At 60.1% G+C, this 57,671-nt stretch carries 47 protein-coding genes and 3 tRNA genes (1 of these 50 cut by a window edge); 34 read left to right on the top strand and 16 right to left on the bottom strand.

Features of this window, described 5'->3' with window-relative positions; translation table 11 throughout:
• Together CQ017_RS15220 and CQ017_RS15225 are read left to right on the top strand one after the other, a co-directional pair.
• Positions 1 to 506, top strand: partial view of an ATP-binding cassette domain-containing protein gene (locus CQ017_RS15220; protein WP_105554461.1) — the 3' portion only. It extends 421 nt beyond the left edge of the window; only the last 506 of its 927 coding nucleotides appear in the window; the start codon falls outside the window, past its left edge; the stop codon is at positions 504 to 506.
• The gene (locus CQ017_RS15225) at positions 503 to 1,297 is read left to right on the top strand and encodes an ABC transporter (protein WP_105554401.1); all 795 of its coding nucleotides are present in this window, start codon (positions 503 to 505) and stop codon (positions 1,295 to 1,297) included. Before CQ017_RS15220 ends, CQ017_RS15225 begins: the two co-directional genes overlap by 4 nt.
• Positions 1,298 to 1,402: 105 nt before the next feature.
• On the opposite strand, the gene CQ017_RS15230 is transcribed toward CQ017_RS15225, so the two are convergent.
• The 3 genes from CQ017_RS15230 to CQ017_RS15240 are packed head-to-tail and all read right to left on the bottom strand — an operon-like array spanning position 1,403 to position 2,743.
• Positions 1,403 to 1,840, bottom strand: coding sequence for a hypothetical protein (locus CQ017_RS15230; protein ID WP_105554402.1), 438 nt, complete (start codon positions 1,838 to 1,840; stop codon positions 1,403 to 1,405).
• Positions 1,833 to 2,255 (bottom strand): organic hydroperoxide resistance protein, encoded by a 423-nt coding sequence (locus CQ017_RS15235; RefSeq protein WP_105554403.1) that lies wholly within the window; start codon positions 2,253 to 2,255, stop codon positions 1,833 to 1,835. The genes CQ017_RS15230 and CQ017_RS15235 overlap by 8 nt, the downstream gene beginning before the upstream one ends.
• Positions 2,256 to 2,302: 47 nt before the next feature.
• Complete coding sequence (locus CQ017_RS15240) at positions 2,303 to 2,743, bottom strand: MarR family winged helix-turn-helix transcriptional regulator (protein WP_181150563.1); 441 nt, start codon at positions 2,741 to 2,743, stop codon at positions 2,303 to 2,305.
• Between the two features lie 219 nt (positions 2,744 to 2,962).
• Here CQ017_RS15240 and CQ017_RS15245 point away from each other — a divergent pair, with 219 nt between their 5' ends.
• From CQ017_RS15245 to CQ017_RS15255, 3 genes are all read left to right on the top strand, one after another.
• Positions 2,963 to 3,400 (top strand): DUF6153 family protein, encoded by a 438-nt coding sequence (locus CQ017_RS15245; protein WP_105554404.1) that lies wholly within the window; start codon positions 2,963 to 2,965, stop codon positions 3,398 to 3,400.
• A 94-nt stretch (positions 3,401 to 3,494) separates the two neighbouring features.
• Positions 3,495 to 4,100 (top strand): DUF305 domain-containing protein, encoded by a 606-nt coding sequence (locus CQ017_RS15250; protein WP_105554405.1) that lies wholly within the window; start codon positions 3,495 to 3,497, stop codon positions 4,098 to 4,100.
• Between the two features lie 34 nt (positions 4,101 to 4,134).
• Positions 4,135 to 4,773, top strand: a complete 639-nt coding sequence (locus CQ017_RS15255) for a CueP family metal-binding protein (RefSeq protein ID WP_258133736.1) — start codon at positions 4,135 to 4,137, stop codon at positions 4,771 to 4,773.
• An 86-nt stretch (positions 4,774 to 4,859) separates the two neighbouring features.
• On the opposite strand, the gene CQ017_RS15260 is transcribed toward CQ017_RS15255, so the two are convergent.
• From CQ017_RS15260 to CQ017_RS15270, 3 genes are all read right to left on the bottom strand, one after another.
• Positions 4,860 to 8,222 carry an efflux RND transporter permease subunit gene (locus tag CQ017_RS15260; protein WP_105554406.1) on the bottom strand — a complete coding sequence of 1,121 codons (3,363 nt, stop codon included), beginning with the start codon at positions 8,220 to 8,222 and terminating at the stop codon, positions 4,860 to 4,862.
• A gap of 864 nt (positions 8,223 to 9,086) precedes the next feature.
• Positions 9,087 to 9,323 (bottom strand): hypothetical protein, encoded by a 237-nt coding sequence (locus CQ017_RS15265; protein WP_105554407.1) that lies wholly within the window; start codon positions 9,321 to 9,323, stop codon positions 9,087 to 9,089.
• Positions 9,324 to 9,519: 196 nt separating this feature from the next.
• On the bottom strand, positions 9,520 to 10,107 hold the full coding sequence (locus CQ017_RS15270; RefSeq protein ID WP_105554408.1) for a helix-turn-helix domain-containing protein: 588 nt from the start codon (positions 10,105 to 10,107) through the stop codon (positions 9,520 to 9,522).
• 474 nt (positions 10,108 to 10,581) lie between these two features.
• On the opposite strand from CQ017_RS15270, the gene CQ017_RS15275 reads away from it, so the two are divergent.
• Positions 10,582 to 11,130, top strand: a complete 549-nt coding sequence (locus CQ017_RS15275; RefSeq protein ID WP_219843953.1) for an OsmC family protein — start codon at positions 10,582 to 10,584, stop codon at positions 11,128 to 11,130.
• Between the two features lie 66 nt (positions 11,131 to 11,196).
• Here CQ017_RS15275 and CQ017_RS15280 read toward each other — a convergent pair whose 3' ends face one another.
• The 3 genes from CQ017_RS15280 to CQ017_RS15290 all read right to left on the bottom strand — a co-directional run bounded on the left by CQ017_RS15280 (position 11,197) and on the right by CQ017_RS15290 (position 15,700).
• A complete protein-coding gene (locus CQ017_RS15280) occupies positions 11,197 to 12,687 on the bottom strand; it encodes a malate:quinone oxidoreductase (protein WP_181150564.1) in 1,491 nt (496 codons plus the stop codon).
• Positions 12,688 to 12,746: 59 nt separating this feature from the next.
• The gene (locus CQ017_RS15285; protein ID WP_181150565.1) at positions 12,747 to 14,564 is read right to left on the bottom strand and encodes an ABC transporter substrate-binding protein; all 1,818 of its coding nucleotides are present in this window, start codon (positions 14,562 to 14,564) and stop codon (positions 12,747 to 12,749) included.
• A gap of 197 nt (positions 14,565 to 14,761) precedes the next feature.
• Positions 14,762 to 15,700: a 2-hydroxyacid dehydrogenase gene (locus CQ017_RS15290; protein WP_105554411.1), complete on the bottom strand. Its 939-nt coding sequence runs from the start codon at positions 15,698 to 15,700 to the stop codon at positions 14,762 to 14,764.
• A gap of 173 nt (positions 15,701 to 15,873) precedes the next feature.
• Here CQ017_RS15290 and CQ017_RS15295 point away from each other — a divergent pair.
• From CQ017_RS15295 to CQ017_RS15330, 8 genes are all read left to right on the top strand, one after another.
• Positions 15,874 to 15,946 (top strand) — tRNA-Lys (locus tag CQ017_RS15295).
• A gap of 534 nt (positions 15,947 to 16,480) precedes the next feature.
• Complete coding sequence (locus CQ017_RS15300; protein ID WP_105554412.1) at positions 16,481 to 17,650, top strand: NAD-dependent formate dehydrogenase; 1,170 nt, start codon at positions 16,481 to 16,483, stop codon at positions 17,648 to 17,650.
• 98 nt (positions 17,651 to 17,748) lie between these two features.
• Positions 17,749 to 18,642: a LysR family transcriptional regulator gene (locus CQ017_RS15305; RefSeq protein ID WP_105554413.1), complete on the top strand. Its 894-nt coding sequence runs from the start codon at positions 17,749 to 17,751 to the stop codon at positions 18,640 to 18,642.
• A gap of 41 nt (positions 18,643 to 18,683) precedes the next feature.
• The gene (locus CQ017_RS15310) at positions 18,684 to 19,229 is read left to right on the top strand and encodes an HPP family protein (protein WP_105554414.1); all 546 of its coding nucleotides are present in this window, start codon (positions 18,684 to 18,686) and stop codon (positions 19,227 to 19,229) included.
• A gap of 283 nt (positions 19,230 to 19,512) precedes the next feature.
• Positions 19,513 to 19,585 (top strand) — tRNA-Lys (locus CQ017_RS15315).
• A 66-nt stretch (positions 19,586 to 19,651) separates the two neighbouring features.
• A complete protein-coding gene (gene bcp, locus CQ017_RS15320) occupies positions 19,652 to 20,146 on the top strand; it encodes a thioredoxin-dependent thiol peroxidase (protein WP_105554415.1) in 495 nt (164 codons plus the stop codon).
• 89 nt (positions 20,147 to 20,235) lie between these two features.
• Positions 20,236 to 20,320: transfer RNA gene (locus CQ017_RS15325), tRNA-Leu, on the top strand.
• Between the two features lie 184 nt (positions 20,321 to 20,504).
• On the top strand, positions 20,505 to 21,074 hold the full coding sequence (locus CQ017_RS15330; protein ID WP_105554416.1) for a MarR family winged helix-turn-helix transcriptional regulator: 570 nt from the start codon (positions 20,505 to 20,507) through the stop codon (positions 21,072 to 21,074).
• Between the two features lie 4 nt (positions 21,075 to 21,078).
• On the opposite strand, the gene CQ017_RS15335 is transcribed toward CQ017_RS15330, so the two are convergent.
• Positions 21,079 to 22,548, bottom strand: coding sequence for an SDR family oxidoreductase (locus CQ017_RS15335; RefSeq protein WP_105554417.1), 1,470 nt, complete (start codon positions 22,546 to 22,548; stop codon positions 21,079 to 21,081).
• Complete coding sequence (locus tag CQ017_RS15340) at positions 22,545 to 23,363, bottom strand: tryptophan-rich sensory protein (RefSeq protein WP_258133741.1); 819 nt, start codon at positions 23,361 to 23,363, stop codon at positions 22,545 to 22,547. Before CQ017_RS15340 ends, CQ017_RS15335 begins: the two co-directional genes overlap by 4 nt.
• Before the next feature lie 118 nt (positions 23,364 to 23,481).
• Here CQ017_RS15340 and CQ017_RS15345 point away from each other — a divergent pair, with 118 nt between their 5' ends.
• The 9 genes from CQ017_RS15345 to CQ017_RS15385 all read left to right on the top strand — a co-directional run bounded on the left by CQ017_RS15345 (position 23,482) and on the right by CQ017_RS15385 (position 30,888).
• Complete coding sequence (locus tag CQ017_RS15345) at positions 23,482 to 23,949, top strand: MarR family winged helix-turn-helix transcriptional regulator (protein WP_105554418.1); 468 nt, start codon at positions 23,482 to 23,484, stop codon at positions 23,947 to 23,949.
• On the top strand, positions 23,946 to 25,046 hold the full coding sequence (locus tag CQ017_RS15350; RefSeq protein WP_105554419.1) for a polyprenyl synthetase family protein: 1,101 nt from the start codon (positions 23,946 to 23,948) through the stop codon (positions 25,044 to 25,046). The genes CQ017_RS15345 and CQ017_RS15350 overlap by 4 nt, the downstream gene beginning before the upstream one ends.
• 3 nt (positions 25,047 to 25,049) lie before the next feature.
• Positions 25,050 to 25,928 (top strand): squalene/phytoene synthase family protein, encoded by an 879-nt coding sequence (locus CQ017_RS15355; RefSeq protein ID WP_105554420.1) that lies wholly within the window; start codon positions 25,050 to 25,052, stop codon positions 25,926 to 25,928.
• Positions 25,925 to 27,514, top strand: a complete 1,590-nt coding sequence (gene crtI / locus CQ017_RS15360; protein WP_105554421.1) for a phytoene desaturase family protein — start codon at positions 25,925 to 25,927, stop codon at positions 27,512 to 27,514. Before CQ017_RS15355 ends, crtI begins: the two co-directional genes overlap by 4 nt.
• Positions 27,511 to 27,861, top strand: a complete 351-nt coding sequence (locus CQ017_RS15365; RefSeq protein WP_105554422.1) for a lycopene cyclase domain-containing protein — start codon at positions 27,511 to 27,513, stop codon at positions 27,859 to 27,861. Before crtI ends, CQ017_RS15365 begins: the two co-directional genes overlap by 4 nt.
• Positions 27,851 to 28,186, top strand: coding sequence for a lycopene cyclase domain-containing protein (locus tag CQ017_RS15370; protein WP_105554423.1), 336 nt, complete (start codon positions 27,851 to 27,853; stop codon positions 28,184 to 28,186). The genes CQ017_RS15365 and CQ017_RS15370 overlap by 11 nt, the downstream gene beginning before the upstream one ends.
• Positions 28,183 to 29,043: a prenyltransferase gene (locus CQ017_RS15375; protein WP_105554424.1), complete on the top strand. Its 861-nt coding sequence runs from the start codon at positions 28,183 to 28,185 to the stop codon at positions 29,041 to 29,043. Before CQ017_RS15370 ends, CQ017_RS15375 begins: the two co-directional genes overlap by 4 nt.
• A gap of 32 nt (positions 29,044 to 29,075) precedes the next feature.
• A complete protein-coding gene (gene idi / locus CQ017_RS15380) occupies positions 29,076 to 29,594 on the top strand; it encodes an isopentenyl-diphosphate Delta-isomerase (protein WP_105554425.1) in 519 nt (172 codons plus the stop codon).
• 133 nt (positions 29,595 to 29,727) lie between these two features.
• Positions 29,728 to 30,888: a N(5)-(carboxyethyl)ornithine synthase gene (locus CQ017_RS15385; RefSeq protein ID WP_105554426.1), complete on the top strand. Its 1,161-nt coding sequence runs from the start codon at positions 29,728 to 29,730 to the stop codon at positions 30,886 to 30,888.
• 99 nt (positions 30,889 to 30,987) lie between these two features.
• On the opposite strand, the gene CQ017_RS15390 is transcribed toward CQ017_RS15385, so the two are convergent.
• Both CQ017_RS15390 and CQ017_RS15395 read right to left on the bottom strand, forming a co-directional pair.
• Complete coding sequence (locus CQ017_RS15390) at positions 30,988 to 33,636, bottom strand: LuxR C-terminal-related transcriptional regulator (protein ID WP_105554427.1); 2,649 nt, start codon at positions 33,634 to 33,636, stop codon at positions 30,988 to 30,990.
• A 335-nt stretch (positions 33,637 to 33,971) separates the two neighbouring features.
• On the bottom strand, positions 33,972 to 35,300 hold the full coding sequence (locus CQ017_RS15395) for a glycosyltransferase family 2 protein (RefSeq protein ID WP_105554428.1): 1,329 nt from the start codon (positions 35,298 to 35,300) through the stop codon (positions 33,972 to 33,974).
• A gap of 337 nt (positions 35,301 to 35,637) precedes the next feature.
• Between CQ017_RS15395 and CQ017_RS15400 the strand changes: the two genes are divergently transcribed.
• The 3 genes from CQ017_RS15400 (at position 35,638) to CQ017_RS15410 (ending at position 39,651) form a co-directional block, all read left to right on the top strand.
• Positions 35,638 to 36,999 carry a nucleotide sugar dehydrogenase gene (locus tag CQ017_RS15400; protein WP_105554429.1) on the top strand — a complete coding sequence of 454 codons (1,362 nt, stop codon included), beginning with the start codon at positions 35,638 to 35,640 and terminating at the stop codon, positions 36,997 to 36,999.
• Positions 37,000 to 37,090: 91 nt separating this feature from the next.
• Positions 37,091 to 38,110, top strand: a complete 1,020-nt coding sequence (locus tag CQ017_RS15405) for an NAD(P)-dependent oxidoreductase (RefSeq protein ID WP_105554430.1) — start codon at positions 37,091 to 37,093, stop codon at positions 38,108 to 38,110.
• A 137-nt stretch (positions 38,111 to 38,247) separates the two neighbouring features.
• Complete coding sequence (locus tag CQ017_RS15410; RefSeq protein ID WP_105554431.1) at positions 38,248 to 39,651, top strand: polysaccharide deacetylase family protein; 1,404 nt, start codon at positions 38,248 to 38,250, stop codon at positions 39,649 to 39,651.
• Between the two features lie 93 nt (positions 39,652 to 39,744).
• Here the strand turns inward: CQ017_RS15410 and CQ017_RS15415 are convergent, their stop codons facing one another.
• The gene (locus tag CQ017_RS15415; RefSeq protein WP_105554432.1) at positions 39,745 to 40,206 is read right to left on the bottom strand and encodes a hypothetical protein; all 462 of its coding nucleotides are present in this window, start codon (positions 40,204 to 40,206) and stop codon (positions 39,745 to 39,747) included.
• Between the two features lie 117 nt (positions 40,207 to 40,323).
• Here CQ017_RS15415 and ilvD point away from each other — a divergent pair, with 117 nt between their 5' ends.
• The 4 genes from ilvD to ilvC all read left to right on the top strand — a co-directional run bounded on the left by ilvD (position 40,324) and on the right by ilvC (position 45,825).
• Positions 40,324 to 42,027 carry a dihydroxy-acid dehydratase gene (gene ilvD / locus CQ017_RS15420; protein ID WP_105554433.1) on the top strand — a complete coding sequence of 568 codons (1,704 nt, stop codon included), beginning with the start codon at positions 40,324 to 40,326 and terminating at the stop codon, positions 42,025 to 42,027.
• Positions 42,028 to 42,314: 287 nt separating this feature from the next.
• Complete coding sequence (locus tag CQ017_RS15425) at positions 42,315 to 44,198, top strand: acetolactate synthase large subunit (protein WP_105554434.1); 1,884 nt, start codon at positions 42,315 to 42,317, stop codon at positions 44,196 to 44,198.
• 3 nt (positions 44,199 to 44,201) lie between these two features.
• Complete coding sequence (gene ilvN, locus CQ017_RS15430; protein WP_096288635.1) at positions 44,202 to 44,720, top strand: acetolactate synthase small subunit; 519 nt, start codon at positions 44,202 to 44,204, stop codon at positions 44,718 to 44,720.
• Positions 44,721 to 44,802: 82 nt separating this feature from the next.
• Positions 44,803 to 45,825 (top strand): ketol-acid reductoisomerase, encoded by a 1,023-nt coding sequence (gene ilvC, locus CQ017_RS15435; protein WP_105554435.1) that lies wholly within the window; start codon positions 44,803 to 44,805, stop codon positions 45,823 to 45,825.
• Between the two features lie 116 nt (positions 45,826 to 45,941).
• Here ilvC and CQ017_RS15440 read toward each other — a convergent pair whose 3' ends face one another.
• A complete protein-coding gene (locus CQ017_RS15440; RefSeq protein ID WP_105554436.1) occupies positions 45,942 to 46,547 on the bottom strand; it encodes a hypothetical protein in 606 nt (201 codons plus the stop codon).
• Positions 46,548 to 47,004: 457 nt separating this feature from the next.
• Positions 47,005 to 48,174 (bottom strand): polysaccharide pyruvyl transferase family protein, encoded by a 1,170-nt coding sequence (locus CQ017_RS15445; protein WP_181150567.1) that lies wholly within the window; start codon positions 48,172 to 48,174, stop codon positions 47,005 to 47,007.
• Positions 48,175 to 48,502: 328 nt separating this feature from the next.
• On the opposite strand from CQ017_RS15445, the gene CQ017_RS15450 reads away from it, so the two are divergent.
• The 4 genes from CQ017_RS15450 (at position 48,503) to CQ017_RS15465 (ending at position 57,205) form a co-directional block, all read left to right on the top strand.
• A complete protein-coding gene (locus CQ017_RS15450; protein WP_105554438.1) occupies positions 48,503 to 49,951 on the top strand; it encodes a Coenzyme F420 hydrogenase/dehydrogenase, beta subunit C-terminal domain in 1,449 nt (482 codons plus the stop codon).
• A 317-nt stretch (positions 49,952 to 50,268) separates the two neighbouring features.
• Positions 50,269 to 52,716: a helix-turn-helix transcriptional regulator gene (locus CQ017_RS15455; protein WP_105554439.1), complete on the top strand. Its 2,448-nt coding sequence runs from the start codon at positions 50,269 to 50,271 to the stop codon at positions 52,714 to 52,716.
• Positions 52,713 to 55,295, top strand: a complete 2,583-nt coding sequence (locus CQ017_RS15460) for a LuxR C-terminal-related transcriptional regulator (protein ID WP_105554440.1) — start codon at positions 52,713 to 52,715, stop codon at positions 55,293 to 55,295. The genes CQ017_RS15455 and CQ017_RS15460 overlap by 4 nt, the downstream gene beginning before the upstream one ends.
• Positions 55,296 to 55,744: 449 nt before the next feature.
• Positions 55,745 to 57,205, top strand: a complete 1,461-nt coding sequence (locus tag CQ017_RS15465; RefSeq protein ID WP_258133744.1) for a sugar transferase — start codon at positions 55,745 to 55,747, stop codon at positions 57,203 to 57,205.
• Positions 57,206 to 57,671: the final 466 nt, after the last annotated feature.

Here is a 57,671-nt window from a genome sequence, read left to right on the forward strand (position 1 = left end):
CCCTGCTGGGCGACCCGCAAATCCTGATCCTGGACGAGCCAATGAACGGACTGGATGCCGAAGGCATCTCCTGGATCCGGCAGCTGATGCGCACCCGGGCCGAGCGCGGCGGAACCATCTTCGTCTCCAGCCACCTGATGAGCGAGGTGCAGCAGGTCGCGGACCAGCTGATCCTGATCGGACGCGGGGCGCTGATCACCCAAGCACCTACCCAGGACCTGATCAAGCAATTCACCGAACCGGTCATCACGGTGCGCACGCCGCAGGCCGCCGCGCTCGCCGGGTTGCTGCTGCAACCCGGTGTCGAGGTGAATGCCACCGCCGGAGACCGTCTGGAAGTGATCGGATTGCCGCTGGAAGCTATCGGCGCCTCGGCCTTTGCCGGTGGCATCGAGCTGCATGAACTCAGCGTTGCCCACGGGTCTCTGGAAAACGCCTACAACCAACTGACTCACGACACGGTGGAATACTCCACCGAACTAGCAGGGAGAGTGGGAAGCAAATGAGCACGCTGCAGATCGGTGAATCCAGGACCGGTGACTTTGCCGGACCGCTGTTGCGGGCAACCGGCGCCGAGGCCACCAAATTCTTCGGGCTGCGTGCCCTGGTCGGGCTCTATGCCTCGGGAATACTGGTGACCATCGCGTTGGGCTGGCTGCTAGGGGCCAGCGCGAAAGCCAGCGGGGACAATGGCTTCGACACCGCGATGCCGGCGCCGCTGCTGGTGTTTGCGACCCTGCAATTCAGCCAGCTGTTCTTTGCCGCGGTGGCCGCCTTGCACATCACCAACGAGTACTCCAGCGGGAGCATCTACACCACCTTGCAGTCGGTGCCGCGCCGCTCGGTCATGCTCGGCGCCAAGGCGCTGCTGCTGGCCGGGCTCGGCTTGGTTGCCGGGGTCTGCATGATCGGCTTGGGAACCATTCCGGCAGCGCTGAGCGCAGGGCAGTACGGCGCCTTCACCTTCTCCGACCTGGTCTCGGCCTGCCTCGGCGCCGGTGCTTATCTGGCGCTGCTGAGCTTGATGGTGCTCGGCCTCGGGCTGCTCTGCCGGAACTCGGCGGGAGCGATTGTCTCGGCGATCATGCTGGTGATCGGGCTCCCGCAGATCCTGCAGCTGATTCCGTTCGAGTGGGTGCAGACGCTGGTCCAGTACCTGCCGACAAACGCCGCGACGTTCATGGCCACCGGTGCCACCGAGCCCTATGGGCCGCCGGCGGCCCTGCTGGTGCTGATCGGCTGGGCCGTGGTCCTGCTCGGAGCCGGATATATTGCGCTGAAACGGCGTGACGCCTAGCCGCGGTCGGCACTTGGGAACCTGCCAACGCAGCTGCGCAGGCAGCGCAAAGCGAGGTATCCGGCCTTTAGCCGGATACCTCGCTTTGCGTCATGGCAACTGTAGCTATGCCTTGGACCGGAGCTGCGACCGGTCGCGCCATGCGGCGGTGCTCCAGAGCGCAAGCGCTATCAGCACCGGTTGGAAGAAGAGCCGGGTGAGCCGTTTCCCGTCGGTATCCAGTCCGAACGCGTCGCGTCCCTCCTGCCATTGGGCGAAATTGCCGGGGAACACCGCGACGAAGAAGAACGCGGCAATCCAGCCGACGGCCACCCGCTTCCTGACCAGCGCCAGCAAGGATAGCCCCAGCCCGATTTCGGCCACGCCGGAGAGGATCACCGTCAGGTCCGGATCCAAGGGGACAAAGCCCGGGACCTGGGAGCGGAATTCCTCGCGGGCAAAGGTCAGGTGGCTCACCCCGGCGAAGCCAAGGAATGCTCCGAGCCCGATGCGCGCGCCGTGCCGGGCGAACCCCAGCGGCTTCGCCTCCGGCGACTTAGTCATCGCTGACGGTCACCGTTACGTCGATGTTGCCGCGGGTGGCGTTGGAGTAGGGGCAGACCTGATGGGCCGCGTCGGCCAGTTCCTGGGCCTGGGCATGCTCCATATCGGGAATGACCACTTCCAATTCGACCGAAAGCTTAAATCCGCTCTCTCCATCGCGGTGCAGGTGGACTCGCCCGCCGACGCTGGAGTTCTCGATCTTGACCTTGCGGCCGCGTGCCACCACGTTCAACGCCGAGTGGAAGCATGCGGCATATCCCGCGGCGAACAGCTGTTCCGGGTTAGTTCCGGTGCCCGAACCGCCCAGCGCTACTGGGGGAGTGAGGTTCACGTCGAGAGTGCCGTCGTGGGTCTGCACTCGGCCCTCGCGTCCTTGGCCGGTGGACAGCGATTCTGCGGTGTATAGGGTTTCCATGGAACTGCCTTTCGGAGGTGGTGAAAGTTTGTAGCGTGTTTCCCGGACTAGTTGTCCGGTGAGGTTATTTCCTGCATGGATGCGGTGATGCGGTGCAGGGCTGCCAGCAGTGCCTGCGCGCTCTGGAGATCCGGGAGTCCGGTGCCGCAGGCAATCTGCGCCGGAATATGTGCCAGTTCTTTGCGCAGGGATGTTCCGGTGGGGGTCAGGCTGACGTTGACGACGCGGCTATCTTCCTCGTCGCGCCGGCGTTTGATGAATTCCTTCTGTTCCAGCCGGCGCAACAGCGGGGACAGGGTCCCGGAGTCCAGCTGGAGCATCTCGCCGATTTCCCGCACCGGCTTATCGCCTTCGGACCACAGCGCAACGAGCACCAGGTACTGGGTGTAGGTCAGCTGCCATGGGGCGAGCAGTTCGGCGTACGCCCGGGTGGTTGCCCGGCTCGCCGAGTAGAGGGAGAAGCAAACCATTTCGTCAACTATTGCCATGAAATAATGATTGCACGCAATTCAATTGCGCGCAACTTAAAGTCTTGATCCCTAGGGATTGATGCCGCGCGGGCTACCGATCGGGCTCTTGGCGATGGCGCTGAATTGGTTATGGATTCGGGGTGCTTAGCTAGCTGGAAGCATCGGGAGAGCTCCAGCCCTGTAGCTTGATCCGGTCGCGTTTCGCGCGGTTAGGCTGGCATCGCTAAGCTGGGATTCATGAACATCGGCAAGCATCTGGCGAATGCCGGCGGGCGCAGCTACCCCCGCCTGGCGATCGTTCGCTCGCTGTTGCTGATTAGCGCGGTGCTTTTCGGTTTGTTCTCGATGCACGTGATGAATCATGGACTCTCGGCTGATTCCTCGGCCCCGCAGGCGCAGGCGCATTCGGCAGAAGCCCTGCCCATGCACCACGCTCCGCTAGCCGATCCGGGCCATCCCTCCGAGCAGGGCTGCGCCGACTGCCCGCTGGGCCATGAGATGGCCGCCGCGGGTTGCGTATTGGCGCTGCTGGTCATGCTGCTGTTCTTGCGGCCACCGCATACCGTAGCCGTGGCCCGGACGGTGTTCCTGCGGACCTTGTGCGCGGCTTCGAAGCTTCGTGGGGTCGCGCCGCGCAAACCCGATCTGACGGCCTTGGGGATTTGCAGAACGTGAGAGCTTGGCGGGTCAACTGACCTGCCGCCAGCTAGTTCCGGCGCCGCCGCAGGCAGGCGCCGCTCACATTCCGAACCCATCAGGAGAATCACCCATGAACAAGCAGACCTTCTTTTCCAGCGCCCTCGCACTGGGCGCAATGCTCGCCCTCGCCGGATGCGCAGGGGAACCATCGAGCACTCCGGCGCCGAGCGCCTCGGCTTCCGAATCGCATTCCGGGCATTCCATGGAGCAGTCCCCATCGGCCAACGACGCCGATATGGCGTTCGCCTCGGGCATGAAGATGCACCACGAACAGGCGATCGACATGTCCGACATCCTGTTGGGCAAGTCCGGGGTTCCCGCCGAGGTGGTGGCCTTGGCCGAACGGATCAAGGCGGCGCAAGGCCCGGAGATCGAACGCATGGACCGCTGGCTTGCCGAATGGAACATGCCCGAGGGGATGGACCACGGGGGAATGGACCACGGCGACGGAATGGTTCCGGAGGATGAGATCAAGGCCTTAGCGGACGCGACGGGGTCCGAAGCTGCCCGGCTCTTCCTTGAGCAGATGATCATGCATCACGAAGGTGCCGTGGTGATGTCCGAGACCGAGATCAACGAAGGAAGCTACCCGGCGGCCATCGACCTGTCCAAGCAGATCGTCGATTCCCAGACCGAGGAAATCAACGAGATGAAGCAGCTGCTTGAAACGCTGTAGCCAGGGATTGAAGACAGAAAGGTTGGGATTGACCGTGCCCAAAAAATTTGAAGGCAGCAAAGGTGCGCGCGCCGGGATTGTGGCCGCGGCGGCCGGCGCGGTGCTCGCGCTGGCCGCGTTGACCGGGTGCAGCACTGCACCGCCGCCCGTCGCGCAGCCCGAGCCTACGGTGGTTGCGGCCGAGCACACCGGGGAGTTCCTCGCGGAGCTTGGCCTGGCCGGGCTGGATGCCAGGGCGGCGATCGATCGGCTCGACCGGATGCCGGTGGCGCAGCGGCCCAGCGACTTCACCGCCTCGGTGCAGCCGGCCCAGCTGGTGCTCACCGATGCGTCGGGACGCACCGCGGGTCTGCCGATGCCGGAAGATGAGTACTACCTTTCGGCGGCACCCTATGTGAGCCAGACCCACAGCTGCCATTTCCATAGCCTGACCACGTGTCTGGGGGAGCTGGCGGGAAAGGAAGTCCAGGTGAAGGCAACTGACGCCGACACCGGCGAGGTGCTGGTGGAGAAGGGCGTAAAAACCTTCGACAATGGATTCCTTGGACTCTGGGTTCCGCGTGGAATTAATCTGGATCTGGAATTCAGCTACGAAGGCAAAACCGCGAAGACCACCGTGTCCACCGCCGGCAGCACAAACGCCACCTGCCTGACCGAGCTGCCGCTGGTCTAATACAGCGCATCTGCACAACCAAAAAAGCATTCGGGCCTGCAACCACTAGATGTGGTTGCAGGCCCGAATGCTTGGCGCCGGAGAACTTAGTCCTTGGGCTCTTGGGCCGCCTTGTTCATCAATTCCTCGAATGCCCGGCGCTCCTTGCGGGAGACGGGGATCTGGCCGGTCAGCGGGTTGACCACCTGGCCCGGAATCGCCTTGGGATTAACCGGATCCGCAGGCTTGGCGTCCGCCACCTTCGGCTCGGGCTTGGCCTGCTTGTTGTCCTTGGCCTGCACCGGCACCTGCTTGGCCCCCGGGGTGATCTTCGCGGTGGCCCCGTTCATGGCCAGCGCAAGATCCTGAGCCCCCGTGTGCTGCTCCGTGGAATGCTTGCGTCCCGCACGGCGCAGCTCGCGCTTCTCCTTGCGCGACTCCACCAGGCGGTAGAGCACCGGTACCAGGATCAGGGTCAGCAAGGTGGAGGAGACCAGGCCGCCGATGACCACCACGGCCAGCGGCTGCGAGATGAACCCGGACTGGCCGGTGAGTCCCAGACCCATCGGGATCAGCGCGAAGATGGTGGCCAGCGCGGTCATCAGAATCGGGCGCAGACGCTGGCGGGCACCTTGCATGATGGCCTCATCCAGCGCCATCGCCGGCCGCTCGGGGGTATCGGCCCGATACTGGTTGATCAGGTCGATCAGCACGATCGCGTTGGTGACTACGATGCCCACCAGCATCAGCATGCCGATCAAGGACGGCAGCCCCAGCGGGATGCCGGAGATCAGCAGCAGGCCGATGGCCCCGGTGGCGGCGAACGGAATGGAGACCAGCAGGATCAGCGGCTGGATCAGCGACTTGAAGGTAGCCACCATGATCACGTAGACGATCGCGATGGCCGCCAGCAAGGCGAGGTAGAGCTGGTTGAAGGATTCGGCCTGCTCGGTGGCCGCGCCGCCGATTTCGGCACTGGCGCCCTCGGGCAAATCCACCGAGTCGAGGCGCTCGGTGACGTCCGTGGAGACCTTGCCAAGCATGTTCTCCGCCGGGGCCAGCGTGAGGGTGGAGATGCGCTCGCCATTGGAGGTGGTGACCTGCTGGACAACCTTGGTGCGTTCCACCGTCGCCAAATCCTGCAGCTGCACCAGGCCGGCGGCGGTGGGGATCTGCAGTTCGCGCAGCTTGTTCAGCCCGTTCAGATCCATGGGCTCGCCGATCTGCACGGTCATGTCCGTGTAGTCCAGGCGCAGGGTGCCCGCCGGGACGGCGGAGACCTGGGAGGCGACCAGGCCGGAAAGCTGCGCCTCGGTCAGCCCCGCCTCGGCTGCCTTGTCCGCGTCGATATCGATGGAGACCTGCTCGCGTTCCGCCGAGAGGTTGTCCGCGATGCCGGTGACATGCTCGGTACCGGCCAGCGCTTCGCGCAGCTTCTCGGTGGCCTCGCGCAGAATATCCTCATTCGGGGCCTTGACCTCCACGGTGACGTCGCTGGACATCATCGCCGAGGAATTGGAGCCGAAGCTCAGGGTGACATCCTCGGACAACTCCAGGCCCTGGATCTGTTCGCGGACCGTATTGCTCAGCGCCTCCTGGTCGCGATCGGGGTCGGTGATCGCGGTGAAGCTTGCGGTGTCCGCGCCGGAGGCGAACATCGCCGCCATGCCGCTGGCGGTGCCCACGGTCATCTGCACATCTTCCAGGCCCTCGATGTCTTGCAGTTTTGCTTCCACCTTCTCGGCTTCGGCCAAGGTGGTCTCCAGCGCGGTGCCCGAAGGCATCTTAGCGGTGATGGAGATCGAGTTCTCCCCGGTGGAGCCGAGCAGGTTGGTGTTCAGCAGCGGAGTCATCATCACGGTGCCGGCCAGGATCAGCACGGAGGCCAGCAGCGTGATGACCGGGTGCTTCTGCGTGCCGTTGAGCACCGGCACGTAGGCGCGCTGCAGCCAGGACTTGTCCTCGGCCACGTGGACGGTGCGGGTTGCCCCGGTCCCCGGGCGGTGCGGCAGGAACCAGTAGGCGAGCACCGGAACGATGGTCAGCGAGACCAGCAGCGAGGCGAGCAGGGCGATGGTCATGGTCATCGCGAAGGGGCTGAACAGCTCCCCGGCCATGCCGCCGACCATGGCGATCGGCAGGAACACCGCCACGGTGGTCAGCGTCGCGGCGGTAATCGCCCCGGCCACCTCCCTGACCGCCAGCAGGATGGACTGGGCCTTGGATTCGCCGTGGGCCAGGTGGCGCTTGATGTTCTCGATCACCACGATCGAGTCATCCACCACGCGGCCAATGGAGATGGTCAGCGCGCCCAGGGTGAGCATATTCAGCGTGTACCCGAACACGTTCATGCCGATGAAGGTGGCCATCAAGGACAGCGGAATGGAGATCGCGGTGACCAGCGTGGAGCGCACGGAGAACAGGAAGATCAGGATGATGATCACGGCGAAGCCCAGGCCCAGGGCACCTTCCAGCGCCAGGTGGCTGATGGAGTCCTCGATGAAGGGTGCCTGGTCGAAGATGGTGGTCATCGTCGCCTTGTGGCCGAGCTCGGCTTCCAGATCCGCGATCATCGCGGTGACCGCGTGGGAGATCGCGACGGTATCCCCGTCCGGGGTCTTGGTGACCTGGATGGACAGGGTCTCATCCCCGTTGGTGCGCGTGACGCTGGTGGCCTCATCGGCCTGCACGGAGACCTCGGCGAGATCCTTGAGCAGCACCGGACCGGTCTCGGTCACCAGCGGAATGTCTTCGATCGCAGCCAGGGTATCTGGGGAGGATCCGGCGATCACCGGAAGCTGCAGCCCGTCGACGTCCATATTGCCCACCGGCATGGGGGAGCCGGCGTTCTCGATGCCGTCCTTCAGGTCGGCAATGCTCAGCCCGGCGGCGCTGAGCTTGTCGTCGTCCGGGATCACCGCGATGTGCTGGGAAGCGCCGCCGGAGACCGCGGCTTCACGCACCCCGTCGATCTTCTGCAGCTTAGGCAGCGCGATGCGTTCCACATCATCGTTCAGCGCTTCCAGGGACTCGTTCGAGGAGACCGCGAGCATCAGCACCGGAAGGTCGGCAATGGAGCCGGCCAGCGCCGTGGGTTCCACGTCTTCGGGCAGCTGGGTCTTCACGTTGGAGATCGCGCGTTCCACCTGCGCGCGGGCACGGTCCATATCGGTGCCGTACTCGAAGGTCAGCGCGATGCGGGTGAATCCGGTCTGCGAGGTGGCGGTGGAGGATTCCAGACCCTCGACCGCCTGCAGCGCGGTTTCCAACGGGGCTGCGACCTGTTCGTCGACCACCTCGGGGCTGGCGCCCATCTGGGTGGCCATCACGGAGATCTGCGGGAACTCCAGTGCGGGGATCAGTTCCTGCTTCAGCGATCCCATGGAGATCACGCCGAAAACGGCGGCGAAGATCGTGATGAGCGCGATGAGCGCCCGGTTCTTCAAAGACAAGATGGCCAAGCGCTGCATGCGTGTGTGGTCCTAGCTGTGTCGCAGTGGGAGGGGCTGAGCACAACTTTAGTTGGTTGTCATTGCTCAACAGTCACCGAGAGATGTTAAGCACGCAAAAATCATCCGAATGGATTACCCCGGAGTTGCCTGCAGCAGCGGTGCCGGATGCGGCAGCTAGTTTTTGGGGCGTCTACTGTTCTCCGCGCCATGCCTTGAGGAACCATGTGCCAGCGTCGTATGGAAGGAAAATGCGCTTGTAGAACTCTGGCTCTGCTTGGCGCGTTGTCCACGTTGTCCCGCCGCAGGACAAGGCCTGCAGCATGTGTTGCATCTTGCACTGCTTCCGCAGGGTCTCGCTGACGTGCGACGAGCGTGTGATGTTGTCTTCGGACTGAGAACTTTGGCTGCGGCGCCCACCACTCTTAGACGGACGTGAGTAGGGGAGAACCGGGAAATTGAGATTGAGGCTCTACGTAGATCATTGGCCATCGAGAACGGCTTTTTACTCAGGGGGCCGCATCATTACCGCGAGCGCCACCGATGGCTGTGGCATGGGGTAGCCGAAGTTCACCACGGAACTCCGTTTCGGCTGGGATCGCACCAAGCGCCCTTGGATGGTCAGCCCGACTTGGAGGAGCTTCGTTGGAGCCGTTTCCTTGGGGCATGAGGTAGGCCAGAACGTCGCGAATATGAATCCTCGTTGGAGGGGTCCTCAAAGTTTCGCAACCTTCGTAGATCCACGAAGGTCGCCGCCGCGGAGGGCCAACGCCTAGTTAGGTTCGTTTTTTCGCTTCTGGTTTATGGCTTCTTCGGCAACGATAGGAGCATCTTCGCGGCTCGTCCTAGAATATGCGACGTCATCGTCTCCATAGAGCTCTGCGGCTATTCCGTGGCCGCATCTACGTTTTGAATACCCAGCTTTTCCAGCAAGAAGCTGATGTCGAGCATATCCCGATCTCGTGCTGAACTCAGCTTCATGGCAAGCAGCGTATCAGGCGAAGCGATATATGCCTTGAGCCCGTCGCCAAGGTTGATACTGATCCATTTTGCTCCTGCGGGGATGAAAGCGGTCGCGCTGGAGTTCAGCCACCCGGATGGAAGATTGCGTTCCTGGGCCATTGCTTCAATGACGCGTTCAACGTCGGCTTGGGTGTATATGAGGCATCAATGTCTTGGGTCACCCGACGGTCGTTTCCCATGAATGCGACGGCTGCCCCGCCGACCAGTCGGATCGTCGGGGTAATTCCTTTGGCACACAGCCTTGCCCCAAGCTCGCCAAGAAGTTCGCGAATCTCATCGACCGTGAAGTCTTTACTCACGCCATCTCCAGCGAATTATCTTTGAGGAAAATATTAAAATCTGCCATTGTCTTCGGGGTGCGCTTTATTGTCAGTTCCCTGAATGCGTCGCTCATACTCCGCGTGTCATCACCTGGAAACCAAGGATCCTGTAGTTTTTTACCCCACCGAGGTTTTTGTGCAGAAACTCCTTCAAGTGCAATTCGCGCGCCTGCTGCAAGCAAAGCATCAAACCGTTCGCTTCCGGTGGGGCGGGGCTTCTTGAGGCGCTCCGGCTTCAACTTTTTCAATTGTTTTAATGAATCCATTGCAATTCGTAGAGCGAATTCACCGTCACCGGAGGACAACTCGCGGGCAATATCGCGGGCCGCCTCCTCGAGGATCGTCTGAGGCGTCAGAGGAGGGGCAGCCCAGCGGATGTTCAAGGCATCGGCAACTCTAAGCGAAGCGCCCAGTTCAGCCGTCTCTTTGCCGGATTCAAGATCAAAAATGAACTTTCGGGAAAGCCCTGTTTTGTTTGCAAGCCCCTGCTGGCTCAACCCGCTTTGGATTCGGGCGCCACGGATTGCTCGCCCCAGATCTCGCGCAGTACTAATCGTTGCCATGTCTACATTATGACACCGTTCGCTAACTAAATGTAAATATGCGAGTAGATAGATTGGAAGGGGGCGTAGGTTGTGATGAGAATTTTATGGAATTTCGCACTCACTCGTTTTTAAGCGTCGTTGCGTTGTGGTTTGGTGATTGTTCCCGCGCTCCCAGAACCGTCCATACGGCAGTGAATAAATCTTCAATGGCGCTCAGCCTTTGCCTCGGGGGTGCCAGATCATCGGCCCTGCGGAACTGGACTTTGTAATTCGCCCTGGCAACAATGTCGGGATAGGACTTTCGCCCTAATGATTTGTGGACGAACGCTAGTAGGAGATCATTACAAGGTGGGAAGTTCCTCCAAGGTCCATCAAGATTCGAAGGACACGGAACGGCGATCCTGACGTAACGAATAACGGTTGCCAACCAGCAGGTGCTGAATCTCCCAATTGTTCGGGTCCCACGGTGGGATTCGAGCGCATACTCGGTGTATGGGAAAGTCCCACGGAACTTCGCAGACGGGTAAGAAGACCATGGATCGGGACACTTTACGCAGCGTGCAGCGGCCGTTGAAGCAGCTGTACCGCGAGCAGCCTCAAGCCGGAAGCATCGTATTGGAAGCCACCGGAACACTCGGAGAAGAGGGGCTTTCCTGCTCGGTGCAAACCGGCCAGGCGCTGGTGAGCGCTGGTCTGCACCCGTCCACCGGCGGGGACGGGATGCTGGCCTGTTCGGGGGATCTGCTCTTGCGGGCGCTGGTGGCCTGCGCCGGGGTCACCCTGGCGGCGGTCGCGATCAACCGCTCGCTGAGCGTTACCGGCAGCGTCCACGCCAGCGGTGTGCTGGATGTGCGCGGCACCTTGGGGCTGGACCCCGAAGCCGCAGTGGGATTCAGCTCGATCAAGTTGTCCTTCGAGCTGCAAACCGAGGCCAGCGAGCAAGAAGTAGCGCAGCTGATCGAGGCGACGGAAAAATACTGCGTGGTGTTGCAGACCTTGCGATCCCCGCTGGCCATCGAGGTCACCGCGTTAGCAAAATGACAAAGGCCCGGCTTGCTTCCCGGGCCGCCAAGCGGCAGGAAACAAACCGGACCGTGCCGCAGCTGGCTAGATCAGTTCCAGGCTCTTATCGGTAGCCGCCTTGACCTCGGCGTAGAGCGCCGGGTTCTCGTTCAGCTTGGTGCCGTAGGAAGGGATCATTTCCTTCAGCTTCGCTTCCCAGCCGGCGAACTGCTTCGGGAAGCAGCGCGAAAGCAGGCCAACCATGATCGGCGTCGCGGTCGAGGCGCCAGGGGAGGCGCCGAGCAGACCGGAGATCGAACCGTCCGAGGAGGTGATGACCTCGGTGCCGAACTGCAGGACACCGCCCTTCTTGGCGTCCTTCTTGATGACCTGGACGCGCTGACCGGCGGTGATCAGCTCCCACTGGGAGCCGTCTGCCGCGGGGAAGTACTCGGCCAGGGCCTCGTCCTTCTTGGCGCGCGACTTGAGCACCTCCTTGATCAGGTAGGTGGTCAGCGACATGTTGTCCTTGCCCACGGCAAGCATCGGGATGATGTTGTGCGGGCGCAGCGACAACGGCAGATCCATTTGCCCGGTGGACTTCAGGAAGTTCATCGAGAATCCGGCGTACGGGCCGAACATCAGCGAACGCTTGCCATCAACGAAGCGGGTGTCCAGGTGCGGCACGGACATTGGTGGGGCGCCGACCGAAGCCTGGCCATAGACCTTTGCATGGTGCTGGTTGATGACCGTTTCATCGGTGCAGCGCAGGAACTGGCCGGAGACCGGGAAGCCGCCGAAGCCCTTGATCTCATCGATGCCTGACTTCTGAAGCAGCGACAGGGCACCGCCGCCTGCGCCGACGAAGACGAACTTGGCCTTCACGGTCTTCACTGCGCCGCTGGCCTTGTCCTTGACGGTGATTTCCCAGCCGGCGCCATCGCGCTTGAGGGTTTTGACCTTGTGGCCGTAGTTCACCGAGGCGCCCGCGGCGCTCAGCGAGTTGGTCAGGTCCTTGGTCAGGCGGCCGAAATCAACGTCGGTGCCCGAGGCCACGCGAGAGGCGGCAACCTTCTGCGCGGCGTCACGTCCCTTGGCGACCAGCGGAGTCCACTCGTTGATGGTGTCTAGATCTGTGGTGTGCTCCATTTCGCCGAACAGCGCGTTCGGCTTCAAGACGTCATAGCGTGCCTTGAGGTACTTGGAGTGGTCCTCGCCAATGACGAAGGACATGTGCGGCAGCGCGTTGATGAAATCCGCGTCTGCAACGCGCTTGTTCTCAACTGCCCACGAGTAGAACTGGCGGGACACCTGGAACTGCTCGTTGATGCCGATTGCCTTGGCTGGGTCAACGGTTCCGTCGGCCTTGGCCGGGGCGTAGTTCAGTTCGCACAGTGCCGAGTGACCGGTACCTGCGTTGTTCCATGGTGAGGATGATTCCTCTCCGGCCTTGTCGAGGTTTTCGAAAAGACCAATAGACCAGGTTGGTTCCAGCTGGTTGATCATGGTGCCAAGGGTGGCACTCATGATGCCGGCACCGATTAGTACTACGTCAAAAGATTCGGTTGACGTTTCAGAAGGCACGAGGATCTCCATCGACAGTGATACTTTGCTCTACTACAGACTAGACCTACTAGACCACCGGTTAAAAATCCTTAACTGGAAAGTGCGGGTGAGTTAGTCATCTGCACGTCCAGATAGCTCTCATTGAGCATGGGCGAAGAAGGATAGTAAGTGACATTCGGGTTGAAGGCCAACGCCGAAATCGGAAATACCAGTGGAACCAGCGGTAGATCGGTGTTCAGCGTGGCCAAAATGGCGGTCATGGCCGCGGTGCGTTCCTCTCCCGGGGGCAAGGAACGAGCTACCAGCACCTGTGAGTCAAGTAACTTGGAGGTGTATCCGAACTCATGCTCCTTGGTGTCGAGAATTCCGGAGATAAAGTCATCCTCCAGACGGTATCCACCGGAGAAGCCCAAGAGATGCATCCCGTTGAATTCCGTCGAACGCACCGTATCCACATATCCGTCGGTCCACGCAATGGGGCGTGGCTTGATCCGAATGCCTACCGCCGCTAGATCTTCGGCCAGTTGGGCGAAGGTGCGCTCGGGCAGCGGAAGGTAGTTTCGCGAGACCCGCAGCGGGTAGGCGAACTCGATGATTTCGCCCTTGTACTCGATGTCCGCCAGCAGCTGCTTGGCCTTATCGGAACTGTGGTTCAGCGTACCTTCCGGATCCGGGACACCGAAGGCCGGCGGCAGGATGCTCTGCGCGGACTTGGATCCCTGGAGGAAGAGATTGTCGGCTAGTCGCCCACGATTGACCGCGTGGGTGATGGCCATGCGGAATTCGGGCTTGGCCAGCCATTCGTTACGGTGGTCCAATCCGAGATACAACACCGAGAACGGGTCGCGCTGCACGACGACTTTCGCATTGCGAACCAAGGTGCGCATGATGTCGACCGAAACCATGTCGAAACCGTCGATTTCCTCCGCCATCAGCGCGCTTTCGCGGTTGTAGGGGGAGGGGATCGGGGAAACCACCACGGCTTCAGGATGGTTCGGGTTGTTGCTGAGCTTCGTTTTGTCCCAATAGTCGGCGAAGAGCTCCAGATTCACGGTGCCCTGGTCGTTGGACACGAACTTGTAGGGGCCGGTGCCGGAAGGCGCGGTGAGCAACGCTTCGCTCGGGTTGCTTTTCGGGCCTCCGGTAAGCGAATCCGGTGCGGCGATCGCCATCCCCGGCAGGGTGAGCGCTTCGATGAGCCCGGCACGGGGTCGGCGCAGCTTCAAGGTGAGAACGTATGGCTCGGTGGCCTCGACTCCGGCAAAATAGCTTGCGCTGCCGCCGAGGGATTTCCCGGTGAAAAGGTCCTGAGCGTAAATGGCCTTGAGTTTCTCCAGCTCGGCCAGGCGCTGGATCTCGGCCGCCTGCTGCTCCTCGGTGGCCGTGCTGTCCTTGTCCAGCTTGAGCTTCAGCTCCGCTTCGGTAGGCAGCTTGGGAATGTCTTTTTCGTGGTGGAAGACGTGCATGAAGCCTTGGCTGGAGCGCAGCTGCAGGTCCTTGGGCAGCTTGACCCAGCGGTTGAAGTTCGCCACGACGGCTGCGGCATTGAATTCGCTGCCGTCGTGGAAGCGCACCCCGCGCCGCAGGGTGAAGGTATAGCGCAGGCCGTCTTCGCTCTGGGTCCAGGCTTCGGCGAGACCGGCAATTGGGCTGCCGGTATTCGCGTCGATGGAGATCAGCGTCTCGTAGACCTGGCGGGTGATGCGGAAGGATTCGTTGTCATTGGCCAATGCGGGATCCAGCGACACCGGGGGAGCGGAAGCTGCCAGGCGCAGGGTACGCGGGATTGCAGGTTCACTTGTCGACGCACTGGCGGAGGCTACGCCTTCACCGGTCTTCGAAGTGCAGGAAGCCAGCGCCAGTGTTGTCGCAGCGAGCGATCCGGTGAGCAGCAAGCGTCGCGTCACGAGATGTTGTTGCTTCGAAGGCACAGTGGTGGCTCGACTTCCTCTTGATTGCTCTCGGTTCCCAGCCGCGGTGGACCGGCAGCTTTCGCGGCGGTAAACGGTCTGGGTATTTATCAAAGATAGCGCACGCCACTAGCGGCACCCCCAGTAATTCTCGGGGTGCCGCAAAGTGGGATCAAATTGTTAGCTAAAAAGCATTAACTAGTGATCTGGTGCACAGCGTTCTCGCCAAGTTCGCCTTTTGACCATGCCGGGAGCTGCTTTTTGAGCAGGCGCACCATCCGCGGGAAGAAGGCGGCGGTATTTCCGCCGTTATGCGGCAGGATCAACGCGTTCGGGCATTGCCACAGCGGGTGGTCCGCCGGCAGTGGTTCTGGTTCGAAAACATCCGAGGCTACCGACAGTCGCCCGGAGGCGACCTCGGCGACCAGCGCGTCGGTGTCAACCACCGGACCGCGGGCCACGTTGACTATCAATGCACCATCGGGAAGCTTGGCGAGCAACTCGGCGTCCACCAGATGGTGGGTGGAGTCGTTGAGCGGAACAATCAGAATCAGCACCTCGATTTCACCGGCATGGGCGGATAGCTGGTCAACGGAGAGAATCTCACCGTGCTCGTCGGTGCGGGCACGGGAACCGAAGCGCAACAAGTTCACTTCGAAGGGCTCCAAGCGTTTGCGGATTTCCTCGCCGATGCCGCCGACTCCGACAAGGCCCACCGTGCGGTCGGCCAAGCCGGGCCACTGCATGGGGTTCCATGCCCCTTCGCTCTGGTCGCGTACCGCCTGCGGGAAACCGCGCAGCGAAGCGATGGCTAGCCCCAGTGCCATCTCTGCGGTGGCTGAGGCGTGCACGCCGGCGGCCGTCGTGATATTTGCTCGGTCGCCAACGAGGTCAATCAGTCCGTCGTAGCCGGTGGTCTGCGTTTGTACGTGGCTGACGTTTGTTGCCCGATCGATATTGCGCAGGCTGTGCGGTGAGGCCATATAAGGGAAGATCGTTATGTCGATCTCCTCCAGGTTCGTGGAAGGCTCGTTGACCAAGTCCCAAATAACTGGCTTGAGATTGCTTGGCAACTCGCCGACAGCGTCGAGAAGTTCTTGGGTGGGAAAGGAAACCGTGCGTTGGGTGATCATGGGATCACTGTATAAAGCAGGCGATGCCCATGGAAATAACCCCAAGTCATCTGCTGTAACGAAGGTCACCGGCCGAAGGGTCCCTCTCGTTTTGCACTCTCGCCGAAAGCTGGTAAAGTTTTATCTCGTTGCGAAAGCGCGAAGCACAAAAAGCTTCTAGAACATCGCAGCGGGCGCCTCTAGCTCAATTGGCAGAGCAACTGACTCTTAATCAGTAGGTTTCGGGTTCAAGTCCCGAGGGGCGCACGGTGAAAAAGGTCGGACTTCGGTCCGGCCTTTTTGCGTACCCGGGATAAATTTTGCTCTTACCCAAATTATTCGCCCCACCGATGCACTGCACCGGATTCCCCTAACCACCGAATGCTTCTGTGCGTTGAACCTCGTGAGCAACGAACAGTTGGGCGTGCCCTATGCGCCGGAAAGCTTGCTGCGGGCTGGTGCGGCCAAGAGAAATTAAAGGTCATTGCTCAATTGAAATGGGTTGAACGCGTCCGCTGAGAGGCTGCCTGGACCCCGCTTGCAGAATATCGGTGCGGACCTTGGATCTTCAGCGGTCTAGCCATCTTCCACGGAGGCTTGGAAGCTCCAGGGCCGCTGGTGGTGCCTGTCCTCGGGTTGCCCTTCGCCCGGCGAGCCGGATCTGCAGCTGCTCGGCCGGAACATTGTTCGGCCGTGCCGAACGGCCATGCGGAGCCGTGCCATTTACGTTGCCAATTTGCTGAAATAACCTGAAATAGAAGCGAAAACATCGCTTCACAGGCAAAAACAGAAAGCAGCGTCATGGCTAAGGTCGTACTCGTTCTCTATCCCGATCCCGTGAAAGGTTTCCCAAACTTCCCTGACGATTATGCTCGCGATTCCCTTCCTGCGGTGCCGGACTATCCCAATGGGCAGACCCTGCCAAACCCAAAGGGCATCGACTTCACTCCCGGCGCCCTGTTGGGTTCGGTCACCGGCGAACTGGGGCTGCGCAAGTATCTGGAAGACAACGGGCACGAACTCGTAGTGACCAGCGACAAGGACGGAGAAGATTCGGTCTTCGAACGCGAGCTGGTCGATGCCGACATCATCATTTCGCAGCCATTCTGGCCGGCCTACCTCACCGCGGAGCGTCTGGCCAAGGCCAAGAACCTGAAGATCGCCGTGACTGCAGGCATCGGCAGTGACCATGTCGACCTGACCATGGCCAACGATCTGGGTATCACCGTTGCCGAGGTCACCTACAGCAACTCGCATTCGGTGGCCGAGCACACGGTCATGCAGGTTCTGGTGCTCGTGCGGGATTTCGTTCTCCAGCACAAGATTTCCGCGGACGGCGGATGGAATATCGCCGACGCGGTGGAGCGCTCCTATGATCTGGAGGGCATGGACGTAGGCATCTTCGCGGCCGGCCGCATCGGCCGCGCGGTGATCGAGCGGCTGGCGCCCTTTGGCGTGAAGCTGCACTACAACGACCGGTTCCGCCTTCCGGCCGAGTATGAGCAAAAGTACCACCTGCAGTTCCACGAGAGCATTAACGAGCTGGTCAAGCATGTTGACGTGCTCACCGTCCACGCCCCGCTGACCGATGAAACCACCGGTTTGCTCAACGACGATCTCTTGGGCACCATGCGGCGCGGTTCCTACATCGTCAATCCGGCGCGTGGGGCCATCGCCGAGGCCGATGCCATCGTTCGGGCCCTGGAGTCCGGCCGGCTCGCCGGATATGCGGGGGACGTCTGGGCCCCGCAGCCGGCTCCCGCGGATCATCCCTGGCGCACCATGGCGCATAACGCGATGACCACCCACACCTCGGGCACCTCGCTCTCCGCCCAGGCCAAATACGCCGCAGGGACCCGGGAAATCCTGGAATGCTTCTTCGAGGGCCGCGAGATCCGCCCCGAATACCTGATCGTCCAGGGCGGGGACTACGCCGGGACCGGCGCGCATTCCTCCGCCGAGCAGAGGTAGCTTCGGTTAGTGTATTCGGGCAAGGGCTTTGATACTTTGCGGGAGATTCGCTCAGGCCCCAATGCCTGCGCAGGCCGATGATGTGAAAGTGGGAGTCCATGCTTCTGACCCAGTTGGAGTACTTTGTCGCGCTGGCCCGGGAGAAGCATTTTGGACATGCTGCGGCGGCCTGCTTCGTCTCCCCGTCGGCGCTGTCCGAAGCGATCCGGAAGTTGGAAACCGAGCTGGGCGTTCCGCTCGTGACGCGCGGAAGGAACTTCGAGGGACTCACCACCGAAGGCCAGCAGGCGCTGATCTGGGCGCAGAAGATGGTGGCGAATCAGCATTCGATGCTGACCGAGCTCTCCGCGGCCCGCGGAAACCTCACCGCCCGCATTCGGGTTGGAGCCATCCCTGCTGGCGGTGCGCTGGCAGCTTCGGTTCTGTCCCAGCTGGGGCGGCAGCAGCATTCGGTCACGGCCACGCTTTCCACCGGATTGAGCAGTGAGCAGATCATGGCAAAATTGCGCCGCTTTGAACTCGAAGCCGGGGTGATTCTGCCCTCCGCTGCCGATGGGCCGGATATCTTGGCCGTGGCCATCAGCGAAATTTCCCATGTGGTGGTGGCGCCCCACGGAGTTTTTCCGGCCGAAACCAAGTACGTGACCGGCTCCATGCTCCGCGATGTCCCGTTGGCCTTGCTGTCTCCGGCGATGCGTGCCCGGCAGCAGCTGGATCTGCGATTTGCGGAGCATGGCATTGAATTGCGCCCGCGCTTTGACGTCGATTCCGTTGAGGCTCTGCTCAACCTCGTCGCCCAAGGCCCGTGGGTCACCGTGATTCCCGAATCAGCCATCACCAAGCATCCGCCGCAGGCAAATATTCGAGTTCTACCGCTCACCGAGCCGCATGTCGCAATTTCCTTGGCCGTAGTGCGACTGGCTCAAAAACCCGTTTCCGCGATTTCCCGAGCCCTCGACTCGGCGATTGGATCAGTGCTGCCCGCGATCTGACCCACTCGCTGCACGGGTCTCTCACCTTGAAAGGCCCGCTTATGAGGCACTCGACTCACCCGATACTCCGCCACCTGCAGCCGGCGATGGCCTGGAGGCATGTCCTCTGGGCATCGCTCGGCAGCTTCCTGGCCATCGCCGCCTTGTCCTGGGTGGGCAATAGCGTTGGATCACCGATTCTGATCGCAGCCTTCGGCTCTTCCTGCGTCCTGGTCTTTCTGCTGCCTTCCTCGCCCATGGCGCAACCGGTCAGCTTGGTCGGTGGCCACCTGGTCTCCGCATGCTGCGGATTGCTGGTCCGAACCTACTTGCCCTCCGCGTGGTGGAGCATCGCTTTGGCGGTGGGCTTGTCCATCGCAGCCATGGCGTTGCTGCGCGTGACCCATCCGCCGGCAGGGGGAAACCCCATTGGGATACTGCTCGCGAACGAAGGCTGGAGCTACCTAGTGGTTACGGTGCTGCTCGGCTCCTTGATCGTCGCGGTATGCGGCATGGTGTTCCGCGTGTTCCCGCTGGCGAAGAGTGAGTCCCGAGCCGAACCCGAGCAGCAAATCACCGAAGAAGAACTGGATCAACTCACGCGGTGAGCCATCGAGGGTGCCGTCAATGCCCCGTGACGGCAACCCTTGGCGCCGCCGAAAAGCCGCAACTGAATGGCAGGACGCCCCCTGTTGTGATCCATTGCACGGGCGAACTTTTAGTTAATTTTTGGAAATCCCGCTCGCCAGAATTCGCAAAAGCTCCACTGACTAGGCATTATTATTGATCCAGGGGTGCGGTTGGTCGATTTTCCTTTTTGGGTGCCTTCTGCCTATGATTATCTACGTCGCAACGACATGAACCGGAAACGGACTAGTCAGAGCGAAGTAAGCGCCTCTAGCTCAATTGGCAGAGCAACTGACTCTTAATCAGTAGGTTTCGGGTTCAAGTCCCGAGGGGCGCACAATGAGATCCGACCTGAACTATCAGGTCGGATTTTTTGTATATCCACGGAAAAGGGGTTCTACGAATGAGCAATGAAGCCACTACGCCAACTCGCTTGGCTGCGGGAGATCAGGCGCCAGACTTCACGTTGCGCGATGCCGAGGGCAATGAAGTGACCTTGTCCAGCTTCCGCGGCAAGAAAGCGATCGTGTACTTCTACCCGGCGGCGTCCACTCCTGGCTGCACGAAGCAGGCCTGCGATTTCCGCGACTCGATCCAGTCCCTGAAGGGTCTGGGCTACGAGGTTCTCGGAATCTCCCCGGACGGTGTTACCAAGCTGGCGAAGTTCGCCGCCAAGGAAGAGCTCAACTTCCCGCTGCTGGCCGACGAGGACCATGCGGTCGCCGAAGCCTATGGCGCCTGGGGCGAAAAGAAGAATTATGGCCGCACCTACGAGGGGCTGATTCGCTCGACCATTGTGGTCGACGAGCAGGGTCTGGTTTCCCTGGCGCAGTACAACGTTCGTGCCACCGGTCACGTAGCAAAGCTGCGTCGTGACTTGGGGATTGATCCCAAGTAGAAGCATGGTTCGCCGATTTTATATCTGCGAATTATTCCGCTAGACTAGTTGAGGTCGAGTTACCGGACTTCGAGCCAGGTGTAGCGCGAGCGAGTATGGCGGAATTGGTAGACGCGCTGGATTTAGGTTCCAGTGTCTTCGGACGTGAGAGTTCAAGTCTCTCTACTCGCACCAACCACACAAAACCTCCCGAACTAGCAAAGTTCGGGAGGTTTTGTGCATTCTGCAAGGTGGACGCTGGCGCGCGGAGCGGTGCCGTGGCTCGGATCCTGCTCGTTGCCGCGGGCCGGGGGAGTAGGCTTTGGAAGAGCAATCCTGCGATCGGGAATGCTGAAGGTGATTATTCAAGGGGTGGAATGTGGAGCGCGAAAAGCTGCCCACGATGTATAGCTTGGCGCAATCGGATCCGGAGCAAGCGCTCATACCCCGCGCTGGCATCCCGGCACAGGACCTCGCCCAGATCGAGCGCATCATGGCCGAACTGGGGCGGATGCGTGCGGTGGAGCGGCGCATCATGCATAGCGCGCAGAGCTTCATGAAGCTCAACGAAACGGATATGCGCGCCATTCGCCAGCTCATTTCCGCAAAGCATGCCGGGCAAGCGGTGACCCCAGGATTGCTCGCCCGCCATTTGGGGGTCACCACCGCCTCGGTGACCAAGATGATCGACCGGCTCGTGGCCGGCGGGCATGTGGTGCGCAAGGCGCACCCCACCGATCGGCGCTCCTGGCAGGTGGAAGTCAGCGAAGAAACGCATCTGGCCGCCCGCGAGCAGCTGGGGCGCCACCACGCCAAGCGATTCGACGTGGCCCTGGGGTTGAGCGCCGAAGATCGCGATGTGGTGATCCGCTTCCTCGCCGGCACCTCCGATGCCCTGCAGGACAGCCTCTACGGGGTCGAGCCCGAAGCATCCGAGTCCGGCCAGTAGCTCCCTAGGCCGGGGTGCTCTCGTTTTCGGCCTGCGTTATGATGCTGCGCAGCATCGAGGAGAAGATCAGGCCGTGGAACGGGTACACGGACCACCAATAGAGCCGTCCGGCGAGCCCGCGCGGGAAGAAGATGGCCCGTTGGGTCAGCCGCACCTTTCCTGCCTCCTGGTCGCTGAGCCGGAATTCCAGCCAGGCCCGTCCGGGCACGCGCATTTCGGCGCGCAGGCGCAGCAGCTGGCCCGGTTCCAGGGCTTCGACCCGCCACCAGTCCACCACGTCTCCCAGCGCCAGTTTTTCGCGTTGCCGCCGTCCGCGGCGCAGGCCCACCCCTCCGGCTAGCTTGTCCAGCAGCCCGCGGGCCTTCCAGAGCAGCGGGAAGGAGAAGTAGCCGGACTCTCCGCCAATGCGGCCAAGCACCGTGAACAGCCCGGCGGCGCTTGCCGCGCTGTCCTGGGTTCGCTCATCGACGTAGACCCGGTGCCCGGCCCACTCGGGGTCCGAAGGCAGCGGATCCGCGGGGGCCGAAACGGGGTGCGCCGTAGCCCAGTTGGTGTCCACCGAGTCGGTGCGGATTTTCTCCAGGGCCAGCGCGACCGCGCGTGGATAGTCCGTCAGCCCGCCTTCGGGGCGGTCTATCAGCTCATCGATGGCCCGGTTGCGCACCAGGCAATCGTGCTGCAGCGAATCAACCAGCGCGCCGGCGAGGGTATGCGGCAACGGAGTGACCAGATTAACCCAATGCGAGGCCAGCCGCGGCGTCAGCAGCGGAAGCGGTATCACCCACGGCTTGCGCAGTCCCGCCTGGACGGCGTAGCTGCGCATCAGCTCGGCGTAGCTGTAGGCAAGCGGGCCGCCAATGTCATAGGTCCCCCAGCTGCCGGCCGGCAGTTCCGCGCAGCGCGCCAGATAATGCAGGGCGTCGCGCACCGCGATGGGCTGGACCTTGTTCAGCACCCAGCGCGGCGCGGGCATCACCGGCAGCACGTCGCTCAAATGCCGGATCATTTCGAAGCTGGCGGAGCCCGAACCGATCACCAGGCCCGCCTGCAAGGTGAGCAAGGGGACCGGGCCGGATCCGAGGATCCGGCCCACCTTGGCCCGGGAGGCCAGATGGTCGCTGAGTTCGCCCTCGGGATGCAGCCCGGAGAGGTAGACCAGCTGTCCCACCGAAGCCTCGGTGGCCGCTTTCAGCATGCTGTGCGCGCACCGTTCCTCGGCGGCCATGAAATTCTTGGTGCTGGACATCGAATGCACCAGGTAATAGACCACGTCCGCTCCGGCGCAGAGCCGTGCGACCGCCGAGCCGTCCTCCAGGGTTCCGGAGACAACCTCTACCTGCTCGCGCCAGGGGACGTCGCGCAGCCGGTCGGCGCTGCGCGTGAGCACGCGCACCCGGTGCCCGCGTTCGAGCAGCAAGGGGACTAGCCGCCCGCCGATGTATCCGGTCGCGCCGGTGACCGCAATGGTGCTCATGGCTGGCTCAATTCTTCTCGGCCGCGCAAGCGCAGGGCGACTCCGGCCGCGCAGAGCAGCAGCAAGGCCGCGGCCGCCAGCGCCGAGTAGCCGACCAGTTCGGACTCATTGGACCCGGTGAGCCGGCTATGCCCAATCCAGGCAATGCCCCAAGCCATGGCCAGCGCCGTGTAGAGCTTTCCCCTGCAGTACCAGCAGACCGCCACCGCGATAATCACGGCAAGCGCCAGCATAACCAGTGCCGCAACCGGAGCCCATGCGGCGTTTTCTCCCACGCCCCAGGAGGAGAGCAGCGCCGAGACATTGGCAATGCTTGCCACGTTCACCCAGCCCAGATAGACGCCGAAGGTCAGCCACATGATCCAATGCTCGGCCCGCGAGCTGCTGGAGAAGCGCACCAGCCGGACCAGGATCCAGATCAGTACCAGCAGCAGCGCAAAAATCACCACGACGCTCAACGCCAGCAGGTCGAATTGCACCACCGCGATCCAGGCCGCGTTCAGCAGCGCGGAGGCCGCCACCGGCAGGCGCAGTGCCCTCAGGGTTTCCGAGCGCCGCCCCGCGGGCAAGGCCTGGTAGACGGCGAACACCGCAAGCCCCAGATAGATGAAGCTCCAGATGGAGAATGCCGGACCGGAAGGGGCCAGCAAGGTTGAATCGGCACCGAGGTAGCCGCCGGCAGCATCTTGGATGGAGGTGCCGCCCAGGGCGCCGCTGCCGATGAACGCCGCCGTGATCGCCGCGCCCAGAGCCGCGATTTCCAGAATCACCGTAGGCCAAGGGGCCATCGATGCGCTGTGTTGTGGTTCTTTCATGATCCGCTCCTCGCGGTTGGTGGGCCAAAGATCTTGAAACTGGAGTCGACAAATGAAGATACTTAAACCATGATGTATCTAGCGAAGCTAATAATCAACCTAGCGAGAGAAGTTCTTCATGGCTACCACCGCGGACCCCAGGTCCTCTAGCGTGCTGCGACTCATGCGCCAATTCCAGCATGCCTACGCGGCGGCCGAGGACGAATACCGCAGGGAACTGGGCCTGAACGACACGGATCTGCGGGCGTTGAACGCGCTGGGAGTCGATAAGCAACTCGGTCCCGGACAGCTTGGTGCCAAGCTTTCGGTCTCCACGGCGGGAATCACCTCCGTGCTGGACCGGCTCGAGGCCCATGGCTACATTCGCCGCCAGGACCATCCCCAGGACCGGCGCAAGAAGCTGATCTTGCAGGGAGCGAACTTTCCCGGCCTCCCGGAGCAAGCCGCGGGAAGCCTGCGCGGAATCTACCGGGCCTTCCGGGAACTGGACGAGCAGCAACAGCACACGGTGCTTGGCTTCCTGCATGAGGCCTGCCAAGCGTTGGAATCCGACACCGAAACCCACCTATGGAGCAAAGGGCCATGACCATCCACGCCACCTCACACACGGCACCTTCGAGCAAGGACCCCGGATTGCCCGGCTTTGCCGACACCCGGACACTGGCCGAAATCCGCCGGCATCTGGAAACCATCCTGGACCAGGCCAAGGCACGGGCCGGCGCCTATTCCCCGCACACCGCGCAGCTCTGGGAGGCGATCGCGCGCAGCGTGGAACACGGAAAACTCACCCGCCCGGCCCTGGTGTTCCTCGGATACCAGGCGTTCGCCGGGGCGGACCCGGGCCGCGCGAAGGATCTGGCCTGCGCCTTCGAGCTGCTGCATACCGCCCTGCTGATGCATGACGACGTGATCGACCGCGACTACATGCGCCGCGGCCGGCCGACCCTGTCGGCGCACTACCGCGACCAGGCGCTGGCCGCCGGACGGTGCGCGGCCGATGCCGAGCACCTCGGCAACAGCGCCGCGGTGATCGCCGGGGACCTGCTGCTGGCGGAGGCGATCAAGCTGGCCGCCCGCGCCGGGCACGGCCTGGACTGCGAGGCAGCCGTGGAGGAGGCCTTCCACCAGGCCATCGCGCAGGCCGGGGCCGGTGAGCTCGAAGACCTGCTCTACTCGCTGCTAGAAGAGCCGGCCACCACCGGGGAGGTCTTGCGCATGGAAGAGCTCAAAACCGCCGCCTATTCCTTCCAGCTTCCGCTGCAGGCCGGAGCCCTGCTCGCCGGAGCCAGCGCGCAGCAAGCCGCGCGGCTCGGCGCGGTGGGCTGCCAGCTGGGCATCGCCTACCAGGTGATCGACGACGTGCTGGGGACCTTCGGGGAGCCGGAGGCCACCGGAAAGCCCAACGACTCGGATCTGCGCGAAGCCAAGAGCACCATTCTGATCTCGCTGGCCAGCGAACAGGAGGGCTTCAGCTCGCTGCTGGCCTCCTACCGGACCGGGCACAGCGATATGGCCACCCTGCGCCACGCCCTGGAAGAATCCGGAGCCGAGCAGTTCGCCCGCAAACTCGCCAACGAGCTCTGCGCCTCCGCCACCCGTTCGGCCACCTTCCTGCGCCTGCCTGCTGCCGCGCAACGCATGCTGCACGAATGCACCGCCCTGATCCTCTCCCGGAGCAACTGAGCCATGGAACCCACAGATCTGGAGCGCTACGCGGACACCGCCCAGCGCAGCGCCCGCGTGGTGATCGGCTCCTACTCGACCTCCTTCTCGCTGGCCTGCAAAATGCTGGACCGGGACACGGCTAGGCATATCGCCAACATCTACGCCCTGGTCCGGCTGGCCGACGAGGTGGTCGACGGGGTAGCCCGCGAAGCCGGGCTGGATGCCCGGCAGGTCGCCGCCGCCCTGGAGGCGCTCGAAGCGGAAACCGAGCAGGGCCTGGACAGCGGGTACAGCACCAACCTGCTGGTGCACGCATTCTCCGCCACCGCCCGGGCCGCCGGCATCGGCACCGAGCTGACCCGCCCGTTCTTCGCCTCCATGCGCGCGGATTTGCTGCGCAGCGCGCACGACGCCGAATCCCTGGAGCAGTACATCTACGGATCGGCCGAGGTGGTGGGGCTGATGTGCCTGCAGGTGTTCCGTGCCATGCCCGGAAGCCAGCGAAGCCACACCCCGGAGGCCACCGCCGCCGCCCGGAGCCTGGGCGCGGCCTTCCAGAAGGTGAACTTCCTGCGCGATCTGGCCGCAGACAGCCAGCAGCTGGGACGCAGCTATTTCCCGGGCGACCCGGCGCAGGGTTTCTCCGAAGCGCAGAAATCCGCGCTGGTGGCCGAGATCTACGCCGACCTTGCCGTCGCCGAGCGCGGCATCGCGCTGCTTCCGCCCGGCGCGGCACGCGCGGTGCGCATGGCCCACGATCTGTTTGCCGAACTGAACCGGCAGCTCGAACGCACCGCGGCCAGCGAGCTGCTCACCCAGCGGATCTCCGTCTCGACCCCGCGCAAGGCCCTGATCGCGGCCAGGACCATGCTCGGCACTATTTCTTGGAGCAGCAAATGAGCACTTCTTCCTCCCGCGTCGTGGTGATCGGCGCCGGGTTCTCCGGGCTGGCCAGCGCCGGGCTGCTGGCCGCCAGCGGGCACCAGGTGACCGTGCTCGAGCAGCACCCCACCCTCGGCGGGCGTTCCGGACGCCTGCAACGCGGTGGGTTCCGCTTCGACACCGGTCCCTCGTGGTACCTGATGCCCGAGGTCTTCGAGCACTGGTTCAACTTGATGGGCTCGCGCGTGGAAGAGCACCTGGAGCTGCGCGAGCTGCCGGTGGGCTACCGGACCTTCTTCGAAGACGGCGCCGCGCCGGTGGACGTGGGCACCGGCGACGCGGTCCGGGAACTCTTCGAGGAGCTGGAGCCCGGATCCGGCGCGGCGCTGGATGAATACCTGGCCCAGGCCGGCACCAGCTACGCGCTGGCACTGAAGCATTTCCTCTATGACGACTTCCGCTCCTTGAAGGGACTGCTCAACCCTGGACTCGCGCGCCATGCGCGGAGCCTCGCGCCGCTGCTGGCCAGCAACCTGCAAAGCTACATAGCCAAGCGGTTCGGCAACCGGCAGCTGCGCCAGATCCTCGGCTACCCGGCCGTTTTCCTCGGCTCCAGCCCGCGGCGCACCCCGGCCCTGTACCAATTGATGAGCCACCTGGATCTGGTGGACGGAGTGAAATACCCGATGGGCGGATTCGCAGGCCTCGCGGACGCCATGGGCCAGCTGTCCATCTCCCGGGGCGCCACCGTGCACCTGGGCGCCACGGCGACGAAGATCGAAACCGGGAAGCGTCCCGGACCCGCGGTGGAAGCGGTGCGCTGGGTCGATGAGGAGGGCAACGTGCAGCGCACCGAAGCGGACTTCGTCATCGGCGCCGCGGATCTGCACCACCTGGAGGGCGAGCTGCTGGACCCGGAATTGCACAGCCACCCGGCGAAAAGCTGGAAGTCCAAGGACCCGGGCCCCAGTGCGGTGCTGCTCTGCCTGGGCATCTCCGGCCGGCTCCCGCAGCTGGAGCACCACAACCTGCTGTTCACCCGCGACTGGGATGATAATTTTGCCCGGATCCACGAAGGCCGCGAACTGGGCGAGCAGACGAGCATCTACGTCTGCAAGCCCAGCGCCACGGACCCGGGTGTGGCCCCGGAAGGCCATGAGAATCTGTTCATCCTCATTCCCGCGCCGGCGCTGCCCGAATGGGGCAGCGGGGGAGCCGATGGGCAAGGGGATCTCAGGGTGGAGCAGGTCGCGGACGCGGCCATCGACCAGCTGGCCGCCTGGGCACGGATCCCGGACCTGCGCGAGCGCGTGGTGGTGCGCCAGAGCATCGGACCGGCGGACTTCCTCACGCAATATGGCGCCTTCCGCGGTTCCGCCCTCGGCCTGGCCCACACCTTGGGGCAAAGCGCGATGCTGCGCCCTGGCAACCAGAGCAGCAAGGTGGCCGGGCTCTACTTCGCCGGCAGTTCGGTGCGCCCGGGGATCGGGGTGCCGATGTGCCTGATCAGCGGGGAGCTGGCCGCCAAGGCGGTAAACGGCATCGATACGCCCGGCGCCATCGACCAGGCGCAGTGGGCGCGATTGTGCGGAGCGGGCCAATGACCTATCTGCTGATCTTGCTCGGGCTCATCTTTTGCATGGGGCTGCTCGATGCGCGCTTCAGGCTCTTTGTCTTCGCCAAGCCCTTGGCCGCGCTGGCTAGCCTGGTGCTGGGGACTGCATTCTTCCTGCTCTGGGACGTGATCGCCATCGCCCAAGGCATCTTCCTGCACCTGGACTCGGCGCTGATGACCGGGATCATGGTGGCCGAGCAGCTTCCGCTCGAAGAGGTGTTTTTCCTGTTCTTCCTGTGCTATTCGACAATGATCGTGGTCAACGGGATTGCGCTGCTGCGCGAGCCGAAAGCCGCTGCGCGGCCACGCGGGGAAGGAGCGGGAAATGTTTCTTGAATTGGGCTTCTGGTTTGCGGCCCTCGCCGCGCTCGCCCTGATCGGTGCCCTGCTGTACCGGCGGATCAGGCCGGCCGCCGCGCTTCCGGAATTGGGGCTGGCACTGCTGATCATGGTGTTGCTCACCGCGATCTTCGACAACGTGATGATCGCGGCCGGCCTGTTCGACTACGGCGAGCAGACCTTGCTGGGAGTGCGCATTGGACGCGCCCCGCTTGAAGACTTCCTCTACCCGTTGTGCGCGGTACTGCTGATGCCCGCCCTGTGGTGGCTGCTTGGCGGGAAACCAACAGCACAGCACAAAAACCAGGGGAGCCGTAAATGATCCGCGCAATCCTCGCCACCTCCCGCCCCATCTCCTGGGTGAATACCGCCTACCCGTTTGCGGCCGCCTATCTGATCGCCGGGCAGCGCATCGATTGGCTGCTGGTGGTGGGAACGATCTTCTTCCTGTTCCCGTACAACTTGCTGATGTACGGGGTCAACGACGTCTTCGACTACGAGTCGGACCTGCGCAATCCGCGCAAGGGCGGCGTCGAGGGCGCGCTGCTGTCCAAGGATACGCACCGCAGGATCCTCTCCGCCTGCCTGGTCATTTCGCTTCCGTTCATCGCGGCATTGGCTATTGGCGGCACCGCACTGTCCAACGCGGTGCTGGCGGCCAGCGTGGCCGCGGTGCTGGCCTACAGCGCACCGCGCTTGCGCTTCAAGGAACGCCCGGGCCTGGACTCGCTGACCAGCGCGGTGCATTTTGTGTCCCCGGCGGTCTACGGCTGGGTACTGGCAGGCAGCGGATTGACCCTCACCCAGTGGTGCGTCTTCGGCGCGTTTTTGCTTTGGGGGATGGCAAGCCATGCCCTGGGCGCCATCCAGGACATCATCCCGGACCGGGCCGGTGCGCTGGGTTCGATTGCCACGGTGCTCGGCGCGCGGATCACGCTGTACCTGGTGCTGCTCGCCTATCTGCTGGCCGGGGCAGTGCTGCTGCTGGGCTTGTCCTGGCCTGCGGCCGGCGCGGCATTGCTGGCAGTTCCCTACGTGCTCAACGTGCTGCCGCATCTGGCAGTGAGCGATGCAAGTTCCGGGGCGGTGAACGCTGCGTGGAAGAGATTTCTCTGGATCAATTACCTCTGCGGCTTCCTGCTCACTATGCTGATTATTTACACCACCATGTTCGCGTAGCCCAGTAGGCAGAGAAGGAAGTACAACATTCTATGGACGTCATCTTGCTTTCCGAGGATGGCGAACCGATCGGTTCGTGCCCGAAGGAACTAGTGCACACGGAGAACACCCCGCTGCACCAAGCCTTTTCCTGCTACCTGTTCAACGCGCAAGGACAGCTGCTGGTGACCCGCCGCGCCCTGTCGAAGCTGACCTGGCCCGGGGTTTGGACCAACTCCTTCTGCGGCCACCCGATGCCCGGTGAGGAACTGGTAAACGCGGTGCGCCGGCACGCGGCCCATGAGCTCGGTGCGCAAATTGCCGACCTGCGGGTGGTGCTGGCGGAGTTCGCCTACCGCGCGGTGGATGCCAGCGGCATCGTGGAGAATGAACGCTGCCCGGTCTTCATCGCCACCCTGGAAAACGAGCTGGCGCCCAACCCGGAGGAGGTCATGGACTACCAGTGGGTCGAGGCGGACAAGCTGGAAGTCGCCGTGCAAGGCACCCCGTGGGCATTCAGCCCGTGGATGGGCTGGCAGCTGGCCGAATTCTCGCCGCGCCCCACTCCCTGAGTCCGCTCGTTTTCTCGATTCCCGGGCAGCGCGTTGATACCGAGGCAAGCCAGGCGTTTGGTAGGGCACTGTACCGTGGGTTGTATGGGGCGGTCCGTTGTGGCCTGTCCCACATAGAAAGAGAAAACGACGCATGGATTCGACAAAAGACCTTTCACTAGGTGTCATCGCAACTTCGCAGAAGACGGACGAACGGCGTCTGCCGATCCACCCGCTGCACTTTGAACGGATCGATGAGAACTTCCGAAAGCGGATGATCGTCGAGACCGGCTACGGTCTACCCTGTGGCATCGACGACGAACAACTCGCCCCGCTGGTCGGAAAAATCGCCACCCGAAGCGAGATCATGCAATCCGCAGACATTCTGCTCTTGCCCAAGCCGCAGCACGCGGATCTCGAAGAAATGCGTGTGGGGCAAACGCTGTGGGGCTGGCCGCACTGTGTCCAGGACGAAAAGCTCACGCAGCTGGCGGTGGACAAGAAACTGACGCTCATCGCCTTCGAAGCGATGAACCACTGGGGCAGCGACGGAAGCTTCGGGCTGCACGTCTTCCACAAGAACAACGAGATCGCCGGCTACGCCTCGGTGCTGCACGCCATGCAGCTGTGCGGGGTCACCGGAGACTACGGGCGCCGGCTCTCGGCGGTGGTCATCGGCTTCGGCGCTACCGCTCGCGGGGCGGTCACCGCACTGCGCGCCCATGGCATCAACGAGATCCAGGTGCTCACCTCCCGCGCCGTGGCGGCGGTAGCCTCGCCGATCCACGCGGTGACGATGGTGCAGTTCGAGCACGAAAGCGGGCCGCATCTGAGCGAAGTGATCACCGACGAAGGTAAGGTTCCCTTGGCTCCGTTCCTCGCCGAGAGCGACATCGTGGTCAATTGCACCCTGCAGGATCCGAATGCCCCGTTAATGTACCTGAGCACCGAGCAGCTGGATGCCTTTTATCCCGGAAGCATCATCGTTGATGTTTCCTGCGATGAAGGCATGGGTTTCGAGTGGGCGAAACCGACTTCCTTTGCCGAGCCGATGTTCAAGGTGGGGCCGAATATCAACTACTACGCGGTGGATCATTCACCCTCGTACCTGTGGAATTCGGCCAGCTGGGAAATCAGCCTGGGGCTGCTTCCGTTCCTCGAGGAGGTCATGGGCGGACCGGAGCAGTGGAAAGAAAACAAAACGATCATGCGCGCCATCGAGATCCAGGAGGGTGTGGTCAAGAATCCGGCCATCCTGGAGTTCCAGAAGCGCCACGCGCAGTATCCGCACGAGCTGGCGCGAAGCCAAGCATAGGCTTGGGGGATCGCTAGCCACTAACGGTAGCTAGCCATCGAATGTGCAATGCCCCTGCGCCAGCCGGATTCATCCGGCGCAGGGGCAAAACACATGCTCCTAGGCGATGCGCAGCGCGAAATGCGCAGAGAGTTGTTGCCGATTGCGCGTCCCGGTCTTTCGAAATAGCCGCGTAAGCCTCGCTTCGACCGCGCTGACTGATATGAACAACTCATCAGCGATGCCCTTGTTTGTTAGGCCTTGGCGAACCATCGAGACCAACTGGTTTTCTTCATGAGTCAGCAACTCCAGCTCGGGTTCGGACGTCGGTGCGTCGTCTACCTTTGACAGTAGTTTTACAACGCTATCGGCCCAACCTAGGGCACCAATATTGCGGTAAATTGTCTTGGCCGCGATGAACTGCTTCACCGCTTGGCTTTGGCGGCCCATGAAGTCCAAGCGCACACCATAGCAGTGGTGGATTCTTGCAAGTTCCAACAAACTGTCGCCAGGCTGCCAGGTTTCCAGCAACGATTGAAAGCGTGAGAGGGCCACTTCGCCGGGCAAGGCAATGGCTTGGGCACGACGCAGGAGCAACTTCGCCTGGCGGCTCTTCACCGACGCCATCAGAGATTGCGTTGCACGAAATTCATTGGCGGCCTGTTCGGGATGATTGGCCGAGGCTAGGGCCTCGATCAGGTTCACGCAGGTTTCCACATACTGGGTATTAACTATCTTCCGGTACGTGAGTTGCGTGTGCTGGAAATGCGTAGCGGCTTCGTCGAATCTGCCGCTCATCAGTGCATGGAGACCCGCCAATTCGGTGACTCTGCTGGCGTAAATCGAGGGGATCTCGTCATGGGCGTAAGGACGAAGCGAATCAAGGATAGGCATCGCCTTGTCCGCGCGGTTCTTCATGAGCCAGTACCAAGCATTAATAATTCGAGGCAACGGACGCATCAACCCTGCGTTAGCCGAAGAATTCCACCGTTCAACGGCTTTCAAACCACGGGGAACATCGTGGGCCTTGATTGCCAATTGTGCGTCGTAGAGCAAGCCCAGAGATTTATATAAAGGTACGCCATGCGCACCACTTAATAGTCGTGCCAAGGTGGCTCGCGCTTGCTCGTGCTGACCGAGCTCCGAGAGCGCCGATGCGACAGTCAAGTAGGTGATTTCATCCACTTCGCCTGGCTTCGCGCGGCTGATCACTTGCGATTCCGACAGGATTGGATCAAAGTTTTGGGTGTATGAGTCGTGCACCATCCGCGCCTGCAAAAATCGTGGTGTCCCGTCTGAATCCGCTTTGGTGAATAGCTCTTTGGCGCGGCGCAGATCCGCACCGGCATCTTCCAATTGGCCGTTCAAACAAAGCGCGAGAGCACTCATGCTCAGCAAGTTTCCGCACAATGCGTGATGTTCGCATTGATGTTCATCAACTGCGCTATAAATCCTTGATGTCGGAATGAAGGTTCCTTTAAGAGCCATCAGTTCCAACTCCAGGGTCATTAGTTTGAGCTTTTCACTGGAAGTCATTTCCAGCGTCAAGGTGTATTGGGTGTAGCGCTGTGCAATTCCAAGTTGACCGCTGCGCAGCAGCTGCAAGATGTAGGCGAGTAGTTCGGGAACAGGGTTCTCTTCCTCGAGCCGGACTAGCGCCCATTCAACGAATTCGATGGCAGCGTGGATTCTGCCTCGTTTGAGTAGCTCAATGGCGGCGATGATGAGTTCTCCGGACGGGGCCATCGAATCGTCAAGGTGGCTTTCGTGAAAGAGCTTCAGTGCCGGCGTCTCAGATATCTCGGCGACATGCTTATGCAGTTGGATCCGGTTCGGACAATCGGCGCTCCAGAACAAACGGCTGCGCATCAAAAGATCCGGAAGGCTTAGCATATCCTCGTGCAGTGAGACGATCCCGGCAGTGACTAGTTCGCGGAGGTCGAAGCTGGTTACCTCCGGCAGCTTCAAGGCGCTGGCATATGAGATCAGAGGACCAATAGCAATATAACGCAACGCGTTGATCTGCGCAGGAGTAAACTGCGCATGCAAGTCACTCATAGTCGCGCTGGATTCTTGCCTTGGACGATAGGGAATCGCCAGTGGCCAGTGGTTCTCCAATTGCGCATCTGTTAGCGACTTGACATGTTCGACAATGGTTCCAGGATTACCGTGAGCGAATTGTGCTAGCACTTCGGCCACGGAATCCTGAAGGTCGACGATGCAGTGGTCTTTGGCGACCTGCTTCAGGGTTGTAGGATCCATTCTGTCCAAGCTGTACCTCCGAAAGGCTTCGAAGGGCTCGGGAACGCGATCCGTGCTGATTGTCGTAATAAAGCTGACGCGATTTCCCTGCATGCGACTGGCGAGAAAACCGATAATTCGCTGACTGGCAGCATCCATTAAGTCTAAATCGTCAATGAGAAAAACCATTTCGGGTTCTACCTTCTCAACGAGCTCTTGGTGCAGGGCCATAGCAATTTGGTAGCAGTCCACCTGGGCATCTACTGCGTTGGGAAATAGCTCGGTGACTTTTGGCGATAGTTTGAGCGGGACGGCGCAAAGAAACGACAAAAGTCCAGACAACGGCCATGAGGTTTCATGCTTACTCGATCGAATTAACCGGTGCGGTTGACCGTTGAGTTGTTGCCCAATCTGCTCTAAAGTCCAGGACTTTCCCAATCCCGGCCCTCCGGAAATGATCGCCGCACGATCGCGATATCCGTGAGTAAACTTTCGAAGCTTGGCCAGAAGCTGTTGGCGATTACGCATGGCAACCCCTCGCAGATTGAGAAGTTGTCGAAAAAATGGTGCTCAGAGGCAGAAATAGCATGGATAGTACTCCCCAAAGTACAGTTGTTGCGCCATCAACTTTGCGAGTTGTAGCGGTAGTGAATGCACTACTCCCCAGTAGGCAATTCACAAACGACTTGATTTTATAGCTATTTCAAGAATATGACCTAAAAACAATTTGCGCAAAAACTATAGCTCACTTGTCCGTAATATTTTCCTTCCTTCTCGCTTTAATTTATTAGAAATTATCCTCGGGTTTGCATGCACATGGTTGAAACGTTAAGTCGATCCGATTGCTGCGAGCAGGCCCCGGGCTAGCGGGCATCATCATAAAATGTTTCCCCCTGATCGGATATGGCAGGGGGCAAGAAACGCCGGGTCGGGCTGTTCCAGATGCCAGTGGATCCCGAACGCAAGGATCGAATCAAGGTAGCAATGCACAGGTATGAATCCACCACGCGCAGAAACGGGAAGAGCGGCGCCATCCAAAGGTAAGACATGCGACGGGTCATTACCACAGCAAAGAGCGTCAGCAATAATTCAGGAATGAGAAGCCCCAGAAGGAGTGCATAAGGGGGCAATACTCCAGATAGCGTGGTGATCACACCGTTCGGGTCTGCCCAGAAGTTCAAAGCTACTTCAGCAGCGGCGCTGACCAGCAAAGCGGGAAGTAGTAGCAAGAAGAACAGCGAGCAGCTCACCAACTCAACAATGTACAGCGCCTGAACTGCCCAGAATTTGCCGATGTGTAGCCCATGGCGTCGAACAGTCTGCCAATAGCCCAGCGTCCAGCGTCGCACCTGATTGATGTAATCGCCGAGATTATCTGGATCTTGGGTGTAAGCCACGGCGGCACCAGGATGGAAAGCCACGCGTCCCAACTTCTTGGCGTGGACTTCGAAGGTCATGTTGAAATCTTCAATGGTTAGCCCTTCTGCCGCAATATCGATTTCAGGGAGTATTCGAGCCCGATACATGCTCGCAAATCCAGGAACAATGTTGACCACGTTGGCTTTCTTAGCCGCCTGGCCATACTTCACGAGCACCTGCACGAATTGGTAGAGACGTTCACGGTAAGCCACCAGCACCTTGCCCATGAGGGTTGCCGGTGCCGGGTCAAAGATCGTTCGGGCCCGCCCTGCGACTGCCACGACCTGCGGGTCTGCGAATTGCGGAAGACCGGTTGAAAAGTAATCGGGGGAAAGCTGGGTATCTGCGTCCAGCAGCATCACAACTTCGAATCCGGAGTCCAGCTGGAAATGCTCTACCGCAGCTGCCAACGCGCCAGCCTTGCCACGGTTTGGATTCAGGCTGATTACTTGTGCTCCAAAGGACCGGACTATGCCGGCGGTCTTATCCGTTGAGCCATCAGAAGCGACGAAGATTTGGGTGGCCGGCAGCAGGGCGAGTACCGATTGCAGAGTTTTGGCGATGACCAGTTCCTCATTGTGTGCGGCAATGAGCACCGCTACCTGTGAATAGTCAGGATAATCCCGCCCCGCTATCAGATTTTTACGTCCTCTGGCAGGTTCTTTCGGATACAGCGATACCTCGGTCACTAGACGAAGCAATCCGGCTGTTGACCACAATATGGTGGTCAGCCCCACGACCGTGACTGCCAAGGCGATGATGATTATTAACATGTTTCCCCCAAGGAACAAATGAACTTTCCATCACTCGACGCTAACCACTTACTTCTCGGTCAGCCAATGATTCTCAGTGGGGTTAACCCCACAGTTAAACAACCCCATGGGGTTAACCCCAAGTGTTCGCGCAGGACGTAGCCAGCAGCCTGGACCGTGGCCCAGTGTTGTTTTGGGCGGACCAGCGGTCACTGGGTCTTGGCTGCACAAGAACCTGTTCGTAAAGCTTTTTGGGGGCGAACAGACAGTCTTGCAACCCATGGAAATGGTCCGTCCAATCACAAAAGGCAAGCAATTCTTGCCTTGGGGCAATCGAAGAACTTCTTGGGGGAAGCATATGACCACACAATTGATTACCGACGGTCTTCAGGCTCAAAAACAACTCGACAGCGGCGAGCCGTGGGCAGTAAAAGTGAGAAACCGTCCACAGCCGGGCCGGGACTTCGACTATGACGTCGCGATCGTGGGAATGGGCTACGTTGGCTTGCCGACAGCCTTGGCGCACCATGTTTCGGGTGCCAAGGTACTAGGCTTCGACATCAGCGGTAAGCGTATTGGAGACATCAAGGCGCGCGAAGTTGATCTTCTGCCAACGGATCACCAGCGTTTGGCCAGTGCGTTGGCCTCAGATTCGTGGACGCTGAGCCAAGAATCGACGGATCTGTCTCGGGCGGCGGCGGTCATTGTCTGCGTGCCAACTCCTGTCGATGGGCATCATGTACCGGACCTTTCGATTTTGGCCAGTGCGAGCCGCATGGTCGTGCAACAAGCAGTCGCCGGACAATTGATCCTCATGACGTCGACGACTTATGCCGGGTGCACCCGCGAAATGATCGTTGAACCGCTGCGTAAGCGTTCTCTGGTACCAGGTGCCGATATCAGCGTGGCTTTTAGCCCTGAACGCATCAATCCGGGCGTTTCCGATTTCAGCATTGAAGATGTGCCTCGTGTCGTTGGCGGATACACCTCTAGGTGCCGTGAAGCGGCAGTGAAACTACTCGCTAGCTACACCGGTACCGTGCACCGCACCAGCGGAATGGAAGTCGCCGAGATGACCAAACTGCTGGAAAACACTTTCCGCGCAGTAAATATTGCCATGGCCAACGAATTTGCCCAGGCGTGCCAGGTGCTTGACTTGCCAGTTCAGGAAGTTATTGATTCGGCCGCCACCAAGCCATTTGGATTTATGCCGTTTACTCCGGGCCCCGGTGTGGGCGGGCATTGCATTCCCTGCGATCCGCACTATCTGTTGTGGCAGCTTCGGGCCCACAACATGAGCCTGCCGGTGATTGCCGCGGCCATGGAAGGAATTGAACAACGCCCGGCGCAGACCGTAGCTCGTTGCGCCCAGGTTCTGTCGAATACCGGAAAGGGGCTCTTGGGGTCTCGTGTACTCGTAGTCGGACTTGCCTACAAGCCTGATGTGGCAGATTTGCGCGAATCGCCGGCGCTGCAGATCATCGACAAGCTGATCGCAGCCGGAGCCGACGTGGCCTTCTATGACCACCATTTTCCAGAGTCGGTCACTGTGAACGGCAAACAGATTATCGGCTGCGCGAAGCCTGCCGAATTCAACGCAGACTTGGTCCTGCTCCACACTCGTCACGCCGCGGCGGACCTGTCCTGGATCAACAAGGAAACCACTGTCCTCGACGCCACCTATCGCGCCGAGGAACTTACCCATCGGGTCCTGCTCTAGGCACAGCAACACACCTTTTCATTTCCACGTATCGCATCCATGAGGCGGAACGGGTACGAGGGATCCATTGCCATGATTATCAGGAGAAAACATGCGCACAGTCATTACCGGCGGAGCCGGATTCATTGGAAGCCACTTGGCAGACTACCTGCTGGCCGCAGGTGACGAAGTAACAGTTTTTGACGATCTGTCCACGGGCACAGTGGATAACCTCACAGAGGCTTTCAAAAGCCCGAAGTTCAACTTTATCGAGGGGACAGTTCTAGACAAAGAAGCTGTAAGCAGCGCAATCGCAGGGGCTGACAGGGTCTTCCATCTGGCTGCTGCAGTAGGTGTGCAACTCATTGTTGAGCAACCATTGGTGAGCCTGCGCACAAATATCCATGGAACCGAGAACGTGCTGGACGCTGTCAAAGCCGCCGGCGCGAAGCTGCTGCTAGCTTCCACCTCGGAGGTCTACGGCAAGAACTCAACCGATGCGCTCAGCGAGGATTCCGACAGAATTCTCGGCGACGCGTTGAAATCACGGTGGACCTACGCGGCCGCCAAGGGCATTGATGAGGCCTTCGCCCATGGTTACTGGAACGAATACGGAGTTCCAGTTTCAATTGTGCGCCTATTCAACACCGTTGGTCCACGCCAGACCGGTCGCTACGGCATGGTGGTGCCAAACCTTATTGGCCAGGCGCTGACCGGACAGCCGCTCAGCGTGTTCGGAGACGGCAAGCAGACCCGGTGCTTCTCTTATGTCGGCGATGTGGTGCCAGCGCTGGTTGCCCTGATTGAAAACGAGCGCAGTTACGGCCAGGCTTACAACCTCGGCGGTTCCCAAGAAATTTCCATCGGCGCGTTGGCAGAACAGATTCTGCAGCGCGTAGGTGGCCAAAGCACAATTGAACTAATTCCTTACGACCAGGCATATGCCCCAGGGTACGAAGACATGCGCCGCCGCGTGCCAGATAATACCAAGGCAAATCGGCTCATCGGGTTCGTTCCGCACACCAACGTCGAGCAGATTATCGACCACGTCGCGAAGGACTTGGAATCCCGTGGTGCACTCAACGAGCGGCTCATGGGACGGCCCGGCGCAATGCTGAAAATCGCCGTCTAGATCATCTGAAAGCAATTGCCGAGGGTCCGTCCTGCCCTACGCGGACGGACCCTCGGCAATTCCGAACTCAGTTTGCAACTACACCAAGACTTAATTGAAATGAGTGGGAGTACGTGAAATCTGCGTCAAAGCGTGGGATGAAGATGTTGGTGGCATTTCTTAGTGCGGGGGCTTTGCTCACAGGATGCGTTTCGGCCGACGTGCTGTTTAGCTCACCAACCATGAAAGCCAAAGGTCCAGCACCGGCTCCTCCGGAGCCGCGGTTAGATACGGTGCATCAATCGCCACCACAGCTTGAACGACGTGACTATGACCGCGACAAAACGGTTGTGTCACTGACTTTTGATGATGGGAATGCGAGCCAGCATGAAGCCGTAAAAATACTCGACGAGATTGAGCTTGAAGGTACCTTTTACGTGAATTCCTCGGTTCTCGACAGTCCGGGATACTTTTCGCGAGCGCAACTTGATGCCATGGCGAACACCGGTCATGAGATCGCTGGACACGGTGTGCAGCACCGCAACTTGAGCGACTTGGAACCGGTGGAAACCGTTCGCCAAATATGTATGGATCGTAAAAACCTCAGCAATTGGGGATACCAGGTAACTAGCTTTGCGTTCCCCGAGGCCGGGTCCAACCCGGCCATCGAACAGGCCGTAGCGGACTGCGGGTACAACAGCGCACGGGGATTAGGCGGGATAGAGTCCGTGACCGGTTGCGAAGGCTGCGGATACGCCGAGTCCTTTGATCCGAAGAACATCTGGCATACCTTGGCTCCGGCCATGGTGGATGCTGACTGGACCGTTGAGGACATGCAGAATCTGGTGCTGAACGCGGAAGAAAACGGGGGCGGGTGGATCCAGATTACCTTCCATCATTTGTGCCCATCGAGCTGCAATGAAATTTCTGTGCAGACCGAAGACTTTGCGCAATTCGTTTCTTGGCTCAAGGACCGAGAGCAAAAAACCGGGACCGTCGTTCGGACGGTGGATGAGGTGGTTGGCGGTCCGATCCGTCCGATCGTAGATGAACCAGAACTACCTGCTAACACCGAGGGCAACTTGGTGGTCAACTCAGGCTTTAGCGAGCAGCCTAGGGGTGATGATTTCTCTCGATGCTGGCAAGCGGCCGGGTATGGGAAAAATAATGGCCATGCTCGAGTAGAGCCGAAGGCAACCAACGATTCAGACGGTGTGAGGCTAGAAATCACCAACTATCGGGACGGCGATTTCAAATTTCTGCAGCGTCTGGATCTGGGCGAATGCGCTACCCAAATCATCCCGGGGGAGCGCTACGAAATGAAGGCGACCTATTCCGCGACGACGACAGCCCAATTTGTGTTGTACCTCCGCGATCCGCAGGGGGACTGGCTATATTGGACTGCTTCAGACTGGTTGGCACCGACCGATGCGGCCAAGGAAGCGGTATGGGTTGCTCCTGCGATACCGGAAGGGTTCACCGGTCTGTCATTTGGACTGTCTTTATTTAGCGAGGGTATCTTGCACGCCGATGACGTGGAAATGTCGGTGTACTCGGACTAAGCGTGCGGGATGAAGCATAAGGCGGATACGACGAAGCGCAGCGGCCGGAGGGCCGCTGCGCTTCGCTGTGAACTGTCGTGAAAATGCCGGTGGTTAGACGAAGCTCTCGGTTCCCTCGATGGTGTTCATGAAGTGGTCCATGAAGTCCGCGAAGTCGCGCGCATCGACTTCCTGGTCGATCAGGGCGCCGAGCGTCACCGCGTCATCGATATGGATGTCGATGCTGGGGCGGCTGGGGATGCTGAAGCGGAACACCCGTCCGGTGGAGGTGGCTACCTCATAGCCGCCGTCGCTGAGCAGGGCCAGCTGGTTCACGTTGGTGTTGTTGATCGTGATTGCCGCTTCGGAAGCGCGCAGGTCCGCCGAGGAGACCGGGGCGAGGACCAGTTCGGCTGGCTGACGTCGATATCCAATGACCTTGAGCCCACCAGAGCCAGCAATGCCGGTCCCTGCTACCAGGTTGTAGCTGGCGAAGTTAGGGATCTGCGTATCAAAGGCCTCGTGCAGGAGGCGCTTGACGTGGTCGGTAGGATTTTCGTCTGGGCGTGGGTCCATAACTCACACTCTACCGATAATGCTGGACAATTTGATCAGTCTCCTCGTTTAGCGAAATATGTCATTGTCGCGTCATGGGTTGTCCAATTGGTCATATTGACTTCTAGAATTTGATTTATGAGCCAGGAGACTACCCCAGACATCAAACCACGTTCCCGTGTGGTCACCGATGGTATCCATGCGGCACCGGCGCGCGGCATGCTGCGTGCGGTCGGCATGGGAGACGACGACTTCGTCAAACCGCAAATCGGCATCGCAAGCTCGTGGAATGAAATCACCCCGTGCAACCTCTCGCTGAACCGCCTGGCGCAAGGCGCCAAGGAAGGCGTCCACTCCGGTGGCGGCTTCCCGATGCAGTTCGGCACCATCTCCGTTTCGGACGGCATTTCCATGGGCCACGAGGGCATGCACTTCTCGCTGGTCTCCCGTGAAGTCATCGCCGACTCGGTCGAGACCGTGATGATGGCCGAGCGCCTGGACGGTTCGGTGCTCCTTGCCGGCTGCGACAAGTCGCTGCCCGGCATGCTGATGGCCGCCGCCCGGCTGAACCTCTCCTCGGTGTTCCTCTACGCCGGCTCGATCATGCCCGGCTGGGTGAAGCTGGAGGACGGCACCGAAAAAGACGTCACCCTCATCGACGCCTTCGAAGCCGTGGGCGCCTGCGCCGCCGGCAAGATGAGCGAAGAGGACCTGGGTCGCATCGAACGGGCCATCTGCCCGGGCGAAGGCGCCTGCGGCGGCATGTACACCGCGAACACCATGGCCTCCATCGGCGAGGCGCTGGGCATGTCCCTGCCTGGCTCGGCGGCCCCGCCCTCGGCCGACCGCCGCCGCGACATGTTCGCGCACAAATCCGGCGAGGCGGTGGTGGAACTGCTGCGCAAGGGCATCCGCGCCCGCGACATCATGACCAAGAAGGCCTTCGAGAACGCCATCGCCGTCACCATGGCCTTCGGCGGCTCCACCAACGCGGTGCTCCACCTGCTGGCCATTGCCCGCGAAGCCGAGGTCGAACTGAGCCTGAGCGACTTCAACCGCATCGGCGACAAGGTGCCGCACCTGGCAGACCTGAAGCCGTTCGGCCGCTACGTGATGAACGACCTGGACCGCATCGGCGGGGTGCCGGTGGTCATGAAGGCGCTGCTGGATGCCGGCTTGCTGCACGGTGACTGCCTGACCGTCACCGGCAAGACCATGGCGGAGAACCTCGAGCACATTGCCCCACCGGATCCAGATGGCAAGATCCTGCGCGCCATGGACAACCCGATCCACAAGACCGGCGGGGTGACCGTGCTGCGCGGCTCGCTGGCCCCGGAAGGCGCGGTGGTGAAGTCAGCTGGCTTCGACGCGGACGTCTTCGAGGGCACCGCGCGCGTCTTCGAACGCGAGCAGAGCGCCATCGAGGCGCTCGATGCGGGCAAGATCCAGGCCGGCGACGTAGTGGTCATCCGCTACGAAGGCCCCAAAGGCGGACCGGGAATGCGCGAGATGCTCGCCATCACCGGCGCCATCAAGGGTGCAGGCCTGGGCAAGGACGTATTGCTGCTCACCGATGGCCGCTTCTCCGGGGGCACCACCGGGCTGTGCATCGGTCACGTGGCCCCCGAAGCCGTGGACGGCGGGCCCATCGCCTTCGTCCAGGACGGAGACAAGATCCGCGTGGACATCGAGGCGCGCAGCTTCGACCTGCTGGTTGAGCCAGCCGAGCTGGAAGCCCGCAAGGTCGGCTGGGAGCCGCTGCCTGCCAAGTTCACCACCGGTGTGCTGGCCAAGTACGCGAAGCTGGTCAACTCGGCGTCAACCGGCGCCTACTGTGGCTAGCCAAAAGCTAGCGTGATCCATTGGTTGGACGCCAAAGCGTCCAACCAATGGACATCCATCTCGTATAATGAGATACAAGGGGTTTCTAGTTGCTCTTTACCTCCCGGTGGAGAAAACTAGAGATATGCAAACAACCTCCGAGGTTCTACTAGTTATCAGGCGCGAAGCCTGAAACGTTGTCCGCCAGGACAGAACGTCGGTAACGCGCCAGCCCCCTTTCGTCAATAGTGACGGCCGCGGGGCGTTTTTTATGCGCAAACGAAGAGATAGATCAGGAAAGGATCCCGATGAGCAACGTAACACCAGCCAATCCGGCCTCGGTTGCGAAATCAATTAATCGATCAAAGGATGCCGCCACCGCTGTCTCTTCCGTCGTGGAAGCTTCGAACCCGGTACAGGGTCCGAATACTATCGTCGCTGCCACAAAGATGACGGGGTCACAAGCCATCGTCCGCTCACTGGAAGAACTGGGCGTCAAGGACGTCTTCGGATTACCAGGCGGGGCCATCCTTCCCACCTATGATCCACTGATGGATTCGACCAAGCTTAATCACATCTTGGTCCGCCACGAACAGGGTGCAGGCCATGCCGCACAGGGCTACGCCATGGTTTCCGGAGAAGTCGGCGTGTGCATCGCCACCTCCGGTCCGGGCGCAACCAACCTCGTCACCGCGCTAGCCGATGCCAATATGGACTCGGTGCCGATGGTGGCAATCACCGGCCAGGTGCACAGCGCCTTCATCGGCTCGGACGCATTCCAGGAAGCCGACATTGTCGGCATCACCATGCCGATTACCAAGCATGCGTTCCTGGTGACCGACCCGGAAGAAATCCCACGGGTTATGGCAAGCGCCTTCTACCTCGCGCAGACCGGCCGCCCCGGTCCGGTGCTGGTGGATATCACCAAGGATGCCCAGCAGGGAGACATGACGTTCTCCTGGCCGCCGAAGGTGGACCTGCCCGGCTACCGCGTGGTCACCAAGGGACACAACAAGCAGCTGCGCGAAGCGGCGAAACTGATCGCCGGCGCCAGCCGCCCGGTGCTCTATGTCGGCGGCGGCGTGATCAAGGCCAACGCGCATGAGGAACTGAAGGCCTTCGCCGAGTTCATCAACGCCCCGGTGGTCACCACGCTCACCGCGCGCGGCGCCTTCCCGGATTCGCATGCCCAGCACGTGGGCATGCCGGGCATGCACGGTGCGGTCTCCGCCGTGACCGCATTGCAGCAGGCCGATCTGCTGATCACCCTGGGCGCACGCTTCGATGACCGCGTCACCGGCGTGCTCTCCTCCTTCGCGCCCAACGCGAAGGTGATCCACGCGGATATCGACCCGGCCGAAATCTCGAAGAACCGCACCGCGGACGTGCCGATCGTCGGCTCGCTGGATGAAATCATCCCGCAGCTGCAGGAGGCGTGCACCACGCGCTTCGAAGCGGACCCGCCGCAGGATCTGACCAGCTGGTGGGGCCTGCTCAACCGGCTGCGCGAAACCTACCCGATTGGCTACACCGAAACCCATGACGGGCTTTCCGCGCCGCAGAACGTGATCGAGCGCATCGGCGCCCTGACCGGCCCCGAGGGCGTCTACGTGGCGGGCGTGGGACAGCACCAGATGTGGGCGGCGCAGTTCGTGAAGTACGAGCGCCCGCGCTCGTGGCTGAACTCCGCCGGCTTGGGCACCATGGGCTACTCGGTACCCGCGGCCATGGGCGCCAAGGTAGCCCAGCCGGACCGCGTGGTGTGGGCCATCGACGGGGACGGCTGCTTCCAGATGACCAACCAGGAGTTGGCCACCTGCGTGATCAACCAGATCCCCATCAAGGTCGCCATCATCAACAACTCCTCGCTGGGCATGGTCCGCCAGTGGCAGACGCTGTTCTACGAATCGCGCTACTCCAACACCGATTTGAACACCGGCCACGGCACCGCGCGGGTCCCGGACTTCGTGAAGCTTGCCGATGCCTATGGCTGCGTGGGCCTGCGTTGCGAACGCGACGAGGACATCGACGCCACGATCCAGCAGGCACTTGCAATCAATGACCGACCAGTGGTGATCGACTTCGTGGTCTCCGCGGACTCCATGGTGTGGCCAATGGTGCCTTCCGGAGTGAGCAATGACCAGATCCAGTTTGCCAAGGGCATGACCCCAGAGTGGGAAGAGGAGGACTAGAACATGGCAAAGCATACGTTGTCGGTACTCGTCGAAGACGTTCCCGGCGTACTCACCCGAGTCGCCAGCCTTTTCGCCCGCCGTGCGTTCAACATTCACTCGCTTGCGGTGGGTCCCACCGAAATCGAGGGAATCAGCCGCATGACCGTGGTGGTCGACGCCGAGGGGGACTCCCTGGAGCAGGTCACCAAACAGCTGAACAAGCTGATAAACGTCATCAAGATCGTCGAGCTGCTGCCGGAAACCTCGGTGCAGCGCGACCACATCATGGTCAAGGTACGCGCAGATGCGGCAACCCGCCTGCAGGTTACCCAGGCCGCCGAGCTCTTCCGCGCCTCCGTCATCGACGTGGCTCAGGACTCGCTGGTCATCGAGGCCACCGGCAATGCCGGCAAGATCGATGCGCTGCTGGCGGTGCTCGAACCCTTCGGCATCCGCGAGATTGTCCAGGCCGGTACCCTAGCGGTAGGACGCGGCGCCAAGTCGATGTCGGACAGGGCACTGAAAACCCTCTCCGCCTAAACGGCACCAAGCAAAATTACAGAACTTTCAATAACAAACTTCTTATTCGAAGAAAACCTAAGGAGCAATCACAGTGGCTGATATGTACTACGAAGACGACGCCGACCTCTCAATCATCCAGGGTCGCAAGGTAGCCGTCATTGGCTACGGCTCCCAGGGCCACGCACACGCACTGAGCCTGCGCGACTCCGGCGTGGACGTCACCGTCGGCCTGGCCGAGGGCTCCAAGTCCCGCGCCAAGGTCGAGGCCGAAGGCCTGAAGGTCGCCACCGTGGCCGAGGCTGCCAAGTGGGCAGATGTCATCATGATCCTGACCCCGGACCAGGTCCAGGCCCAGGTCTACGCAGAGTCGATCGCCGAGCACCTCGAAGAGGGCAACGCCTTGTTCTTCGGCCACGGCTTCAACATCCGTTTCGGCTTCATCCAGCCACCAGCCAACGTTGACGTTGCGCTGGTAGCTCCGAAGGCACCGGGCCACACCGTACGCCGCGAATTCGAAGCAGGCCGCGGCATTCCCGACCTGATCGCAGTGGAGCAGAACTTCACCGGCGGCGCCAAGGAACTGGCACTGTCCTACGCAGCGGGCATCGGCGGCACCCGTGCCGGCGTCATCGAGACCACCTTCACCGAAGAGACCGAAACCGACCTGTTCGGCGAGCAGGCCGTGCTTTGCGGTGGCACCTCGCAGCTGGTTCAGTACGGCTTCGAAGTTCTCACCGAAGCTGGCTACAAGCCAGAAATCGCCTACTTCGAGGTATTGCACGAGCTGAAGCTGATCGTCGACCTGATGTGGGAAGGCGGCATCGCCAAGCAGCGCTGGTCGATCTCCGACACCGCCGAGTACGGCGACTACGTCTCCGGCCCACGCGTGATCACCTCAGAGGTGAAGGAAAACATGAAGGCTGTGCTGGCCGATATCCAGTCCGGCGCCTTCGCCACCCGCTTCATGGAAGACCAGAAGGCCGGTGCCCCGGAATTCAAGGCACTGCGCAAGAAGGGCGAAGAGCACCCAATCGAGACCACCGGCCGCGAACTGCGCTCGCTGTTCTCCTGGATCTCCGATTCCTCTTCGGATGACTACGTGGATGGTTCCGTAGCTCGCTAAGCTTGCGGTTACTCGCGTAATCACCACTGAACAACAACGAACCGGGCTGCTTCCGCAAGGAAGGAGCCCGGTTCGTTGTTGTCATATATGCGATTACGTCGCGATGGACCGTGCTGCTAGATCTTCGAGGCCCGGTAGCCGGCCTTCCGAGCATCGGCTGCGGTCTGGAAGCACTCTTCTGGCTTCGTGATGTTGTAGAAGCGCTGGCCCTTGAGGTGGTACTTCCACTCTTTGTTGCTGCCGGTGCGGTTGCCCTTCACCGGGTAGCCAGAGGGGCAATCCTTGGTTTTCCCGTTCATCCTCACCGACTTCTTGGTGGAGGCCTTTTTGACCAGCAAGGTCTGAGTTTTCTTGACGGTCGAAGTCTTGCCCTTGAGCTGGTACTTCACCGAGGTGGTGACCTTGTAAGTGCCGGCAGCGAGCTTGACCGACTTCTTGTTCTTGGCCACCAGCTTCTTGCCTTTGCTCACGTTTACGAGGGCGGACTTGATCTTGACGTTCTTGGCTTTGGAATAGCTGGGCTTGATCGTTGCCTTTGCCGAGCCCTTGACGGTCTTCGTCCCGATTTTCTTGATCGTAACGGCGGGTGCCTTCTTGGCAGCGGTGATGCTGATGGTCGAGGCCGCGGCCGGCTGCGGAGCGGCAATAGCCGCCGTGGCACCTGAGAATGCTAGCGAGCTTGCCGCGATGACCGCAAGCGTGCGCTGAACGAGTTTATTCAATTTTTCCCCATGAAAAGTCGGACCGAGTTCGGGACTCCTCGGTCCCGAGACTTGATTCTAGTATGGGAAAGCGCCGGAAACTACGAAGCCCTTATTTATTCACGGTCATTGCTGATCTTTGATTGGGAAGGCTGGCACCCAGGCTAAACTGCTGACCGCAGCCCTGGGTGCAAGCGGCTTCCTCCGGGATTCCGTCCGTCAAGCCCTTGAGCCTAAGGGCACTTCGCCAAGACGGCGCACGGTAGCGATTTGAGACTGCCGGCCACTAATTGCGCTCGCTGTTCTCCTGGATATCTGATTCCTCTTCAGATGACTACGTGGATGGCTCCGTAGCTCGCTCAGAGCTACTGCGCTATGCACGACGTCATGATGCTCGTGGATCCCGTTGGCTGCTTGCCAACCCGATTCACGAGCGTTTTGCATTTCCTGTCCAGCCAGGCTGGGCGGAGCTATCGGCCTATTGCGGTCGTCGAATAGGTTTCGTTTCTTGTAGCGGAGCTACGGCGTCGGCGAGGTATTCGCGCGCCTTCTGGCGTTCGGCCTTGATGACGCGCTGAACGCTTGAGTAGTCGATGCTCTGCGCCAGGACGGATTCAAGCTGTTGGATCTGCGCCAATTCGCGTTCTCGCAGACCCAGCGCGTCCAGAAGGTAGCCAATCTTTTCCATATTTCCATATCCATGACGCTGATTGGCCCGAGTGATCGTCGCGAATGGACGCTCGGTGAGCACTGAGAAAATGGTGCCGTGGAAGGTGTCAGTGACCACCGCTGATGCCTGGCTGAAGTAGCCAAGCAATTCGAAAGGGCTGCAGTCAACGAAGGTGTCGCCACACGGTTGGGCTCCGCCAAAGCACATGACTTTGAGGCCCTTCCTCTTCGCGTAGGCCCTAATGCGTGCGTTCTCGATATCATCGAGTCGGCCAGGGTAGGCGTAGACCAGGAGATATGGTTCAGCAACTCGCTTGCCGCTCGGGCTCATGGAGATTGGCAAGAGATTGAAGACGAGAGTCGGGTCAAGGTGGATCGGTGGCCTTTCACCGGTCAGACTTTCAACGATATGGGCCGAATTTTCATCTCGTACGGAAATGCGGTCAAATCGGGTGAAAGCAGCGGCAAGTTCTTCATCCACATGGTGCATGCGGATTTTCTCCAAGGTCGTATTGCCGAAGGAAGCAGCGAAGGAAATGAGACTTCGGCCTGCAGAATCGATACCGAATAAGTCTCTGGAGAACCCAACATTGGCGTTTGACTGCACGCAGTTGAATACTTCATCACTGCCGATGACTTGCAAATCCACATCCGTCGTGTAATTGCGGGAACCAGGCAAGTCAATCAGCGGAAAGTACTTTTTTGCGTACGTTCTTTTGTGTTCGAAGAAGCGCAGTTTGTCCGTCCACGACGCGTCATCAGAACCGTATTCCTGAACCTTGCGAAAGATTCGGCCCAAATGTGAAGGTCTTCCGTTGGACTGTGATTCGTTGACTAACGGCGTCCCTGGCCGGTAGTCGAGAAAAGTGAGATCAGCTGTCGGTACGAGCTCGGCCAAGAGCCTGCGAAGCGAATATGCCTGTAATGAAGAACCATAATTCAGAATTCTATGCATCGACATAATCCCAATGGTTGCCATTTCGCGCCCCCTGCGAATATTGACGTGGCTAGCCAAAGTTCGGTTGGTGGCTATCCCGGTTGTGCACCAGATCATATCAGCCGCATTCACTGCTCACCGCTATGCTGGGCAGATCTTGGAAAGCCACGAGTCCTGTACACCTCACCGCGGAGAACCGCAATGGGATTCGTAGCGCAGCTCGGTTCGATGCAACAGCTTTTGATGGGTTTCGGTTGAACTGGGCGGTACCGGCGCTCGTCTGGATTTCATTCTTGCCGTTTGCTGGTGAAGACGCTCCGGCTCCTCTAGACTGACAAGCAATTCTATATGCTCAGCGGCTGGGGGAGCCATGGCTAAAGATCTCGCTACTGTTGTGTCTACCGGTTTATGCGTGGGGTGCGGTGCTTGTGCCGTTGCAGAGCCGGGGGCGCTTGCGATGCGAAAAACCGAGTTGGGTACTTATCTGCCTGTGGCCCGCAACGGTGTTCCTCTGTCGGAACTGGGAGATCAAGTCCTGACGAACGCCAGTGCAGTCTGTCCTTTTTCAGCGGACGCCCGAAACGAAGATTCCATCGGTGAAGAACAGTTTGGCGGCGCTGATGCATCACACCATGCCGTGACTGGCTACCACCGGAAAATTGTAGCCGGTCACGTAGCCGATGATGATTTCCGAAGCCTCGGAACATCAGGTGGCATGACATCTTGGGTGTTGAGCAGATTACTGTTGCGAGGCGACGTTGACGCGGTCATTCATGTGGCCTCCACATTCGAGGGGCTGCCCAATCCGCTGTCCCGCTATACGATCTCACGGACTGTTGTGGACCTCCTTGGCGGACGAAAGTCCCGGTACCATGTGCAGACCCTCGCGGAGGTGCTCGCGGAGGTCAGGGAAGTCCCCGGAAGGTATGCCCTTGTCGGTGTTCCATGCTTCATCAAGAGTGTGCGTTTGCTGGCGGACCGAGATGAGCTCATTCGACAACGAGTTGTATTTGCCGCTTCCTTATTCTGCGGGCATCTGAAGTCAAGCCTGTACTCGGACTACCTGGCCCGCTCGGTCAACATGGACCCTCTGGAAGTAAACGACATCGACTATCGCCACAAAGAGCCTGGTCGTCCTCCGAACCGATACAGCGCCAAGGTCTCACGCGTTGACGGGGCGGAAGTGATTCGTGGCGCTGAGCAAATACCCATGGCTAATTGGGGAATCGGCATTTTCAAGTTGGGAGCTTGCGACTATTGCGACGACATCACCGGGGAGACAGCCGATATTAGTCTCGGTGATGCTTGGCTGCCTCCATTTATGTCGGATTGGCGGGGAGCGAATGTAGCCGTCGCGAGGTCGAATCTTGCGGCCGAGATCCTCTCCGAGGGTGAAGTAAATGGTTCATTAGATGTCATTGAATGGGACGCTGAAACTGTGGCAGCGTCACAGGCTGGAGCGGTACGACATAGGCGACCTGGGCTAGCGGTGCGGCTCGCCAATCGTATTCGAAACGGGCAATGGGTTCCCTTCAAACGGGTAGCGCCAGCTAGTGACGTCGAAATGGAAACAGTCTTCGCCCAGCGCATGCTTAATCGGGAAAAGATTGCCCTGGCTTCGGGGCCGGCCTACGTCCGCGCGTTGCAGGAAGGCGGAGTGCCCCAATTCATCGAGGAGATGAAACCGTACATCCGCCAATATGACGGCACCACCGGTTCAACGATGATCCGCAGAGCAGCGACCTGGATTTTATTGCGGCTTCCAACTGCGTTGGAAACCGCACTACGCCGTATCGCTCGTGTCCTGAAACTGACTTGAGCACGCACCCCGGGTGACCGGCCTCGCGCCAAAGGCATGACTTGGGCGCATGCTGAATCCCGTTCCGCGTAGGAACGCGGGCTACTCGCGTCAACCAAGTTCTTTTCTCGTGGTCGAGTTGCGAAGTTGTTTCGAACAGCGGGTTTCTATTGGCATTCACGGTTGCTCGATGCGCGTACACAAAGTGTCGCTAACCCCCGCGACAGCGCACTCCTCTCGTTTAAATGCTCGTAGACGGGTAGCATGACTTCCATAATCTATATGGTCTCTTTGGGGGAGACCTGATGTTTATCCAGATCTTTGGGGGGATAGGGTAAATGGGTGGATTTGTTGTATCCACTATGTGGCTTGATCATTGGGATGGCTTGCGGCAGGATTGCTGGCGGTCAGAATCCCAAATACATCTTTTTCGCGCTGACGTGCAGGATCGTCTTCGGGGAATGGTGCAGGAGCGAACGCCGGGCGGTTTCGTCCTGCGCGGCGCGCAGGGCACCGGAAAACGTGAATTGGTCCGCGCGGCATTCGAACATGCCGACTCCGGGATCGCGCCAGTCTGGGTTTCGGGCAGTCGTTACGGAAGCGAAAAATCCTACGGCGCGATTCAATTCCTGTTAACAGGATTGCCCGATGCGCAACTGAACTCCCCGTTGGCTGTATTCGGGCATTTGAAGAGTCACTTTGAACTCTGTGCGCCCAAAGCTGTGGTGATCGTCGAACATCTTGGACTGATTGATCCTTTGACCACCGCGGTCTTGTCCCAGCTCGTGAGCAACGGCCTCGTTAGATTGATTCTCCTGCAAGAAGTAATCGACGAGATGCCTCAGGACCTTGCGGTTCTAGTGCGCATGGGAACCATCGAGATGATTCACCTCGACAGCTTGACCTTAAAGGAAGCCCGAACCGAAATATCGCTGATGCTGGGTCTGGGCGTCTCCTACCTAACTTCGTTCCATTTATGGCGCTACAGTGCGGGTAGCTCCGAGGTCCTCCGCGCTGTGGTCAGTGATTGCCAGAATGCTCAAGCCTTCGAATCGACCGACAGGTTCGCAGCCTTAAAGCAGCGTGCCTTACCAATCGGGCTGCACACCGAGCATTACGTGCAGTCGAGAATTCAACAATTGTCCTCGGACCAGCGAGCGATTCTGGATTCCGTTGCCATCCGTGGGGAACTTGCCGAATCGACGGGTACTTCGAGCCAAGCGGTGGACTTCCTCGTTTCTCGCGAGCTGCTGGATCGGCAGGGGAAAAAATGGTCGATTCCAAATCCAGCTATTGCGCACACGATAGCTAGCTGGCAGGGACTACCAGCTTTTAATGCGACGGAGCTGCCAGAGGACGGTCCTTGCCAGCAGGCAGTGGCTCAGCGAGAGCGATTGCTTCCGGAGCATGCAATCAAGTTCCAGAACGGACAGGATTCGCAGAACGCAGCGCCTAATTGCACGGGTCAAACGACCGAGGCGTTCGAAGTATTCTCGGTACGTCCAGAACTGGAGCCGGCAACCGAGCACAAGGCGGAGCAAGGGAACGAGCATCTAATCATGCTGGAGCTCCTGCTCGAAGAGAGCCGAATGCATGAAGCCGAAAAGGTAATTATCGAGCTGCGACCCAATGGCCGGAAGCGCCTGTGGGAAGACCTCGATCACTGTCAGCAGCATCTAGCCTTGGCGCTCATTGCACTGTACTCGGTTCGAGTCAATGACCAAGACACTGCCAGAGCATTGGTCGGTGCGATTTTGGCTGATGTCGTTCACGAGGCTCAAAGCCATCAAGCCGTGCGTTACACGATCCGTTGGTGCATGGGACGGACAGTGCGGGCATTAGTTTCTGCCTGCCTGGCGCTGAGGGATTGGGGGCAGTGCCGAAATCTTATCCAGATGGTGCTGGACGGTGCCGTTGATGATCACCGTCTGCTGACCTTCGCCGAGACGGCCCATGCCTTGCTGCTGGCCATTGCCGGCAATGAGGCAAAAGCACGAGACATTGGGCAACCGCTCAGGCTCCAGCTAGCGCAAACTGGAACCATTGCCGACCTGCGTCTCGTTGATGCAATGATCAACGGCGTCGCGCTGGCGGATAACGAAAGCGCAGATGCTCCAAACCCGGCGATGGATACGTCAACAAATAGCTGCGGTCGAATCGGCATTGACATGTGCGTTGGACAGTTGCTTTCGAACCGCGTCCATTCGCGGATGGTCAGTGAACTGTCCCAGTGGGCGGAAACACGGGGGGAAAAGTTGCTGGCCTCGCTGTTGCTGGCTCAGCAGATCTGCCAGGGTGACTTCCATCTGACATCCCGTCTTGTGGCCTTGCAACACGGATTTGAACACCCAATGGCGAATAGCCTGCGCATGTTGGCATTAGGCGTTGACAACGCAGACACCACGGCCATCACAGCACAACTCGGGCGGCTTATTGAACTCGGTTTTGTTTCCCTGGCCCTCGGCGCCGAGGCCGGTGTTTATGGGATGTTGAATGCTGGACAAATGCGTCAGCTCGCTCGCAGCGCGGGCAGCTTCCTGGCCAAGATCCAGCCCAGCTCTGCGGGTTCTGACACCTTCGCAAGCCTTGCCTCGCTCACCGTCCTAACCGAGCGAGAGAAAGTTGTCGCGTCGGCGGCGGCCATGGGATTATCCAACCAGGAAATCGCCAAACAGGCTAGCGTTTCTGTCCGAACCGTCGAGGGGCACCTCTACCAGGTGTATTCGAAGCTTGGAATCAGCAAACGTGCCGACCTCAAGCTGCATGCTGGGGTCGGTGGGAAATGAAAAAATACTCTGACTTTGCACAGGCTTCTGGCTATTGGCAACCCAAGGAATACGAACAGCTGGTTCAGGCCCTGTCAGACGAGGGTTGCACCGGAGTTTTGCTGGTGGGCGAAACCGGCAGCGGAAAATCGACATTGGTTCGAACCCTGCTCGATCTCGCGGAGTTTCCATTCCATACCATTCGCCTGATTTGCAGCGCCGCTTTGCTGGGTACCGCATACGGCGCCTTAGCGCCATTGCTCCCCGGAATTACGGAGGAAATAAACGACGTTGGGGCCATCCGCGAGTCCTTAAACGCGGTCCAAGGCATGCTCGACTCCGACGATTCCGCAACCCGGGTGCTGATCATTGTTGAAGAAGGACAATATATCGACTCGGCCAGCGCCTTCGTCCTATCCCAACTAGTCCGGTCTAGACTGGTCAAGCTATTAGTCCTGAGCAACGAGGTGCAACAGGGCACAGTCGCCGCTGAGGTGCTGATCTCCGTGGCCCAGCTGCATCGAATTATGCTGGAGCCAATGACCGTGCAGGAAATTGAACGCATTGGTGTCGATATTCTTGGGACTTCGTTGGGTCATGGATCGGCGCAAATGATTCATTTCGAAACCGCTGGCCTGCATGCGTTAGTTGAGGAATACGTCCTCATGGCCAAGAGACAGGGGGCCTTGTTAAACGATGGCCGAGTAGTTGTGCTCACACGCCCCTTGCTGAACTGCGACGCACGCGCGGCCGAAGAAGTCCGGCTGATGGCCCAGCGGTTTGATGCAGAGCTTCGCGAAGTGCTGGAACTGCTGACAATGGCCGGAACAGTTCCACTAACCGCATTACGCCATCTGGGTCTACACCAAGTGACTCAGCAGCATCACTTAACCCTCATCGAAACGCACAACGGCAAAGTTAGCCTACGAAGCAGGTTCTACGCCGAGGCGATACGCAGTAGCTTCCCTCCGGGTAAGAACAGAGAACTATTCGAACGCTATCGTGAGCTGCTCGAATCCGGCGGGACTACGGATCCACGCTACACACTGTGGGCTATTGCTCAGGGCGAAAGCGTAGATCCATCCCGTCTGCAAGAGGCCATACGCCATTCGCTTGAAGACAATGCCTTTGAAGAAGCTGAATACCTGTTGGAGCAGGCCAACGGATTGCCGTCGCGCATAAGCCAACAAGCGAAGATTCAATTGCTGTTTGGCCAGCGGCGATTTCATGCCGCCGAAGTCACCGCGCAGGCCACCGCACGAGGGGCGGGCGACGATGCTACCCAGCTCGCGGAAATCGCACAAGCGGTGCTGTGCTGGATTCGTGGCGAAGGGGTCCCATGCGAAGGCGAGCCACCGGCGAATTCGGATTCCGGGACTCGAAGCGTTCCGGGCGGTCCGCATGAGATAGCCCCACTGCCTCTGGACCGGGAAGTGCCTCTGGACCGGGAAGCCATTTTTCAAATTCAGGAAGCCACGGAAAACTACTCGATCGGGGACTTTGAGCGACTGATGGATCTTGAATCAATCGCGACCAATACGGAAGTCCAGCTACTTCTGCCAAGGATCAACTATCGATTGACGATTTTGGTCGTCAAGATCAGAGCGCTGATTGAGCGTGCCGAATTCGGTCGTGCACGAAAGCAACTCGACGACTTCGAACTGGCAAATTCCTTCGAAGTATCCTTCGCGAACGGAACCCTGGAGCTGCTGCGTTCGTTGCTTGAATCGAGAATAGGCAACGTCGCTCAGTCTCGCGTCCACCTGCGCCACGCACAGGTCGAACTGCGGCTCATCGATCCGCAATCGATGTTTCCAATGAGCGCAGTCCTGCAGTATGTACTGTCCGATGGGGAAGCGACCTCGGAGGACAATGCGCAGGGCCATGGTTCCGCCGGGCAGGAATTTCTCGATCGCCCGGGAGCCCAGCGAGCCGATACGAACGGTGCCGGAGACAGGTTCGGTGATGACCTGCTTCGTCCCTTGATGGAAGCCTTGCGCACAGGAAGTCATGCCGATGGGCACATTACGCAACTGCTGGAGAGGATTCCGAAAACTCACGTAATCCCGCGCGTCAATGGACTCTACTATGTCGCGCTGCGCAGCGCGGACAACGAACTCCGGCAGTTCTGCGCTGACGCGGTCAGCGAGGTCCAAGTCCCGTCCGCGTATCTAACCGCGCAACGAATGGTACATATCGTGCAACTTTGCGGGGAAGCGGATCCCGAAGCCATGCTGGATTTTGGCGAAGAATTACATGCGGCGGGCGACCAAGTACTCGCCTTGGAAATATTGTCGCAAGTAGTGCAGTACTGGTCATCGCGGCAAGATTCTCGTCGGCGAGGAATGGCGATCCGGAAAATACAGTCATGGCTTGGCGAAATAGAGCAAGAACCATGGGGAGTCATTTCTGCGGCGCTGAAAGTCACGGGTTTGACCACACGCGAAAATGAGATCGTGGAACTGGTCCGTCGTGGGTTGACCAACCGTGAGATCGCCCGTGTACTTACCGTGTCGCAACGCACCGTAGAGGGACACCTTTACCGGATATTTGCCAAGCTGGGAGTTTACGAGCGTTCTGAGCTTTTCGTCGGTGACTAGTGATCAGGTGTTGTTGCTCAACGCCGGATTTGAAAGGCACAACGACCACAGGGAGAGTCGAGTACGTTCCAATCCAATCAGGGAATACGGCCATGCCGACTGCACCATGCGTCCCTTGTGGGTATCCACTACCTAGTTCGATCTGGCATTTAGAGTACATGCGCGTGTTTTCGCGGCCAGTTCTGGGCAACTAGGGTGCCCAATTACCCGTGAGGGAACAAAGTCCCGCTCCATAGAATTAGCGATCATGAGGCTTGTCCGTGAACACGGATAAAAGCTCATGTAAACAATGGGGATTTAAGGCAATGGGGAGCCAATGATACTCGTGAATTGGGATTAGCAGGATCATTATTTGTCATGTCCTGTGTCACGATATCGGCACCGCCTACTAGGGGGACGGCGTGTCGCAAGCATATGGGTCACTGGGTAGTCGAGAGATTATCCGCAACTTGAGGAATAAGTCTGCGACGGCGCAGGCGTGGGGTGGTTCACGAACTGGGATAGAAGTACCCATCAGATTTTCCGCCGCCAAATGGCGGCAGGGCTACATTCGGAAATTAGCAGTTTCGGATTTCCTGATTCTGCTTTCTATCGGGGCACTGGGAATGGCCAGCGTGCCCTTCCAATTAACGGCGGCGCAGTTTTTCATAGTGGCCGCGATGCTCATCTGGGCTCTGTTTCTCATTCTCGGCAGAACACGTGCCACTCAGCAAATTGGCGTGGGGGCGAGCGAGTACAAACGCCTCGTAGATTCCACGGCCTTAGTCGCAGGCTTGATGGCGTTCGTCGCGGTGCTTTTCGACATAGACGGCGTCAGGGAATTGATTCTGATTGGCTTCCCGGTGGGAATGGGATTGCTTGTGCTGGAGCGATGGGTCTGGCGGCGATGGTTGTGGAAGCAAGCCGCATTCGGTTATGCACTCTCTCAGGTAGTAGTCGTCGGCCAAGAGCACGATATCGAGTACGTGGTGCGTCAGCTACGCAGAAAGGCCGGGCCGGCCTACAAGATTGCTGGCCTGCTGATTGACGGTCCGCAAGATAATGTTCTAGGCATTGATGTCGTACCAACATTTTCGGGTCTGGAAAACCTGGAAGCGGCAGTCCGCAATGTTGAGGCAGACTCCGTCATCGTCGCCGGGCCCCTGCGTGGTGGTGGCAACGCACTCAAGGACTTGAGCTGGCGGCTGGAGGAAACGAAGACGAATGTGATCGTGGTTTCCTCGCTCACCAATGTGGCAGGCCCGCGCATCAGCATGCGGCCTGTTGAGGGCTTGCCTTTGATGCATGTTGAGATGCCAAGCTTCACCGGTGGCCACCATGTAGTCAAACGGATTTTGGATGTTGTCCTTTCGGGGATCGCACTACTTGGTTTGGCCCCGGTATTCCTTTCCATTGCCCTCGCTATAAAGTTTTCAAGCGAAGGGCCGGTTCTCTTCAGCCAGCAACGGGTGGGACGGCGTGGCAAGTCTTTCCGAATTTACAAGTTCCGTTCGATGGTCGTCGATGCCGAGGAGCAACTGGGCAAATTACGGGAACAAAATGAGGGAAGTGGCCCGCTCTTCAAGCTCAAGGCGGATCCACGGGTCACGAAGGTTGGTGCCTGGCTACGCAAGTACTCTCTGGATGAACTTCCGCAAATCTACAATGTCCTGCGTGGCGATATGTCGCTCGTGGGCCCTCGGCCTCCGTTGCCCTGCGAGGTTGAATGCTACGAGGGGTACACCGAACGGCGCCTATTCATCAACCCCGGGCTGACCGGACTGTGGCAGATCAATGGGAGATCAGATTTGGATTGGGAAGAAAGCGTACGTCTGGATCTCTACTATGTGGAGAACTGGTCGCTCACCGGGGACCTGATGATTATGTGGCGCACGCTCAAGGTGATGCTGCGTCCAGCAGGCGCCTACTGAGGCGCAAGGAGCGGGGTTCGGCCCTGGCGATTCGCCCAAGTGCGGTTCGGCAGGCGCCGCCTGGTCAGCGAGCATGGTGCCGCTGCTTCCGCTGTGGGGTCGATTCGGGAATTTGCGGCTATCAGGCCACCCCAGAATCACCTAGCTAGTGGACAAATTTCGGGTATGGACTACGCGTGCAAGTCTATTGCGTGGTTCGTATCTTGGAGCTAGGCAGGAGAGCAGAACCTCGAGATTCGTGCCGAGGGCTTGTTGGCAAGTCTCTTTGATACGGCAAGAACATTGGGGTTGCAGAAAACGGTCCCCAGCCGTTCAATCACCTCCTGCCTGTTAAGACGGAGCCAGTGACGTAGAGCTGCCACAATGTGGTATGCGCCCCCAGCCGTCGCTGGCTCCTCCTTTGCGCTCTCCTGAGAAGGAACCGGGAAGGCCGGAAGATGAGGGCTTGAATTCTCGGCACGTAGGG

Origin of the sequence: Arthrobacter sp. MYb224 (genome assembly GCF_002975455.1) — a bacterium.
Taxonomy (GTDB): Bacteria; Actinomycetota; Actinomycetes; order Actinomycetales; family Micrococcaceae; genus Glutamicibacter.

Excerpts from the sequence above, each read along its gene's own strand:
- CQ017_RS15225 (WP_105554401.1), top strand. The coding sequence starts at position 503 with ATGAGCACGCTGCAGATCGGTGAATCCAGGACCGGTGACTTTGCCGGA.
- CQ017_RS15230 (WP_105554402.1), bottom strand. The coding sequence starts at position 1,840 with ATGACTAAGTCGCCGGAGGCGAAGCCGCTGGGGTTCGCCCGGCACGGC.
- CQ017_RS15235 (WP_105554403.1), bottom strand. The coding sequence starts at position 2,255 with ATGGAAACCCTATACACCGCAGAATCGCTGTCCACCGGCCAAGGACGC.
- CQ017_RS15240 (WP_181150563.1), bottom strand. The coding sequence starts at position 2,743 with ATGGCAATAGTTGACGAAATGGTTTGCTTCTCCCTCTACTCGGCGAGC.
- CQ017_RS15245 (WP_105554404.1), top strand. The coding sequence starts at position 2,963 with ATGAACATCGGCAAGCATCTGGCGAATGCCGGCGGGCGCAGCTACCCC.
- CQ017_RS15250 (WP_105554405.1), top strand. The coding sequence starts at position 3,495 with ATGAACAAGCAGACCTTCTTTTCCAGCGCCCTCGCACTGGGCGCAATG.
- CQ017_RS15260 (WP_105554406.1), bottom strand. The coding sequence starts at position 8,222 with ATGCAGCGCTTGGCCATCTTGTCTTTGAAGAACCGGGCGCTCATCGCG.
- CQ017_RS15265 (WP_105554407.1), bottom strand. The coding sequence starts at position 9,323 with ATGGCCCAGGAACGCAATCTTCCATCCGGGTGGCTGAACTCCAGCGCG.
- CQ017_RS15270 (WP_105554408.1), bottom strand. The coding sequence starts at position 10,107 with ATGGCAACGATTAGTACTGCGCGAGATCTGGGGCGAGCAATCCGTGGC.
- CQ017_RS15275 (WP_219843953.1), top strand. The coding sequence starts at position 10,582 with ATGGGAAAGTCCCACGGAACTTCGCAGACGGGTAAGAAGACCATGGAT.
- CQ017_RS15280 (WP_181150564.1), bottom strand. The coding sequence starts at position 12,687 with ATGGAGATCCTCGTGCCTTCTGAAACGTCAACCGAATCTTTTGACGTA.
- CQ017_RS15290 (WP_105554411.1), bottom strand. The coding sequence starts at position 15,700 with ATGATCACCCAACGCACGGTTTCCTTTCCCACCCAAGAACTTCTCGAC.
- CQ017_RS15300 (WP_105554412.1), top strand. The coding sequence starts at position 16,481 with ATGGCTAAGGTCGTACTCGTTCTCTATCCCGATCCCGTGAAAGGTTTC.
- CQ017_RS15305 (WP_105554413.1), top strand. The coding sequence starts at position 17,749 with ATGCTTCTGACCCAGTTGGAGTACTTTGTCGCGCTGGCCCGGGAGAAG.
- CQ017_RS15310 (WP_105554414.1), top strand. The coding sequence starts at position 18,684 with ATGAGGCACTCGACTCACCCGATACTCCGCCACCTGCAGCCGGCGATG.
- bcp (WP_105554415.1), top strand. The coding sequence starts at position 19,652 with ATGAGCAATGAAGCCACTACGCCAACTCGCTTGGCTGCGGGAGATCAG.
- CQ017_RS15335 (WP_105554417.1), bottom strand. The coding sequence starts at position 22,548 with ATGAGCACCATTGCGGTCACCGGCGCGACCGGATACATCGGCGGGCGG.
- CQ017_RS15340 (WP_258133741.1), bottom strand. The coding sequence starts at position 23,363 with ATGAAAGAACCACAACACAGCGCATCGATGGCCCCTTGGCCTACGGTG.
- CQ017_RS15345 (WP_105554418.1), top strand. The coding sequence starts at position 23,482 with ATGGCTACCACCGCGGACCCCAGGTCCTCTAGCGTGCTGCGACTCATG.
- CQ017_RS15350 (WP_105554419.1), top strand. The coding sequence starts at position 23,946 with ATGACCATCCACGCCACCTCACACACGGCACCTTCGAGCAAGGACCCC.
- CQ017_RS15355 (WP_105554420.1), top strand. The coding sequence starts at position 25,050 with ATGGAACCCACAGATCTGGAGCGCTACGCGGACACCGCCCAGCGCAGC.
- crtI (WP_105554421.1), top strand. The coding sequence starts at position 25,925 with ATGAGCACTTCTTCCTCCCGCGTCGTGGTGATCGGCGCCGGGTTCTCC.
- CQ017_RS15365 (WP_105554422.1), top strand. The coding sequence starts at position 27,511 with ATGACCTATCTGCTGATCTTGCTCGGGCTCATCTTTTGCATGGGGCTG.
- CQ017_RS15370 (WP_105554423.1), top strand. The coding sequence starts at position 27,851 with ATGTTTCTTGAATTGGGCTTCTGGTTTGCGGCCCTCGCCGCGCTCGCC.
- CQ017_RS15375 (WP_105554424.1), top strand. The coding sequence starts at position 28,183 with ATGATCCGCGCAATCCTCGCCACCTCCCGCCCCATCTCCTGGGTGAAT.
- idi (WP_105554425.1), top strand. The coding sequence starts at position 29,076 with ATGGACGTCATCTTGCTTTCCGAGGATGGCGAACCGATCGGTTCGTGC.
- CQ017_RS15385 (WP_105554426.1), top strand. The coding sequence starts at position 29,728 with ATGGATTCGACAAAAGACCTTTCACTAGGTGTCATCGCAACTTCGCAG.
- CQ017_RS15390 (WP_105554427.1), bottom strand. The coding sequence starts at position 33,636 with ATGCGTAATCGCCAACAGCTTCTGGCCAAGCTTCGAAAGTTTACTCAC.
- CQ017_RS15395 (WP_105554428.1), bottom strand. The coding sequence starts at position 35,300 with ATGTTAATAATCATCATCGCCTTGGCAGTCACGGTCGTGGGGCTGACC.
- CQ017_RS15400 (WP_105554429.1), top strand. The coding sequence starts at position 35,638 with ATGACCACACAATTGATTACCGACGGTCTTCAGGCTCAAAAACAACTC.
- CQ017_RS15405 (WP_105554430.1), top strand. The coding sequence starts at position 37,091 with ATGCGCACAGTCATTACCGGCGGAGCCGGATTCATTGGAAGCCACTTG.
- CQ017_RS15410 (WP_105554431.1), top strand. The coding sequence starts at position 38,248 with ATGAAGATGTTGGTGGCATTTCTTAGTGCGGGGGCTTTGCTCACAGGA.
- CQ017_RS15415 (WP_105554432.1), bottom strand. The coding sequence starts at position 40,206 with ATGGACCCACGCCCAGACGAAAATCCTACCGACCACGTCAAGCGCCTC.
- ilvD (WP_105554433.1), top strand. The coding sequence starts at position 40,324 with ATGAGCCAGGAGACTACCCCAGACATCAAACCACGTTCCCGTGTGGTC.
- CQ017_RS15425 (WP_105554434.1), top strand. The coding sequence starts at position 42,315 with ATGAGCAACGTAACACCAGCCAATCCGGCCTCGGTTGCGAAATCAATT.
- ilvN (WP_096288635.1), top strand. The coding sequence starts at position 44,202 with ATGGCAAAGCATACGTTGTCGGTACTCGTCGAAGACGTTCCCGGCGTA.
- ilvC (WP_105554435.1), top strand. The coding sequence starts at position 44,803 with ATGTACTACGAAGACGACGCCGACCTCTCAATCATCCAGGGTCGCAAG.
- CQ017_RS15445 (WP_181150567.1), bottom strand. The coding sequence starts at position 48,174 with ATGGCAACCATTGGGATTATGTCGATGCATAGAATTCTGAATTATGGT.
- CQ017_RS15450 (WP_105554438.1), top strand. The coding sequence starts at position 48,503 with ATGGCTAAAGATCTCGCTACTGTTGTGTCTACCGGTTTATGCGTGGGG.
- CQ017_RS15455 (WP_105554439.1), top strand. The coding sequence starts at position 50,269 with ATGGGTGGATTTGTTGTATCCACTATGTGGCTTGATCATTGGGATGGC.
- CQ017_RS15460 (WP_105554440.1), top strand. The coding sequence starts at position 52,713 with ATGAAAAAATACTCTGACTTTGCACAGGCTTCTGGCTATTGGCAACCC.